Source organism: Pseudomonas sp. O39, assembly GCF_045447295.1.
In the GTDB taxonomy this organism is placed as follows: Bacteria; Pseudomonadota; Gammaproteobacteria; order Pseudomonadales; family Pseudomonadaceae; genus Aquipseudomonas; species Aquipseudomonas antarctica_A.
Window position 1 is genome coordinate 1 of sequence record NZ_JBJGXV010000010.1, and the last position, 57,671, is coordinate 57,671.

Here is a 57,671-nt window from a genome sequence, read left to right on the forward strand (position 1 = left end):
ATTTGAGAACTGTTGTTGACCATAGCACAGGTTTTGTATCGATCACCACAAAACGAATTTCACATCTCCGAACTTCACTGACCAGAGATGCGCACGGAAGAACTCTCGAATGGAGGAGCAAGAACTGGTCAATTTTTGATATCGACTCGCACCCTTGTACATCAAGTGAATAGGCGGAGCACGTGAACCAACCATTCAGCGCCAGGATCATCTACCGTCGCATGCAATCGGTTAACCTGCCTTTTGAGAGGCGAAGATCACTCTTTACCAAAATGATGAGTATGGGCGAGTAACGAATCGGGTATCCCGTCGCGAATGAATCCGCCCTCTTCTATCCAGGCTTGGGTTCACTGATAAATAAGCTGCAGCAGTTGGTCTGTCTGGTTGAAGTCGAACACTGAAGCGTCCAGTGGGCATTAAGCGCGGACGCAAAAGCGGCGCAGACGCCGAGCGTTTATTGGAAATTGTGCATCAGTTCAAACTCTAATCGCGCGTCATCTCGGGTGAGTCCAGTCGGCTTTAGATGAGGTCGGCAATCACATTGCCCACAACGAAGTCCATCTTTCCAATGCGCGGCCCGTGATCCTACTGGGCAAAGGGCGGCAATTCATCTCCTCGCAACGGCTATCTCACCGCATCAAGGCCGGCGCAGCAAACTTCGTCCAGGGACATCGAAGGACTCTATAAATCTCCGAAACCACCTGCATCGTCGCGTCTTCGATCGATCCTTCATTACGGCATAAAACCCAGCCGTGATCTGCAACCGCTTGCTCGAACGACCTGGTACAAGCGACATGTTCTTCCAGCTTATGGATTACGGTACTGCTCAGCCCGCGCCGGCGCGCCGCTGCCCTCGCCCATGAAATATCAGGGGTGGTGACAACCCCGACATGCAGGTCTGGGACACGCACGTTTCGATCAATGTTCAACTGTAGAATCTCTGCAAACGCGATTGTCCGGCGAAACGCGGCATCAGACGGGTACCAGCGATCGATCAAAATGATGCTGCCAGGTGGCTGTTTAGCCAGAACGTGCCGGGAAATCCAGTGACGGCTATCAGCAAAGCGCTCACAAACCCCCAGCTCCAAATCCCGGGAGGGATTTCTGACGAGCTTGTTAACGAGGGCCATGGTTTCACCCCTATAGGGATCGCTTTTTTTCTCGCAAAGCCGGATCACCTTTTTGTTGTCTGCCCTCAGTACTTTCGTAACGGCCTCCAACAGTGTGGTTTTGCCCGTGCCTTTGGGCCCATCGAGAGAAACAAACAGCGGACAATTCATTCTTCAAACAACGAGTGATATACGTTTTTTTGCCCGATTCGTTCGTTGAAACCGCTTGGCGCGACTACGCGAATCGAGTGGAGGGTTCTTATGAACAGACAGTGATGAACACTCTACCCCGCTTTCTGGCTAAAGGTTCCCAAAATCCAGGGTCTCGCACTCTCCAGATAGACAACCCTGGGGAGTACGAGGTGAAAACCACTGAAAACGTCTCCTCGCGGCTCAACGGCGCAGGAAACGGTCCAGCACCAGCAGGGCCACTGCGCCGATTGCAAGTGCGGCAACAGGCTTCTCTTTAACGAACGTAGATACGCTGTCCAGTGCGTCACCATAGGTCTGGGTCAACTGACCAGCAGCCTGGCGACCGGCACCTTCAGCTTCAATTTTCGAATCACCCAACAGTTTCCCGACCGCGCTCTGCGCCTTGCCGGCAAGTTTTTCTGCAACACCTTCGACTTGTTCACTCTTCATGATTCACCAAACCTTCGCGTGTAAGGGGTTAGCTCAGGGTCGAACTAACCTGGGGGCTATTTGCACAGCGTTAGGGTGATGGGCATTATGATTAGTTCATAATGGATGAGCCTCAGGAGCCGTTCGCAGAAACCGACTTATCAACCGTTTCGAACAGGAAACGCCAAGCAAAAGCTCGTTCCTGCTGGACTGCTGTCTACGGTCACCCGACCGCCATGTAACTGCATAATTGAGTGAACGATTGCTAACCCCAGGCCACCGGAGTCATCTGGCTGATTGCGTGATGGGTCGCACCTGTAGAAGCGTTCAAACAGTCGCGGTAGATGCTCCGCTGAAATCGGCGGGCCTTGGTTGTGCACAGAGACTTCAATCCAGTCCTCCCGCACCACACTGTTGATAATCACGTCCGCAGCGGGAGCTCCGTAGCGCAGTGCATTGGCCACCACGTTAGCCAATGCTCGACGGATCAAAGCCGGATCAGCCTGCAACTCAGCATGGGCATGATTGATCAGCGTTACATTGCGCTCTTGCGCAACTCCCTCGAAATACTCGCACAACTGTTCGACCAGATCATGCAGGTTGATGCGCTCGTCATGCACGGATGCTTGCGACTGCTCGGTACGCGCAAGAAACAGCATGCTGTCGATCATTCGCGCCAGCCGCTCATATTCCTCTTGATTGGATACCAGCAGGTTCTGGTAGTCCTCGATTGAACGACTGTGCCTCAGGCTGTGTTGGGTATGCCCCATCAGATTACTGAGCGGGGTACGCATCTCATGGGCGAGGTCTTCCGAGAATCGTGAGAGCTGGGCGAACCCTTCTTCAAGGCGTGCAAGCATTTGATTAAGTGCATGGCTGAGCGCTTGCAGTTCACTCAGTTCATTGAACTCATCCAGCCGCAGATGCAGATGCTGTACATCAATACCGGTTGCGCGCTGCGCCAGCCTGCGCACAGGTTGCAAGCCTCGTCGACTGACCCACCCGCCGAGCACAAAAGCCAACAGCGCGCCGACTGACATGGCCAGCCAGAGTTTGAGTCGATAAGCCCCCAGCATCTGCTCACGCTCACTTAACAACTTGCCCGCAATAAGGGTCAAGCCGCGCCCGCCCTGCATGACATCCTTCCAGGCAAGTCGCACTGCCTGCGAGGCATGGCCGTCACCGAGCCGGGCCTGGGCAGCCGCTGGTAACGTGGGCAAGCTCATGCTTACGGGGTTGATTTCGATCAGCACCTGGCCCGTGTCATCGACAATCCACAGCAGGTTGTCGCGATTGCCCAGCATATTTTCGTAGAGCGTGGGCCGATTTCTGAGTTGCTCGACGCTGACACTGTCATTGATCAACGCCTGCATGCGCTCCAGGCGCCCAAGCAGGGCCTGGTCATCGCGCCACGCGATTTCTCGCTGTAACGACTGATAAAGATAAAAACCAATCGAGCCCAGCAGCAGCGCACTGACCAACGCGAACATGACTGCCAGGCGCAAGCTCAGGGCACGCGGGAACAGTTTCAGGATTGCACCTCAAGCATGTAGCCGATGCCACGCACTGTGTGTATCAATTTGAGCGGGTAAGGATCGTCAACCTTGGCGCGCAGACGCCGGATGGCAACGTCGACCACATTGGTATCACTGTCAAAGTTCATCTGCCAGACCTGTGAGGCAATCAACGAGCGCGATAGCACCTCCCCTTCACGACTGACCAGCAGGTGCAACAGGGCAAACTCCTTGTTGGTTAAGGTCAGGCGCTCTCCCCTGCGCGTAACCTTACGCCGCAACAGATCCAGGCTCAGGTCTGCAACCAGGAACTGCTCGACCTCACGGGGCGGCCCCCTGCGCAGCAGAGTACGTACGCGTGCCAACAACTCGGCATAGGAAAAAGGTTTGACCAGGTAATCATCGGCGCCAGACTCAAGCCCCTTGACCCGATCCTCCACAGAGTCCCTGGCGGTAAGAAAAAGCACCGGGGTTTGCCACTTGCGCCGAATAATCTGAAGCAATTGCCATCCGTCTAGGCCCGGCAGCATGACGTCCAGGATGATCAAGTCGAACTCACTTTCCTGCGCCAGGTACTGACCCTCCAGGCCATCCAGGGCGACCTCAACCACGTAGCCCGATTCAGTCAGGGCTTTGTGCAGGTAATCCGCTGTTTTCGATTCATCTTCAACGACCAGGATACGCATCTCTTCCTCCAAACCGGGAGCATAGGCTAGCGCGCCCGACCGGTTTGGCACATTACATCTTGGTAATCATGAGGCAATCATTCTGACGGAGTGCACGGGTCATCATGCCTGGCTATGACCCAGCCAGACAAAACAAAGGAAAACGCATGCGTATAAGCCTATCGACTTCATTGCTGATGTCACTCGCAATGAGCTCTGCGCTCGCCGTTGCAGCCCCGGCTCAAGTTGTGCAGCGCAACGACGTGTCACTGGCAATGGCCAATGATTTGCTAAATGCCGCGCTGGCAGCGTGCCATGCCGATGGCCGCACAGGTGTTGCTGCAATTGTCGACCGCGGAGGCAATTTAGTTGCCCTGCAGCGCGACGATAACGTTGGCCCACACAACACATTAGCGGCCCAACGCAAGGCCTATACCGCCCTGTCGACCAAGACGCCAACACGACTATTGGCAGAGCGTGCTCGCAGTACACCCGATGCTGAAAACCTCAACACCCTGGGTGAACTATTGCTGCTGGGCGGTGGAGTGCCGCTGTTGTTTGAAGGGCAAGTCATTGGCGCTATCGGAGTGGCTGGTGCCGGTGGTGCCGCATTCGACGAAGGTTGCGCATTAGTCGCGATCAACAAAATTTTACCTGCTGTTAAAAACTAAGGACATCATCATGACTGTATTAAAAGCACTCTTCGCTGGCGTGGTATTGAGTGTCGTATCGTCACTGGCATCAGCGGCAGGAAACCCGCTCAGTGTGCATGTACTCAACTTACAAGATGGTTTGCCGTCCCCGGGTGTCAATGTCACGCTGGAAAAACAGGACGGCGAGCGCTGGAACATACTCAACAGCGCAGCGACAAACGAGCAAGGTCGTATTCCCGGGCTTTACCCCGAAGGTCAGGCCCTGGAAAAAGGCACCTACCGTGTCACCTTCAAAACCGGTGAGTGGTTCAAAGCTCACAAGATCTCAAGTTTCTTTCCGGAGGTACCGGTCATTTTTGAGGTGGACGGCACCCTTGCGCACTACCACATCCCATTGCTGCTCAGCCCCTACGGTTTCTCTACCTACAGAGGGAATTGAGCTTCTACCGGACAAAGAGACAAGGCCGCCCCTCATCCCATGGGCGGCATTTTTTTGCACGCCCCGCTTTGCTGGAAATGACCGGTTGGGCCCTCCCCCCGAACATGAACGCCTTCGCCTAGCTCGCCGCCACCATCCTATCGAAGGCACAGGCAGTCCCTTCACAAAACCGGGCATCACCGTCCTTAGCGCAGTAAAAAAACACTGCCCATTGTCAGGTTGTTTCTTTCGGCATATCTTGTATAAAACTTATACAAAGGCCTTGTCGATGTACAACAAAATGAATTGGCCGCTGACGCTGTACTTTGACGGTGAATGCCCTCTGTGTGCGCGCGAAATCAAGTACCTGCGCGGGCATGCGGTGAAGGATCGACTGGTTTTTGTGGACATCAGCAGCGGTGCATTCGATGCCGAGGCACTCGGGTTTACGTTCGAGCACATGCAGTCGTCGTTGCACGCCCGTTTCGCTGACGGACGCTGGGTAACCGGCCTGGACGCCACCCTGTGGAGCTGGCGAGCCGCCGGTTTGGGTTTTTGGGCAACGCCACTGACGTGGCGTGCATTGCGCCCGTTGCTTGAACTGGGTTATCGCCTTTTCTGCCGCTTACGGCCCCATTTGGCGTGGTTACCCCACCCAGACAGTGGTCGCCGCTGTGTCGATAACCGTTGCACGGTGCCGGCGTCCAAACCCGCATCAGACGAGGCGTCAACGTTGAAAACCAAGCAGACCTAGAAAGCTTCGCCTGGTCATGGCCCCGACGCAGAACCTGGCTCATGGCTGATTTGGCGAACCCTGTGTCATCTGCGTCAGACGTGCGCAGCAGATACTCTCCTACCGCCAAGGATTGCCGACACATACAGCGCAGCATGGCTGCGAGGAATCAAGATGAACCCATCATTAGCCGAACATTACCGTGAAATTCTCGTCGGAGTAGGCGAGAACCCTGAGCGTGAAGGTCTGCTGGACACCCCCAAGCGTGCCGCCAAAGCGATGCAGTACCTGTGCAATGGCTACACAATGAGCCTGGAGGAAGTGATCAATGGTGCACTGTTCGAATCGCAAAACGATGAAATGGTCATCGTGCGCGACATCGAACTGTATTCATTGTGTGAGCATCACATGCTGCCCTTCATCGGCAAGGCTCATGTAGCGTACATCCCCACTGGCAGAGTACTGGGCCTGTCGAAAGTGGCCCGAGTGGTGGATATGTTCGCCCGTCGCCTGCAGATCCAGGAAAACCTGACCAAACAAATTGCCGACGCCATTCAGCACATCACCGATGCCGCCGGCGTGGCGGTGGTCATTGAAGCGAAGCACATGTGCATGATGATGCGGGGCGTGGAAAAACAAAATTCGGTGATGACCTCATCCGTGATGCTGGGCGCCTTTCGCGAGTCCTCCGCGACGCGTCACGAGTTCCTGCAACTGATAGGGCGACTGGGTTAACACCAACAAATCGCATCAGACCGCAGGAGAGCCTGGATGAACAGTCCCTTGACGATGAACTCCCTTGGTGAGGGCTATCGTGCCCTCGTGATAGGCGCCAGTGGCGCGCTCGGCTCGGCTTTTTGTGAGTTGCTCAATCAGGATCCACGGTGTGGGTATGTTCGTGAGTTGGGGCGCAACAGTGTTCCATGCCTTGATCTGGAGGATCCCGACAGTATCGCCAGAGCGGCAGCCGAATTGACTGAAGAAGCACCGTACCAGTTGATCGTGCATGCTGCAGGCCTGCTTCATCGCGACGAAATAAAGCCTGAAAAAAGCTACTCCGCGATTGCAGCAGACGCGTTGCAGTCAGTCTTTCAAGTCAACACGTTCGGGCCTGCGCTGGTTTTGCGTCACTTCCTGCCGTTGCTGGACGCTCATGGCGCAATGGCGATGCTCTCTGCCAAGGTAGGCAGCATCGGCGATAACCGCCTGGGCGGCTGGTACGCCTATCGTGCATCCAAGGCAGCACTGAACATGCTGATTAAAACGGCTGCCATCGAACTGGCACGAACCCGCCCTCAGACCCGCTTGTTGAGCCTGCATCCCGGCACGGTAATTTCGGGCCTGTCACACCCGTTTCGTGGTGCCTCGGCAGCCAGGCCGGCGAGCATTGCTGCCCATGAGTTGTTATCTCTGATTGACCGCTTGGCGCCTGCCGACAGCGGCAATTTCTTCGCTTATAACGGCGAACGTCTTCCCTGGTAAGCAGGGAGTGGACCTTGAATCTATAGGGGCTGGCCGATCATCAATGGTCGACTCAGGTTGTTGCAGTGCGCCCATGATGAGATTTGCGGCTCAGGTGAAGGGCACATCGAATCGTCGGCAATGTCTCGGTAAGTCACAGGGATACTTTCAAATGATCTCGAAAACCTTCTTGCCCCCCAAATTGTCCTAAAATGATGTGAAATTTACTGGGGCTCGGAAAATGATCAACGCAGAACTGCTGAAACTGGTTGTTGAAGCATCAAACGATGGCATCGTCGTTGCGGAGCAGGAAGGCGATGAGAACATACTGATCTACGCCAACCCCGCCTTCCTGCGCCTTACAGGCTATAGCGCCGACGAAACGCTGTACCAGGACTGCCGCTTCCTGCAGGGGGATGACCGTGACCAGGCCGGCCTCGCCGCTATTCGCGAGGCCATTAAGAACCTTCAGCCCTGCCGGCAAATCATTCGGAACTATCGCAAGGACGGTAGCGCCTTCTGGAATGAGCTGTCGATTACTCCGGTTTTTAACGAGGCGGACCAGCTTACCTATTACATTGGCATCCAGAAGGACGTCAGCGTCGAATTTGAGGCTCGCGAACGCGTGCGTGAACTTGAAGCGCAAGTCGCCAGCTTGAAGGCTCAACTGGCTCAATAGCCATGAGCGGCCTGAATAGAGACTTAACTCGCCTCAGCAAGCCCTAGGGTTCAGGGAATGGCAGTGGTGCATCTCCATCGCGTCGCACGGCAAAAACATTGAGTGTCATCGCCACAAACGCGTAGTACCCGTAGACACCTATCAACTCAACCACAGCAGGCTCGCCAAGCGTACTGACGGCGTCGGTGTACAGAGCATCATCAACCCGACGATGCTCATAGAGCGCCCTCCCCAGACGATAAACAATACGTTCGTCATCCTGCTGAAACTCGGGCAAAACCTGCTGCTTGAGCGACTCGATGATGCTGTCTGACACACCCGCGCTGCGGGCAATGGGCTCGTGAATTTGCCACTCGGCCTGGGACTGCCACCAGGCGGCAGTGACAAGAATTGCCAGCTCGGTCAATCGAAGCTCCACGCGCGTACCGTATCGGCAAAACGCACCCAACTTTTGCGCATGGTTGGCAAGCTCGGGACTGTGAATCCAGGCTAAAAACGGGCCGTCAAGGTTACCTCGTGGGCCACTGATAATCTCCCTGAGGACAGCTCTCTGTGATTCATCCATCTGTTCTTCAGAAAGTGGGCTGAGGCGCGATTGTAGGGTCATAGCTAATTTTCCTTTAAGGCCCACCTCGGAGCCACGCTCCAAGAGGATAGTTGCAGCGATTCTTCCCATGACGGGACTCAATGTGCTGCTCGGATAAAACCGTCGGCCGTTGCGATCCTATGATCCGTTTCAGTCATCGATCCGATTTAGGCAGGTACCTGCACATCAATCACCGGAGCGTTTTGCGCCTGAACGCGCCTTAAAAGGCAACACAAAACTTATACGCGACATTTATCCATGTACAACAAAATCGGGTGAGCGCTGACGTTTTATTTGCCATACGCACCCGCTTCGTCCGTCCTGCTCATCACACCTGGCAATACTGCATACGGGCAAATCAGCAAGACGGCCAAAGGACCATCGTCACGCTCAACGTATTTGGGCGACTGGTTTGCAGGAAGTCTCGATAACGGTAAAGAAATCATTGGGAATGACGTTGCCTGCTGCGATGTCCGCCTCGCTCATATTCATAGCTATGAATGTGTGGGAGTGGGAGTGGTTGCATTGGACAGCGCTTTCCCAAGAGTGCCCATTTCGATTGGCGTCTTTGTAAAAAACACTGATATGTCCTCAGCGTCGAGTCGCTTGAACAGTCGCTCTGATTCGTCCTCTGTGATCGCCAAGCGAATTTCCGTAGGCTGATCGGCCAACTCGAAAAAGTGCGATGAATGAAGTTGCCCAGTATGCCCAAAGCCTTCGATTCCAGTGCAGAGCGTGGCACCGCGCAGCCCCATTTCCTTAGCTACATCGACGATCCATTCGCCTAGCATTTTTCCCTGATAGCGACGGTTTTGTTGAGTAAAGAAAACGACCATAAAACCTTTCATTTCTATCTCCTCAGCGAGTACCCATCATTTGATAGGACAGAAGCCCGGCAGCGGTCATGGCTAACGAACCTACAACGTGCAACGAAATTGAGCCGAGCGCCCAGAGCAGTCTGCCCTCCTGAATCAAGGCAACCGTTTCGGCTGAAAATGTAGAAAAGGTGGTAAGCCCACCACAAAACCCCGTGATGATCAGGAGACGCCATTCAGGGCTAAGGGTAGGAGATGCGGCTAAAAACGCGATGGCCAGGCCGATGATGTAACCCCCAACCATGTTCGCAACCACGGTACCGGGGGGAATCGTCGGAAACAACGCATTCAGCTTCAAGCCCAAGAGCCAACGCAACCAGGCTCCCAGTGAAGCGCCAACGGCAATAACGATTAATGACTTCAGCATGGGGAGCCCACCTCATCAAATCTGAGTGGACTAACGGGCAGACGGCTCGCGCGCCGGCGGAAAGAGAAGAAAAGCTCGAAGGGTAAAGTCATATCCTGTCCTGAATTGGGGGACAGGGAGACACACCTACGCACCCTGTCCAGGGTTCACGTAGGCATCATCAGCACGGAGGCGGTTTAAGGAGGAATGCCATCTCCTTTGTTCATCCTATAGCAGCGTCGACCACGGATTCAAGCTGCGCTCAAGAAGTAACGCCTACCGAGGTATCCATCCTGCCTGTTGTAAGCAAGCGCACGCCGTCAGTTACCAAAATTGAATCACTGCCGCAGTGGAGGGTCATTTGTTGGGAAGTTTGAATTCATACAACGTTAGGGGAATAAGGCCGAGTAAAAGGCGGCCTTGGAATGCGACGGACAACGCACATAACCAACCATGCTTTAGGCGTGAATGGCCCCAGAGCGAAAATAGCGTTAGCATTCCGCCCACTCGGCTTAAACAGCCTGTTTTTCAGATCAGGGTCGCATCGTGGAAAAGCTAATACGCCTCCAAAGTGGAATAGAAGGGCTCGACGCTCTGCTCAAGGGAGGGCTGGTCGCAGGCGCTTCATACATAATCCAAGGGCGCCCAGGGTCTGGCAAAACGATCCTCGCCAACCAGCTTGGGTTCCATCATGCGAACAATGGAGGTCGGGTTCTGGTCGCCACGCTACTGGCCGAGTCACATGACCGTCTTTTTCAATTTCTTTCCACCCTGAGCTTTTTCGACGCTTCCAAAGTCGGCGCCGAAATTCAATTTGTCAGCGCGTTTGACACTCTGGAAAACGAAGGTCTGGATGAAGTAGTAAAGCTGCTTCGGCGCGAAATAAGCCGTCAAAAAGCCACGGTGATGGTAGTCGACGGTCTGCTCAATGCGCGCTCAAAAGCCGACTCGCCGATCGACACAAAGAAGTTCATCTCCGAGTTGCAGGGGCATGCCGCTTTCGCGGGTTGCACGGTGCTGTTTCTCACCAGCTCCCGGCTCGACGACGGTAGCCCTGAGCACACCATGGTTGATGGCGTAATCGAGATGGGCGAAGAGCTATATGGAACGCGCTCAGCACGTCGTATTCAACTGCGTAAAACCCGTGGTAGCGGAGCAATGACCGGTCTGCATGAGTGTGAAATCACGGACAATGGATTAGTGGTTTACCCGCGTCTCGAAAGCCTTTATAGCCACCCGTCCGCCCCCGACAGCGCCGACATGACGCGTATTGCCAGTGGTATTGGATCACTGGACAGCATACTGGGCGGAGGCCTTTACAGTTCCAGTGTGTCTCTGGTCATGGGCCCCTCCGGGATAGGTAAAACCACGCTGGGTCTCAAATTCCTGGCCGAGTCGACGGTGGAAACTCCGGGGCTGCATTTTGGCTTCTACGAGAGCCCGCAACGGTTGCGACTCAAAGGCCAATCACTGGGTATCGATATCAAAGGTATGGAAGACAGCGGCGCGCTGACCATTGCCTGGCAGCCTACTACGGAAGGCCTGCTGGATGGACTGGGCGCACGCCTGCTGAGTATCGTTGAAGCAAAGGGCATCAAGCGCCTGTTCATCGATAGCCTTGGCGGTATGACAAGAGTCTCGACAAATCCGGCGCGGATCAATGACTTCTTCAGTGCATTGATGAACGAGCTGCGATCCCGGGGCGTTACAGTGTTTGCATCCTGGGAAATGCGCGATCTATTTGGCTCCGAGGTCAGCGCACCAAGCTCTGACCTGTCCAGCATCGTCGACAACCTGATGCTGATGCGATTTTCTGAGAATCACTCTGAACTAAGCAGGACGCTATCTATTCTTAAAGTACGAGATAGCGCTTATGACCCCTCGCGATTTGAGGTCGTCATCCAAGATCAAGACGTTTTCCTGAAAAAGGCTTCAAGGCATGAACCACCAGTCCCCACTGAGTGATCTCCCGGTTCAATTTCTTAAGCTTTTAAGTGGGTTGAATTAACATGACCACCGTCCTGGTCGTCGACGACGAGTATTTGATCGCTGACATTCTCAGCTTCGCGCTGGAGGATGAGGGGTTCATGGTGGTGACGGCCAGCAATGGTCGAAAAGGACTCGAGGTGCTGGACAGAGAACGGCCTGCCCTGATCATTACCGACTTCATGATGCCGGTCATGGACGGCCTGGAATTCGCCACCGCCGTCCGAGCCCTTCCTTGCGCGAATGATTTGCCGATCATCTTGATGAGCGGTGCTCAGGCACATATCGGTATGCAGAGATCAGATTTGTTCGATGCTGTATTGGCAAAGCCATTCAATATCGATTTGATCATTGCCGAAGTTAAAAAACTCTTGGCTTCAGGATAGCGCGCAACCGTTCAACGCCATGAGAGCCCGCCATGTCACTCAAAGGGCTCTCATTTGCGCTCAACACAACGATGCAGCGTGTAGTCCTTCGTGTGCAACTCCGCAACCGCCTGCGTGGCTAAAGTCAGCGCTCACCAATATGATGAGTATGGGCGAGTAACGAATCGGGTACCCCGTCGCGCATCAATCCGCCCTCTTCTATCCAGGCTTGGGTTGACTGATACGCACGTTGCAGCAGTTGATCTGTCTGGTTGAAATCGAACACTGACGCATCCAGTGGGCACAGCGGCGGCACTACATGGATAGCTGCACGCGCCTTGTACAATTCGATGTCGCGTACCAGTTGACGCATACTCATCAAGTTAAGCGTGTGCAAGGCTAACGCAACGAGCCCGCTCGGTGGGCACAGGCAAGCACAACCGAACCCGGTGGGCAGAACTACAACTCGCGTTGCCCCCAATGTCACCGCACTGGAAATCGGCGTGTTACTGGTGACACCGCCATCGACCAAGAACTTTTCTCCCACCCGGACATTGGGAAACACTAACGGAATCGCAGCACTGGCGAGCAAGGCCTGTTCAGCATTACCACTGGACAGAAGTTCTTCGGCGCCGCTGAGCAGATTGGTGGTGACAATATGCAGGGGTAGTTCAGTCTCTTCGATTAATTCGACCGGGAGAGATCTGCGCACTAAACGATGCAGCGCCGAAGCACTCAGCAGGTGACCGCGACGATTCAGAATACCCTTGAAGGTGTCGAGTGCCGAGAACGGAAACACATCCGACTTACGTAAGCTGCGCCAGAAATCCGCAAGCTCGCTCACGCCTTTAGCATTCGGTCTGGCCGCGAAGTAGGCACCATTGATGGCTCCGACCGAAGCGCCAACCACCAGGTCGAATGAAACCTCGGCCTCAACGAGCGCCTGTAACATTCCGACCTGAACCGCGCCAAGGCTCCCACCACCAGCAAGTACAAGAGCAGTTTTAACAGTTGCCATAAACGTACCCTCACCGATAACGCCCTCCGGACGTTACAAGCCTAGCTGGCTGGCGACATTGGCCACGAGAATGATTTTACTCGACGTAACCCCCTCGACGCCGCTTCGAGCTTTGAGTCCCCCTTCAACGTGTTCGGCTTTTTTATCAAGGCGTCAATTTGTCGGGATCAAGTCAAGTTTTTCGGATGGAGACTACCTGCCTGATAGGCATATGGGACGTACGGAACGCTTCGTCCACCTCAAAGGAGCATCGTGTTTTGAGTTAGCGTCTACACTCGATCAAATGGTTATGACGTTATTCCTGTTTGGAGTCTCCTCCAATGCAAGCCGCACCTGAAACAACCCGTGCTGCTCCTGTAGTCCCACAAAGCAGCCATCCCGCCTGGTTGAGATTGGCCCATTGGCTGAACGCTTTGGCGGTGTTGGTAATGGTCACCAGCGGCTGGCGTATCTACAACGCCTCTCCCCTTTATGATTTTAATTTCCCCACGTCGATCACCTTGGGTGGCTGGCTCGGGGGCGCGTTGCAATGGCATTTCGCAGCAATGTGGATGTTGGTCGTCGTCAGCCTTTTCTACCTACTTTTCAATCTTTTTAGCGGCCGTCTGTCGCGACGTTTTTTTCCTGTATCACCCAAAGGTTTTTTTAATGACCTGTGGTCTGCACTCCATGGGCGGTTGGGGCATAACGATATAAGTCATTACAACCACGTGCAGCGTGTGGCGTATCTGTTTGTGATGCTCGACATTATTGCTCTAGTGGTTTCCGGGTTGGTTCTGTGGAAATCAGTCCAGTTCCCGCTACTACGTGAACTGCTGGGTGGCTACGACAGCGCGCGGCATGTGCACTTCATTGCGATGTCTTTGTTGGTGGCATTCATCGCCGTGCATTTGGTGATGGTCGCACTCGTTCCAAAGACGTTATTGGCCATGATTGTTGGCCATAAGGAGCGCGTATGAGCAAGCGTGAGCAACGCCCAGCGCTGGATGAGTCGTCCATTTTGAAGGATGCACGGAAAATTATTTCGCTCCAGGTCGAAGATAGCTCGCGGCGCTCCTTCCTGCTGCGTAGCTTGACCTTGGGCGGCGTGGCGATGCTGTCCGGCTGCAACATTTCCGATAACGATCACGTTGAAACCGCTCTGTCCTCCATGTCGCGCTTCAATGACAGGGTGCAGGGCTGGCTGTTCAACCCGAACGCCATGGCCCCTACCTACGCAGAGTCGATGATTACCCGGCCATTTCCCTTCAATGCCTTCTACGGCATCGACGAAGCGCCTGCCGTCGATGAGGACACCTACCGATTGGAAGTAACCGGCATGGTCGCCGACAAGCGCAGCTGGAAGCTTGAGGAACTGCGTGCCATGGCACAGAGCGATCAGATCACCCGGCACATCTGTGTCGAGGGCTGGAGTGCCATCGGGCGCTGGGGCGGTGTGCGCTTCAGTGATTTCCTAAAACGCGTCGGGGCCGACACCGACGCAAAGTACGTCGGCTTCAAATGTGCCGACGATTACTACACCAGTATCGACATGGCCACGGCGCTACATGCTCAAACGCTGCTGACGCTGACCTACGACGGTGCCGTATTACCGCGTGAATATGGCTTCCCAATGAAGCTGCGCATGCCTACCAAGCTTGGCTACAAGAACCCAAAACACATTCAAGCGATTTTCGTCACTAATACCTACCCGGGTGGTTACTGGGAAGACCAGGGCTACAACTGGTTCGGTGGCAGCTGACGCCCGTGGCAACCCCATTGCGCAGCCCGGGCTGCGCTTTTTCGCAACCTGAGTCTCAAGGAGCTTCACGATGAAAAGGTTAACGACTGCAATCCTGGGTATGTGCCTGGCAGTGGGCGTCGCGGTTGTACACGCCGACGATACGATGAGCAATGACACGATGAAGAAAGACACGATGTCCCACGATACGATGAAAAAGGACACGATGAAAAAGGATGAAATGCACAAAGACACCATGGGTAAGGACACGATGAAAAAAGACACCATGGGCAAAGACACGATGAAGAAAGATTCCATGTCCAATGACGGCATGAAAAAAGACGACATGAAAAAGAATGACATGTCTCAGTAAAGCGGTGCATTACAGGAAAATTGTACTGCGTCTGGAAAACCCGCCTCGGCGGGTTTTCTCGATAGCGCTCCCAGGTGCGATGGCATCAACCTGCAATCTGAAAGGTTCTCCTCTCATTGATCAGGTGTTTGCAGTTCCAAACGTTCGGTGCCTGATGCCAAGCATTGTGCAAAGGAGCACCAGGCACAAGCGCGTACGAGCGCCTGTTCTCCAGCCCTTCAATGAGTTTGACGGCCTCTTGCGGTTTGATTTGTTCAGTGCTTAAGCATGTGCACGTCTATTACTGCCAATGCGCACACAGTTTGACCAGCTCATCGACCACATACCGCACTTTGGGTCGCAAGTGCGAAACCTTCGGCCATACCGCGTGCACATCAACCGCTTCAGGTTCATAAGCATGTAACACCTCAACCAGCCTGCCCGCTTCGATATCGCCCTGGAACAGGCTGCGCGGCATCTGGCATAAGCCGGTGCCTGCTACGGCCGCAAGAATCATGGCTTCGCCGTCGCCAATCTGATGGCTTGAGGGCGGTGCGTAGCGTACGGTCTGCCCCGCTTGCATCACGCGCCATGCGAGCGGCTGGCCACGGCGATGGCCGACAATGCAGCGATGCTGGCTCAGCTCTTCCAGGGTTTGCGGGATGCCCAAACGTGCCAGGTAATCAGGGGCTGCACAGATGGCCCAGCGCTGACGAGTCAGTCGTCGCGCCACGAGGTCACTGGTGTCCTGCAATTCGCCAAAACGTACGAGCAGATCAATACCTTCTTCGAACGGGTCCACCAAGTGGTCGGAAAAGGTCAGGCTCAGGTGCAGCTCAGGGTATTTGTTGGCGATCTCGAACAACAAAGGTGCGACGACCCGACGTCCGAACGCCACCGGCACATCAACGCGCAAACGCCCGGTTGGCTCTCCACCTCCCGAAGCCAGCCCACTTTCAGCTGTGCCGATTTCCTCCAGCGCCGTAGAGCAAGCCAAAAAATAGGCCTCGCCATCCGCAGTCAGGGAAATCCGTCGCGTCGTGCGATGAAACAGCTGCGTCCCCAAGCGTTCTTCAAGGCGCGCGATGGCTTTGCCCACGGCGGACTTTGACAGCCCCAAGCGCTCGGCTGCCTGGGTAAAGCTGGAGGAGCGGGCCGCGACGACAAAGGTGATGACGCCCTGAAAGGAATCGATAGGTACCATGCTCGGCTCGCCAATTGTAGAGTTTTAGTCTACCCAGATTATAGCTGGAGGCCATTTATCACCAGCATGTTCAACAGTACGATGGATTCCAGTCAGACAACGGTGCACCGCGCACCGCTCCCCGATCAATGTCCTGAAGGAATACATCATGCCCGTCGTACGTGTGAGCTGGTTCGAAGGTAAGGAACACGCGCAAAAAGCTGCTGTTGCAGCCGATATCACTCAAAGCATCGTCAAACACACCGGTACCGATGCAAATTACATCTACGTCATTTTCGAAGACGTCGCCGCCTCGGATTGGGCGGGCGCCGGCAAGCTGTTCGGGGAAGCGCCCGAAAACACCTGATGCTCCCTGCCCGCACCGCATGAATCGGCTAGGCCAGCGACATGGCGGTGCAGGCGTTTGTAATGCCTCTGCCGGAGACAACCACGATGCACCCCATTATTTCCTGCCTGTTTTCTCTCGCGGTAAAACCCGCGCAGTTCGCTGAATTCAAGGCCTTGATCGCCACAATCGTTGCCGCCACCCGTGCCGAACCGGGCACACGGGTTTACGAATACAGCGTCAACGAAGAGCTGAGCACCGTGCACATTCTTGAGCGGTATAACGCCGATGCCGTGGTGAGCCACGTAGACAGCACTTTCGCCCCTTTCGGCCAGCGTTTCCTGGCGCTGTGCACCATCACCAGCCTGGTGGTATACGGCACACCCGATGCAGAAATTCGCAAACGCCTGGACCCTTTCGGGGCCGTATACATGACCCCGTTCGATGGCTTCAGCCGATGAGTTCGCTCAAAGCCAGCACCGTTTCCTGCGCACCCCACATCCTGCACAAAGATCACTATGTCCGTTATCGCCGACGTTATTAAGTCCCGCATCTGCGCCTGCGCTTTCAGGTGTTGACCTGATGGGATGAATCGCCCCCATCCCCTACGGTACTGCTTAGTCGTCAAGCCCCGGGCCCTTCGTGTATTGCCTCGGGCCCTCGCACGACTCCTTTAAGCAGGCAGTAGAAGGCAAACGAACTATGCAGGGTGACCAGGATCAGTTGGGGGCTTATCCCATCAACGAACAATACCCGGCAGGTCACAACCCTCGCGAGGGTGATGCGTTTGCTGCGGCTCAGGCAGAGATCGACAAGCTCAACAATATCCATGCGCTTGAGGCGGTGGATTGGCAGCGCCTGTCGACACTCTGCGAAGGCATTCTCAAATCGGAAGGTAAAGACCTCAGTGTCGCCATTTGGCTGCTGTGTGCCTGGACTCGCCTGCGCGCGATGGCCGGGCTAAGCGCCGGGGTTCATCTGCTCAGAGAGATGTTGGACCTCTATTGGCACACCCTGACGCCACCCGTCTCGCGCTTGCGGGCTCGGCGCAATCAAGCGCAATGGCTGATCGAGTGGCTGGACAAGACGCTGGCAGAGCCTTTTGAACCGTTGGACACCCTGGCGGCTGAGCGTTTGGTCAGCGACTGGGAGGCCATTGAGGTGTTCTGGCGCACGCAGGATGACCAGGCCCCGAGCTTTGCCAGAGTTCGTCGGCGCCTGGAGCAACTGACCCGTAGCAAAACCCAAGAGCCGTCACAGGGCACGACGTCGCCAGCCGCGCAATCCACGCCCGCTGACGTCGCGACCGGCGCCCTGCCCATGGTCATCAGCCCGCCAGTGACCTTATTGGACGGCGATGAGGCCATCGTCAGCAACGTAGAAAAGGTGTTCGAGTCGCTGCGTCCGGTGCACGCCTACTGCCTGGATCAGCGCCCTGCTCTGCCCTTGACCTATCGGCTGAATCGCCAGGCACTGTGGATCACGCTCGAAGCGCCTCCCCCCAGCCAGGGTCGAAACACTCGCCTGCCGTCTCCGCCCCTTACTCTGCGAGAGAGTCTCCTGCGTTTGCAGGAAGTCGCCGAGCCGCTGGATATCGCGCGTTTCTGTGAAGGTCGGCTGAGCAGCTACCCCTTTTGGCTCGACCTTAATCGCATCAGCCACACCGCCCTTTTACAGGCGGGTGCGAGCGCTGCTGCCCAGGCCATAGCGCACGAGGTGCAAGGGTTGGTAAGCCGCCTGCCTGGCGTTATCGATCTGACCTTCGCCGACGGCATGCCTTTTGCCGATGGCGCCACCCGAGCGTGGCTGGAAAGCCTGGCGCCGACGACGCCCGTAGTCGCCCCCAAGGACGCTATCGAGACCTGCGTAGAAGACGCTCGGCGTATGGCCAATGAAGGTCGGCTGAATGATGGGTTAGCCGAACTGCAGCGCTGCATCGCCCATACCGCCAGCGCGCGCGACCGTTTCAGGCTGAGTGCCTCGCAATGCGTGCTGGTTTATCGGTTCGACCCCCACCCTGATCTGCGTATCGCGCTGGAAGGCCTGCTGGCCCGGGCCGACGAGCTCAATCTGGAGCAATGGGAGCCCGAGTTGGTCAAGCCGCTGCTTGAAATGATGCTTGAGCACAGCAATTCGTCTGAATGGTCACGGCGATTGTCACGCCTGGACCTCAACGGGTTCTGGCGCAAGCGCAGCGCCTGTACCGCAACCGACTGAACCCCCTGACACGACGCGACCGCCTCTGCGAGTCGCTCACTGAGGAGAAACACCATGGCAAGTGACGGTTCCGTCGCGCCTAAAGAGCGCGTCAATATTGTCTACAAACCTGCGACGGGCGATGCCCAGGAACAGGTCGAGCTGCCGCTCAAGCAATTGGTGATCGGTGACTTCACCCTGCGTGAAGACCAGAAACCTGTCGAAGAACTCAAGCCGATTCGCGTCGACAAGGACAACTTCACCGACGTGCTCAAAGGCCAGAACCTGAGCCTGCAACTATCCATCGCCAACCGCCTCTCGGATGACGCAACGCCAGACGAGCGTCTGGCGGTGAATCTGAAGTTCGAATCGATTCGTGACTTTGAACCGGACGCCCTGGTTGAGCAGGTACCGGAACTCGGCCAGTTGATCGCCCTGCGTGATGCACTCAAAGCGTTGAAAGGCCCACTGGGTAACGTGCCCGACTTTCGCAAGGAATTACAGGCATTGATCGAAGACGACGGTGCGCGTGCCCGCTTGCTCGGTGAGTTGGGCGTTGAGGAAAAGGAGTAAAGCCATGACCCAAGAAGCAACGCAAAACCCGGCCACGCAAGCGTCTGCGACGCAACAGGAGGGTTCGCTGCTGGATCAATTGATCCATACCGCGCGAATAAAGCCTGGCGACGAGGCCTACGCGGTGACGCGCCAAGGTCTGGAGGCCTTTGTCGCACAGTTGCTGGAACCCAGCCGCGCGGTCGAAAAAGTCAGCGCCAACCTGATCGACGACATGATTGCAGCGTTGGACGCCAAGCTCTGCCGTCAAGTCGACGCTATTTTGCATCATGAGCGTTTCCAGGCGCTCGAGGCGTCATGGCGCTCGTTGAAATTTTTGGTCGACCGTACCGATTTTCGTGAAAACAACCGCCTGGAAATTCTCAGTGTGTCCAAGCAAAAGCTGCTGGACGACTTTGAAGACGCCCCGGAGATCACGCGCTCGGGTCTGTACAAGGCCGTTTACAGCGCAGAATTCGGACAGTTCGGCGGCCAGCCGTTCGGCGCCATCATCGGCAATTACGAGTTCAACCCTGGCTCACAGGACATCAAGCTGCTGCAGTCCATCGCGTCCGTATCGACGATGTCGCACACACCCTTCATCGCGGCGGCAGGCCCGCAGTTCTTTGGTGTCGAGAGCTTTTCCCAGTTGCCCAACCTGAAAGACCTGCAAGCCGTATTCGAAGGCCCGCAGTTCATCAAGTGGAATGCGTTTCGCGAGAGTGAAGACTCACGTTTTGTGGGGCTGACGTTGCCGCACTTCCTGCTGCGCACGCCCTACGGGGAAGAAACGGTGCCGGTCAGAAAATTCCGTTACAACGAAAGCGTGACCTCCAGCAATCACGATTTCCTGTGGGGCAATGCCGCCTTCGCCTTTGCCAGCCGATTGTCCGACAGCTTCGCCCAGTACCGTTGGTGTGCCAACGTCATCGGCCCGCAAGGTGGCGGTACCGTCAGCGACCTGCCGATTTACAACTACGAAGCCATGGGTGAGGTGCAGACCAAAATCCCGACTGACGTGCTGATCTCCGAGCGGCGGGAATTCGAGCTGGCCGAGCAGGGTTTTATAGCCCTGACCATGCGCAAGAACACCGACAACGCCGCGTTCTTCTCCGCCAACTCTTGTCAGAAACCCAAGTACTTTGGCAATGACAAAGAAGGCAAGGAAGCGGAGTTGAACTACAAGCTCGGCACCCAGTTGCCCTACATCTTCGTGGTCAGTCGCCTGGCTCACTACATCAAGGTCATCCAGCGCGAAAACATCGGCACCTGGAAAGAGCGCGGCGACCTGGAGTCGGAGCTCAATGGCTGGATCCGTCAATACGTCGCCGACATGGACAACCCTGCCGTGGGCGTGCGCAGCCGCCGGCCATTGCGCCAGGCCGACATTTCCGTAAACGACGTCGAAGGTGACCCAGGCTGGTACCGCGTGAGCCTCAAGGTCCGGCCGCATTTCAAGTACATGGGGGCCTCGTTCACCTTGTCGCTGGTCGGCAAGCTGGACAAGAGCTGAAAGCTGCGCGCTGCTCACTCTGCGGTCATCCGCCCTGCCGATGGCCGCAACCATTGAATCATGAGTGATGGAGGGATCGGTGATGAAAGAAAAACGCCTGCTGGAACGCATTGGCGCCCTGCAACTGGGCAGCGAACGCTCCCACTTGACCCAGGCTCAAGTGCTGCTGGACTCACTGATGGAGCATCTGAGCCGGATCCTTAACACTCGCCAAGGCAGCGTGCCGATAGACCCGGATTTCGGGGTGCCCGACTTCACCAACCTGGCCGGCAGCTTCGCCACCGGAGAAACGGCGCAAATCATCGACCACATGACACGCATGGTTGCGCGTTACGAACCGCGTCTGAAATCACCCTGCATCACCCTGGCCGAACACGGTCGCGAGGTGTTGTCGTTGCGCTTCATGCTCGACGGATTGGTCGCGATCAATGACCGCGACATCCCCATCCACTTATCGACCCTCGTCTCCTGCGACGGGCGCGTCTCGCTGTCGATGCGCTAGGTGGACTGTGCAGAACTTCTACTACCAAAGTGAACTGAATAACCTGAGGCATCTGGCCGATGAGTTTGCCCAGCGTAACCCTGCGCTGGCGCCCTTGCTCGGCAGTGGCTCCGCCAGTGATCCGGATGTGGAGCGGCTGCTCGAAGGCGTGGCCTTCCTGACGGGCATGGTGCGCCAGCGGTTGGATGACGAGTTTCCCGAATTTGTCCAAGAGCTGGCGCAGTTGCTTTATCCGCAGTATTTGCAGCCGCTGCCGTGCATGACGCTGCTGCAGTTCGCGCCGCGAACAGCGCTTTCACAGACACAAGCTATCGATACCGGCTGCGAAGTGGCTTCCGTGCCCATTGATGGCCATCGAGTGAGCTTTCGCAGCACGATGCCGGTCGACCTTGAGCCGGTCACGCTAACCGGTGCGCGCTGGGAAGGCGGAACCTCAGACAGCCGTTGCCTCGTGCTAGATCTTGCGCTGACCGTCGCGCCCAATGACTTCAAGGCCGACAGCCTGACCTTTTACCTGGGTGATACCTTCAGCGAAGCCTGCGCCCTGCTCCGTCTGCTGGACCAGCATGTGCGCGAAATACGCATCCAGGGTGAAGGCCAACCGATAACGCTGCTGTCGGCCAACCACATCCAATCGTGCGGCTTTGATCGTGAGCACGCGTTGTTGCCCTACCCGGACGCCGCACACCCGGCCTACCGGGGCTTGCAGGAGTATTTCGCGTTGCCGGAAAAATTCCTGTTCGTGCGCTTGAGGGGTTTGCAGCGCTGGCGCCATCGAGGCGAACACACCCGCATGAGCGTAAAGCTGGTGTTGGACAAAGTGCCATCGTGGGCACCCTCGATAACTGAAAACAGCTTCATGCTCGGGGTGACACCCGCGGTCAACCTGTTCACCCAGGACGCTCACCCGCTCAGGGTCGATCACCGCCAACCCGAATATCGCATCCAGCCTGCGAACCAGTCCCAGCGCCAACGCCTGCGCATTCATTCGGTGCTGAGTGTCAGCGCCTATTCGGGCACCGGCAACGAAAAAACCTTAAAACCCTTCCACACCATTTACCAGCGTGATGCGTTCAACCTGCGCATTCGCCAGGGCAGCAACGACCCGCGTGATTACGAGCACTTCATCAGCCTGCCGTATGTCGACCGTCAATCGCCGGAAGACCTCACCCTGTCGATCTCGCTGCTGTGCACTGACGGCCCGCTGCCCGAGAGCTTGCACCCCGGGGACCTCAACCAGCCGATGGACAACACCCCGGCGCGCGTCACGCTGCGCAACATTCGTGGCATCACCCCCTGCCATCCGCCCAAATACCAGGACCGGTTGCTGTGGCGCATGCTTTCCCAGCTGAACGCCAACCACTTCAAACTGCTGGACGCCGATTACCTCAAGAGCCTGCTCAAACTCTACCTGCCGAGCGCCGATGAGGGTGGGCAAGACGCCAACAATCGACGGATCAACGGCATTGAAAAAGTCTTTGCCACGCAGGAGCGACGCTTCATCAACGGCCTGCCCATCGAAGGTACGGTGGTGCGCCTGGAGTGCCGCGGCGACCATTTCCTGGGTGCCGGAGGGCTTTACCTGTTTGGCGTGGTACTCGATGAGTTCTTTGCTGGCAGTGTCGCGCTCAACAGCTTCGTAGCGCTCAACCTGTACGACAGCGTTAATCAGGAAACACTGGCTTGGCCGGCGAAAATCGGCCGGCAGCGCCTGCTATGACTCAGGACGCCTTGCTGGCCAACGGTCGCGACTATGCTTTTTTCCAGGCGTTGCGCTTGCTGCGTCTTCGCTTCCCGGACGATAACGCCTTCAGCGATGGCGTACGCGTGCGCCCTGGCCTGGGGTTGGGGTTCCCCGAGAGCGATATTTTAGCCATTGACCAGGACGACAGCGGGCGTTATCACCTGCAAGCCAGCTTCTTTGGCTTGTATGGCGTGACCTCACCGCTGCCGACGTTCTACACCGAAGACCTGATCGACGAGCAGCTGCAAGGCCGCAGTGCCGGCCGTGATTTTCTCGATATCGTGCATGCCGCGCTGTACCCGCTGCTGTTTCGTGCCTGGGAAAAACACCGTCTGTGGATGGCTATCGGCGAGCGTCGTGACCTGAGCCGTCTCAACCTGGTGCGTTCGCTGATCGGCCTGGCCGACGCCGACCCGCAGTGGCGCCAGCATGCACCGCAATTAGTGCGCTACGCCGGCATCTTCAACCAGTTTCCGCGCTCGGCGCTCGGCCTGGAGCAACTGCTCAGCAGCACACTGGACGGCGATCCCGTCGAAGTCGTGCCCTGCGTGCTGACCCAAGTGCCGATTGATGACCAGTCTCGCTGCCGGTTGGGTCTGCAGGGCAACGTGCTGGGGCAGGACAGCCTGCTCGGGCAACAGGTCAGCGACCGCACCAGCACCCTGGACATCCGTATCGGCCCCCTGGACGCCTTGCGTTTTCACCTGCTGATGCCGGGCGCCGCACTCTACAAACGTATCGAACGATTAACCGCGTTGTACCTGCACACCCCGCTCAAATGCCGGCTGGTGCTGAGCCTTAAACCAGAACAACAGCGTGGCACGCGTTTGGGTGACAGCTGGCAGCGCCTGGGCACCAACACCTGGCTGGGGCGCACAGTCGACCAGGGCAAGGCGGTATTCACGCTGGCCGGGGCGCAAAGTCCCGGCGCTCAATCGAGGACCGGACAATGATTCAGGTAGAACTCAAGCCGTTATTTGCCAGGCTCAATACCTTCAGCAATCACGCCCTGGAAAATAGCGCCGGCATGACGCTGGCGCGCGCCCATTACGAGATTACGATCGAGCATTTCCTGCACCAATTACTGCAGGACCCGCAGGGTGATATTGCGTTGATTCTTGCGTATTTCGAGGTAGATCCCTTACGCCTTTCAGCCCGGCTTGACGATAGCCTGGCCCAGTTCAAGCGAGGTAATCCGGGACGCCCGGTCTTTTCACCGCTGTTGACCGAGTGGGTGCAGGACGCCTGGATCGCCGCGTCGCTGATTGTCGGCAGCCCCAGCATCCGCGCCGGGACGTTGCTGCTCGCCTTGGTCACGCGCCTGGGTTACTACACGGCGGGCACCCGTTACGGCGAACTGCTCAAGGGCGTTTCACGCGAGCGCCTGGGTAATCAGTTCGCCGATATCGTCGCTGGTTCCAGCGAAGGCCCATTGGCACACCTGCAAGGCGCAGTGCCGGGCGGCAGCGCGCCTGATACCAGCGCTGGGGTCAATCGCGAAAACACCATCGCGCGGTTCTGCGAAGACCTCACCGCCAAGGCCGCCAAGGGTGGTATTGACCCCGTGTTCGGACGTGACCAGGAAATTCGCCAGATGGTGGATATCCTCGCCCGACGCCGCAAGAACAACCCGATCGTGGTCGGCGAACCGGGCGTTGGAAAGTCCGCCGTGGTCGAGGGCCTGGCGCTGGCTATCCACCAGGGCGATGTCCCGGATTTTCTGCGCAACACACGGCTGCTGAGTCTCGATATGGGCCTGCTGGAGGCCGGTGCCAGTGTCAAAGGTGAGTTCGAGAGTCGCCTGCGCGCGGTGATCGACGAGATTAAAGCGTCCACCGTGCCGATCATTTTATTTATCGACGAAGCCCACATGCTGATTGGCGCCGGGGGGCCGACCGGTGGCACTGACGCCGCCAACCTGCTCAAGCCTGCACTGGCCCGGGGAGAGCTGCGCACCATCGCCGCAACCACTTGGGGCGAGTACAAGAAGCACTTCGAAAAAGACCCTGCCCTCGCCCGCCGCTTCCAGCTCGTCAAGCTTGAGGAGCCGAGCGTGGCAACCGCTGTGCTGATTCTGCGAGGCCTCAAGCCCCACTATGAAAAAGTCCACGGTGTCAGCGTTCGCGATGATGCAATTACCGCCGCCGCCGAACTGTCCGACCGCTATGTCACAGGGCGGTTGTTGCCCGACAAGGCTGTCGACCTGCTAGACACGGCCAGTGCGCGCGTGCGTATTGGCCTGGACACACGGCCCGCGAACCTGGAACAGCTCGAACGGCATCAAGGCGCCTTGTCCCGCGAGCGCGAGGCCCTGGAACGCGATCAACGCCATGGCCACCCGGTGGACCCTGGCCGCATACAGGCCATCGAGCAAACACTCATTCAACTGGGTGTGGAGTACCAGGCGCTGGAACACCGCTGGCAGTTGGAGCGTGCTGCTGCGTATCGCGTGCTTGAGGTGCGCGCCGAGGCGCAAACCCTTGACGACTGGCCAGCAAGGCTGGCTGAGGCCCGTGACAGCCTGGCGCACCTGCAAGGTGACGACCCATTGCTGTTCACCGAGGTCGGTCCGGACACCATCGCCAAAGTCGTGTCTGACTGGACCGGCATCCCGCTGGGCAAGGTCTTGCGCGATAGCGCCGGCGGCGTCACGTCGTTGGCCGCCACGATCAACACCCGGATTCATGGCCAGGACGCGGCCGTCCAATGCATCACCGACATACTCAAGGCGGCACAATCGGGTCTGCGCGATCCGCAACAACCCTTGGGCGTGTTCCTGCTGGTGGGCCCTTCCGGTGTCGGTAAAACCGAAACTGCACTCGCCGTGGCCGATCACTTGTTTGGCGGCGAGCATGCACTGACCACGCTCGCCATGAGTGAGTTTCAGGAAAAGCACACGGTGAGTCGCCTGGTCGGCTCGCCTCCCGGTTATGTGGGTTATGGAGAAGGTGGCTTGCTGACAGAAGCCGTGCGCCGTCGGCCCTATTCGGTGGTGCTGCTCGACGAGGTGGAAAAGGCCCATCTGGAGGTGGTCAACCTGTTTTATCAGGTGTTCGACAAAGGCATCCTTTCCGACGGTGAAGGCCGCCAAATCGACTTCAGCAACACCGTGATATTTCTCACCAGCAACTTGGCGAGCGATGAAATCAGCGCATTGTGTGCCGGCGAACGCCCGAGTGCCGACACGCTGGTGGAGCGGATTCAGCCCGTGCTGTCGTCGCACTTCAAACCGGCGTTGCTCGCCCGCATGACCGTGGTGCCTTACTTCACCCTGCAAGCAGAACACCTGGCGAGCATTGTCGAGCTGAAACTCCAGCGCCTGGCGTCGCGCCTGCTGGCATCGGCCAAGGTACGCCTGTGCTTCAGCGCGTCGGTCGCGCGCACCCTCGCCGAGCGCTGCACGAACGTCCAAAACGGCGCGCGCAACATTGACTTTATGTTGCGCAAAAGCCTGACGCCGCGCCTGTCGGACGTGCTGCTCACGGCGATGGCCGAGCAGCGCGTGCTCAGTGCCATCCGCGTCGATCTCGACGCCAGCGGTGGCTGGAGGATCGACGCCCTGGACAGCTGAACAATCAGGTCTTTACCCGAGCGCAAAAAAAACGGGCCCGCCCTACAGTGGCCCCGTGACTCGATTGCGCAGGTAACCAGGAGTTCAGACCATGACATTGACCGAGCAACCTCTGTGCACCTTCCTCAGTGACGCGCTTGCCTTGGAACCCCTGCTGGTCGCCCGTTGGCAGGGTGAAGACGTGTTGTCACGGCCCTATCGCTTCGAGGTGGTACTGGCATCGCTGAACCCGTTACTGAACGAAGATGCCATGCTCGGTGCAGTCGCGCACCTGACCCTGTTTGACACCCTGGGCGCCGCTCACCCGTACCACGGCATCGTCACGTCGGTGGAACTGTTGGACGCCGATGATCTTTACCACTATTGCCGTGTGGTGCTGGAGCCGCGCATCACTCGACTGCGCCAGCAGCGCTTCAGCGAAATCTGGCTGGACAAAAACCTGCCGGAGTTGGTCCGCGACATCCTCAAAAATGCCGACCTGACGCGTGAAGGCCCGGGCTCGGACAGCATCAGCACGGCTGCCTTCGATTTTGACGTACGCCTGCGGGGCGACGACATCCCCCATACGCAAGCCAACTTTACCTGCCAATACGAAGAATCCAGCTTCGACTTTCTGTCGCGCCTGTTGGAATACAGCGGCTGCTACTACTTCTTCGAGCAGCAGGATCAGCAGGAAGCCCTGATCATTTGCAGTGATCGCAGCGCCCAACCCAAGGCAGTGCTGCCGGTGCTGTACCGCCCCTTGGACACCGCGCTGAACAACGGTCTTCAGGCGGTAGCGCACACCTTTATCCGTCGCACCGTGGTGCAACCGGAGCAGGTGGTGCTACAGGACTTTTCTGCCAGCAATGCACAACTGGCGCTACACAGCACAGCGTCGGTGGCGGCCGGTAGCGTCGCCGAAGATGCCCAAGCTCCGAGCGCCTCGCCAGCGTTCAGCGGCGACTATGGCCTCTATGGTGAGCATTTTGGCAGTCACGCTCAGGGCATCTGGCTGGCGCAACGCCGTGCCCAGGCGCTGGGATGCCGTCATCGGCTGTTCCACGGCAGTGGCCATGTTACCGGCCTTCGATCAGGCGGTTCGATGGTCTTGGCCGGGCATGCGCGGCCCTGCATGAATGCGGCTTATCAAGTGCTTGAAGTGCACCACAGCGGGCAACAGCCACTGCCCGCTACGGGCGAGGATAACGTGGCCCGCGATACCCAAACGCGCTTTCTGGTGATCCCTGCCGAGGTGCAGTTCCGTCCGCCCCTGGAAACCCCAAAACCCAACGCGTTTGGCGTACTGAGTGCCGTGGTGGATGGCGACGACAGCGGCAAGCCCCTGCTCAACCAGCACGGCTGCTACAAAGTCCGTTTCCCGTTTACCCGCGATCAAAAACCCAGCACTCGGGGTTCGGCATGGCTGCGCAGGGTGTCGTTGTCTGCCGGTTCCAGCCATGGCATGCACTTTCCGCTGCTCAAAGGCAGTGAAGTGTTGGTGTCATTTCTCGGCGGCGACCCGGACCGGCCGATTATCGTTGGCTGCGTGCCAAACTCGGAAAACCCGAGCATGGTCATTGAGCGTAACGCCACCCAGAGCGGCTTCTCCACGGCCGGAGGGCACTTCCTGGCGATGGAAGACCACCCTGGGGCCGCCCATCTGAAACTGGGCGCGCCTGGCGGTAACAGCACCTTCACACTGGGCAATGGCGAAGTCGCCGGCGCGCAACTGCGCACCAACGCCCATATGCAATTGACATCGTCCTCGCTCACGCACGAGGTGCCCGGCGTGTACTCGTTGTCCATGGGCACCGGGGACCCGGCGACAGCCAGTGGCAGCGACTCGGGCCCGGATACCACCGTGCCGACTCCGCCACCCAAACCAACACCGGGGGAACTCAACACAGGTGTCAATTGGGGCGGCCCGAACTGGCTCAACCTTGGCGCCAAGGCTGAATTCAGCAATGCGCCTACCTTCTCGACATCACTCAAGACGGCGGCAGCCCAGTTGGAGGCAAGCCTGGGCGGAGCCAAGGGAAGCCTCACTGTGCAAGGAAAAGCGACCACCGTGAATATGTCGGGCGTCAGCATTTCACTGTCGTGTAACGGGTTCACTTACGTCTGGGAAAAGATCGGGAAGAAGGTCGCGGCAATTTCCGAAGACAAGAAGCTCATCGATAAAACGGTGGCCTCCGTCTCAAAACTTGAAGCAGAGCTGCACAAGGTGACTGCCGATCTATACACGGTGACCGGTACGACCTCGATCACGCTGAAATGCGCTGAGCATTCCATCGTATTAAACCAAGATGGCATTCGGATCCAGTCGCCTAAACCGATCATGATCGACGGCGACGTGGCCATTACCGGTAAAACCCGGTTCGTGGGAAATGTCGATGTGGCTGGCGATATCAACTGCAAAAACGCGACCGTATCCTCCCAGTTGAAAGCCACCTACACCAGCCTCGACGAACTGAGTGCGACCAATGCAACGTTGGGCGCCGTTTATATCCCTCCCACGCCGACGCAAGCGCTGATAGAAGCCGAAGAAACCGCGCGGCTCAAAGCCTTTGAGGTGCTCAACGAAATGGCTGAGGCGGTCGCCAGAGGGTTGGACGACGGGGCCAATGCGGCACTCCAGGTAGTCGACAACTTCGAGCCTTAAAGCGTTTCTTCCTGACGAGGGTTCAAGCATGCACCTTTCCTATTCCGACATGAGTCTGCTGACCCTGGCCCGTCAACAGGGGCCACGGCCTGCCACCCTGGCAATTACCGTGGGCCTGCTGTTCGGTGCCGACCATCAGGTGCTGGCCGCTGAACATGCACTGCCCTGGCTCAGCCAGCGCTTCGACAAACAGCCGTTCGACAGTGGTTTGAAAAAGGCCCGTGGCAGCTTCGCCGTGCATGGCGACGCGTACCCTCTGACGCCTGAGCAGCAACACACGGGCATGGCCGTACGCGTGCGCATCGCAAGCATCAGTAAGACCTTGCACCTGCACCCGCCAAGGTGCTGGGAGCGCGGGGTGCTCGGCCTCACTGCGCGCCCAACGGGCCCGCTCCTGCGTTTGCCGTTGGATTTGCAGCACGCGTTCGGCGGCGCCGGCTGGGCGGATAATCCCGAAGGCAGCGGCTATCTGGCGGACCCCGACAGCAGCGTGGGCATGCCGTTGCCGCAAATCGAAAACGAACACTTGCCCCTGCAGGTACCCGGCCAAACGCTGCCAATTGCCAGCCTGCGTCCGCTGCCGCCGCAATGCCGTGAACGCCGCGATTTGTGGGGCACTTGCGATGAACACTGGACAGCACGCCGGGCCCCCTGCCCGCCTCTGGATTGTGACGCTCGCTGGTTTGATGAAGTCGCTCAGGACCAATGCAACCCAGGTTATTGGGCCGGCAACGAAGCATGGTGCGTTGACGGCATGCACCCTCAGCATGCGCAAATCCGCGGTACGTTGCCCGCATTCCGTGCCCGGGTGTTTCTCAAGCGAGCAGCACCGGCACAAGCGATTGAAGAGCCACCCCTGGACCTGGATACGGTGTGGCTATTCCCCGACGTTGAGCGGGTGTTGCTGCTGTACCGGGCCGAGGTCAACGTGGCCGATCTTGACGGCGCCGATATTGCCCAGTTGGGCGCCGTGTATGAACACCCCGACGCGCCAAGCGAAACCGCCGCAGCCTGCTGCGAAAAACTCTGGCCCGCGGTCAAGCCGCCTCCTGCGGCCATGCCAATACCGCCTGCAACGGTCGACAAAGACGCCATCATTCACCGTATGCAGGCCTCGATAAATGCCCGTTACGCGGCCTTCGCCGCCGAACAAGCCAAGGTATTGGCCTGCGCTGGCGACGTGGGCAAACGCTTCGGCAAACCGTTGAACCCGGCGGAGTACCCGGCGACTGCGCCTAACCTCGCCGCACTGGCGCAACGCCCGCCGGCCGAGGTCCGGCCGTTTAACCCGGCCGCCCTCAAAGCGAGCATCCAAACCAGCATTGAACACGCGGAGGCGGCAACCGAGAAGTTCCTCGACGAGACAGCGGTACGCCTGAACATGAAGCCTGAGGCACTGCGCGAGGCGATCAGACAGGTTGAACAAAACGCGCCGCGCCCCGTCAAGACAGACCCAATGTCCAGTCTTGACCCACTGCCCCTGCCGGCGTCACGCAAAGCCTCATTGCGCGCGCAACTGAGCGCTGGTTTGCAAGAGATGCGTGAGACAGAGCAGCAGATCAACGCGAAGATGCAGGCACTGCGGGCGAAATTGCCGGCGGCCAGTTCGGTAAAAGAACAATCGCCGCGCCCTCCTGCCGGCGGCGACACCGCAACCCCTGAGGCCGGCCCCTGGACTCGTGCGTTGCTCGAAGCTGCCCACGCCCGGGGTGACCACCTGGAAGGCGCGCGTTTTGTCGGTCTGGACCTGTCTGTCAGTGATTTGGCCGGTGCGGTACTGCACCGCTGTTCGTTTGATCACTGTGTGCTGGCTGCCGCGCATTGGCCAGGTATCGACCTGACCGGGAGCACCCTGAAAAATTGCGACCTGCGGCAGATCGACTTGCGCGAAGCGCAGTTAGCCAAAACACACCTGCGCGACTGCCTGTTGGACCATGCGCGGCTGGCCGGCGCCGGCCTGCACGCGGCAGCGTGGTCAGGGGTCGAAGGCCAAGACATCGACCTGACCAATGCCCATGCCGCCGAACTGCAACTGGACCTGGGTTGCCAGTTGCCCGGCATTCGCCTGGATAACGCAGACCTTGCGAATGCCAGCCTGCAAGACGCGTCACTGATGGGGGCAAGCCTGCGTGGCAGCCACCTGCACAACGCCCTGCTCATTCGCTGCGACTTGCGCAGCAGCCAGGGTTATCGCCTGGACGCGCGCAATGCCGACTTCACCGGCAGTGACCTCAGCCAAATACAGTGGGTGGGCGCCAACTTGCAGCAAGCCCGCCTACGCAAAGTCCGACTGGATCAGGCCGACCTGCGCGACTGCAATCTGCATGCGGTCGTCAGCGAAGGCGCCCGAGGTGTCGGGGCCCGCCTGGAAGGCGCTTTATTGAGCTATTGCCGATTACCCGAGGAACTCGAACATGTCTGAATCAATGACCGCCGAACAGCTGCGCGCGCGCGTCGCCGAGGGTGGCGTGCTGCGCGACCTGTGCCTGGCCGATGGAGACTTCCGGGGCGTTGCGCTGCGCCATGCGCGCCTGGAGCAGGTCGACGCGCGCAACGCCTGCTTCAACGACGCCGACCTTGAGGCCTGTACCTGGGTCGACTGCCAACTGGCGGGGAGCCACTTTTCTCGCAGCCAGTTGCGTCAGGTCGACTTCAGAAACTGCCAATTCGATGGGGCAAACCTGGCCACGGCAACCCTCGACGGTGGCCGTTGGTTACGCTGCGAGGCCGTTGGGTTGAACCTCAACGAAGCCAGTGTCAGCAACCTGAGTTTCATTGACTGCGCATTCTCAGTGCCCAATTTGCGCGGCAGCATCATGCGCCAATGCCAACTGGACCATGTCAGCCTGTGTGATGCCGATGCGAGCTCGGCGCAATGGCAGCAGGTGCGCGTGACCGACAGCCTGCTGCGCAACCTCTACCTGATCGACGCACACCTTGAGCAATGTGCCTTTGATCGCAGCAGCCTGACCGATGTTGACCTGAGCCACGCCGAGACCCGTGCCCTGTCGCTGTTCCAATGCCAGGGCGCTCGAGTGCGGTTCATCGCCACGAACCTCATCCAGGCCATCTTTACCGACGCGCGGCTGAACGCTGCCGACTTCACCGACAGTGGCTTGGTCCAGGCCAACCTGAACGGCGCAGTGCTGCCCGGCGCGCAGTTCTTGCGGGCCCGCCTGCGCTATGCCCAATGCATCTATCTGCGCGCCTGCGGTGCCGACTTTACCGATGCGGACCTGTTTGGCGCCAACCTGCACGCCGCCGAACTGGACAACTGTCAGTGGAAAGGCGCGCGGCTCGACGACATTCGCCCTACCGACCCGCTGCGCCTGGCCGCCGATCGTTGGCAGCCGACGCTGTAAGGAGAACACCATGCCACTGCAAGCCCCGCAGCACAGTCAATGCCCGGCCACGTTGCACCATGGGCGGATCAATGCCGAGGATGGCGAGCGTTTTGGTGTCGTCAGTACCGACGGGCGCCGTTACTGGCTCAAGCCCGCGGCCGGTTGCCTGTTGCGCCCGGCACTCGGGGATGCGGTGCTGATCTGCGTGGAGGGTACGAGCGGCTACATCCTCACCGTACTGGAGCGCGACAGCAGCACGCCCGCCCGTTTGAGTGTGGACGGCGACCTGCACCTGCACTTGCCGGCAGGTGCGCTGCATATAGAGGCGCGGGACGGTATCAGCCTGGACGCCGGCGCGGCACTTGCCGTGCGCAGCGCTAACGTCCTGCTGCACAGCACCCACGCGTGCCTGACGACCCAAACGCTGCAGGTCAGCGGTGAACGCGCCGACAGCCATTGGCTGCAACGCCATGACACGGCGTTGCACGCTCACCAGACCGTGCAGGTCCATACCGCCGAGTTCGGCGACAGCCGCCGCCGCGTGGAAGGACACGAAGAGCTGTACGCGGGCTCGGTCAGCCAGCAGGTGAAAAACGATTGGCAATTGCGTGGCGAAACCCTTGACCTGTTCGCCGATATCACCGTCGCGCTGGATGGCCAGCGCATCAAACTCGGTTAGGAGTCCTCCCATGTTCATGCTGACGAATGATGGCGCAGTGGCCACCGCCACCGCCCCCGACATGTGCAACACACCAACCCCGACCGGGCCTTTGCCCATGCCCTATCCCAACACCGCCGACACCCGCATGGCCGACCCCGGCGGCCTGATGTCAAACGTGCTGGTGATGGGCATGCCAGCGATGACGCTGATGAGCAAAGTGACGATCAGCAATGGCGATCAACCCGGTGCCGCAGGCGGCCTGCTCAGTGGCCGGATCATGGGCGAAATGACCTTTCTCAACGCCAGCACCTGCGTCACGGTCGGCGGTAAACCTGCCGTGCGAGTGACCTGCCTGACCGGGCATAACGGCGCCCCTCAGAATACCGTGGGCATGGTCAGCGCGCCTGGCCAGACCAAAGTGCTGGTGTTGAGATGAACACAGTGGCGCTTAAAACCCTTGCGGTGCTGTTGCTCGGTGTGTTGCTTACAGCCTGTAGCACTGGTCCGACACCGCAGCAACAGGCGTTGAACGAGCTGAAGTGGAACTACGCCAATGACAGCATTGAACTCACGCTGACCGCCGACAAAGACCTCAACCAATACGACGGCCAGGCACACACCCTCCTGCTGGTCGTGACCCAGTTCGCTCAACCGAACGCCTTCAGTGCCTACACCGGCAGCAGCCAACAATTGAGCAAGCTGTTGCTGATGAGCAGCGCTCCACCGGACCTGATCGGCCTGACGCGCCTGTTTATCGAGCCGGGACAGACCCGCACCGTGCGTTTGCCACGCCTGGAGGGGGCAAAAATGGTCGGCATCAGCGCCGGCTATGCCCACTTGGACCCGCAGCGCAGCGTCAAGCTCTACCGGATTGGCGTGGACGTGGCCTCCACAGGCTTTTTCAGTAAAACCTGGACCGCCCGCCCGAAAACGCTGGCCATCAACCTGTTGCTGGGGCCTGACGCACTGTTGCGCAGCCAGCAAAGCCAGCTGGAAAAACCGGTGACCGAGCAACCCGTCGAAGGCGAAGTCAGCCTGACTGGCGCCGGCCAATGATCGGTGTTCCGTGTGTTTCCCCTCTCTGTCGAGGTGCCCTATGAACATCGACAAACCGCTCTACTGGCATCAAGGCCTGTTCCTGCAGCCGCAGCACTTTCAGCAGAATGACGCTCGCCTGGAAAGCCTCGTGACGAGGACCCTCGCCTGCCAACAACCCCATGCCTGGGGGCTGATATCGATGTGTTTGAATGATGCTGCACTGGCGTCGCGTCAATGTCGGATTGAACAACTGTCGGTGCGGTTTACCGACGGCAGCCTGGTCGAATACCCCGGCAACGCCTCACTGGAATGCCGCCCGCTGGCGCTTGCAGACTTTGTCAGCGACAGCCGCACGCTGTATGTCGGCCTCAAGCGCAGCCAGCCGGGCGAGCCGGATGCCCAGGTTTTCGAAGACCTGCAAGACGCCGAAAAAGCCAACGTGCGTTTTGCCGTAAGGGCCGACCCGCACACACTGAATGATCGACACGGCGACGCCCCCGAAGCGCTGGTGCGGCAAATGTCCTACGTTTTGCGCTTGTTCTGGGAAGATGAACTGGACTACCTCGGCGCCTATGACTTGCTGCCTATCGCGCGGTTGGAGCACGACGGTGACCGCATTCATTTGGCCGAACGTTACATCGCACCTTGCGTCATGATCGGTGCCTCGCCGGCGTTGATGCAAACGTTGCGAGACACCCGTGACGAATTGGTCGGCCGAGCCCGCCAGCTGGAGGTGTTCAAGCAATCCGGCGACGCGCGTTACGGCGACTTCGATGCCGCACACACCCACAATTTGCTGGCATTGGTGATCCTCAACCGTTATGGCCCATTGCTGACTCACTTGCTGGAGACGCCACAAGTTTCGCCGTGGCAGGTGTATGGGACGCTACGTCAATTGATCGGCGAACTCAGTGTGTTCAGCGAGCGCTGCGACATGCTGGGGCAAACCCGCGACGGTCGATCGCTGCTGACGTCCTATCAGCATGAAACCTCCGGCCAGGCCATTACCCTGGCTGCCGGGTTGATCGGCCAATTGCTTAACGAGATCAGCGTCGGTTCAGAACTCCTGGTGCGGTTGCTGCCCAGCGATGGGTTATTCCAAAGCAGCTTGCCGGACGCATTTCTCGGCCCGCGCCACCGCTATTACCTGGTGGTACGCAGCGATGGTGATCCGACGCGACTCGCGCAGCAGCTGGAACTGGATGGCAAGTTGGGTGCGCCGCAGGACATGCCGGACCTGATCAACCGCGCATTGCCGGGGGTCGAGCTGATTTACCTGCAAGTGCCGCCGCAAGGCATGCCCCGTCGTCCCGGAGCGCTTTATTACCGCCTGGAGCCACTGAGCGAAGCCTGGGAAAAAGTCTGCAGCACCCAGGCAGCCGCATTGTTTATGCCCAACGCCCCGGCAGACATGCTGGTCGAGCTGGTGGTGGTACGCGCATGAACGAAGGTCGCTTGGCCGACTGCTGGGTCGGCATCTTTGAACGCACTCGGGCCGTGTTCGCCGATCCTGCGGCGTCGGCCGCCACCGCCACAGCACTCCTTATCAACCAGCTGGAAGTGGCGGCCGGTCGCGCCCGTGAGCGCGGTTGCGTCGAGGCATGGGTTCGCGAATCGCTGTTTGCGGTGGTGGCCTGGGTGGATGAAACCGCAATGACCACCGCGTGGCCCGGCGCCGCTGACTGGCGCCGTTCGCCTTTGCAGCGTCACTACTTTTTTACCACTCGGGCTGGGGTGGAGTTCTTCCAGCGCTGGCAGGCGCTACCTGAGGAGGCGGGTCCCGTACGTGAGGTCTTTGGCCTGGCGTTGCTCGCCGGTTTCGCCGGCCACTACGCAACGCGCCCAGCCTGCGAGCTGGACGACTTTCGTCGGCAATGCCTGCAACGCATCGCCCGGGACGGCCAGATGCGCACGCTGGATACGTCCGGCACCTTGTTCAACCAGCCGTCACTCGGCATCTCGGCGCAGCGTCGCCGCACGCGCCGGCGATTGCCCGCGCTGGTAGTTACCCTGCTGATCGTGATTCCGCTGCTGGGGCTGGCGGCACTGTACATCGGTCTGGACAGGCCGCTGGCAGCGGCCGCTGCAATGCTGATGGAGGCCCATTGAAATGTTGATGAAAGCGCTTGTCGCCGTGCTCTGGATGGTCGCGCTGATTGTTCTCGGCTGTGCTTGCTGGGTGGTCACGGTGCTGTCTGGCTGGCCTTTATGGTGCATGCCACTGATGCTCATCGCGGTGATTCTCAGCACCTGGATGCTGGTGCGGACGGTGCGCTACTGGCAAGGCTGGCGGCTGCGCAAGCGCCTGCAGCGCGACCTGCCTGGGCGCGCCGATCCGCTCGAGCCCGATGTCGATCAGTGCTGGAACAGCGGTGTGCGTTTACTGCGCCAGTCACGTCTGGGCCAGTCGGGCCAGTTTGGCGCTGCACTCTATGCCCTGCCCTGGTTCATGCTGCTCGGGGATACCACACGCGACAAAAGCACACTGTTGGCGCGTAGCGGCCTGGATACGCCATTGCGTTCAGCACGGCATGAGGCGAGCACCTCACCCGGCGACGTACTTGACTGGTGGTTTTTTGAGAATGCCGTGGTACTCGACCCGTCCAGCCGCTTGCTCGACAGTGCCAGTGCCTGGAAACGCCTGTTGTTGCGACTGTTGCGTTCACGGCGGCGCGAACCGCTGAACGGCGTGATTCTGGAGGTTGCGATTGAATCTCTGCAAGACAAGAACAAGGCTCACCTGACCGCGCTTGGGCAGAATCTGCGCCGCCAACTGGACGATCTGGTGAAGGTATTCGGAGCACGCCTGCCGGTGTACCTGGTTCTTACCGGCGCTGAACGCATTGACGGCATGCCGGAATGGGCCGCCAGCCTCACTCAGAATCAACGCCAGCAGGCGCTCGGTCTGCTGGTCGATGGGGGCGATGCAGACGCGCGCGCATTCCTGGACAAGGTACTGGGTGAAATCGGCCGTCGTCTCTTCGAACTGCGGGTCGACCTTGGGCAACGGCTGCTGCCCAACGCCCAGGCACTGCATTTTCCCGAGCGTGTCGCCGCGCTGCGCCCGGCATTGGAACAACTATTGTTGCCCGCCTTCGCCAGCAACCCTTACTGCGCCCCGCCCCTGTTGTCCGGTCTGTTTTTAACCGCCGAGGGGGTTGAGGAAGATGGCAGCACGGTCGGCTGGTTCAGCCATGAACTGTTCGACCGTGTACTGCCTTCGCAACGCTTCGCGTACCGCGCCATCGACGGTTGGCGGCACTGGCGCCGCTTGACAGGGCATGCCGCCGTCGTGCTGTGGCTGGTCGGATGCGGCGCCTGCGCCGTCCTGCTGATGTACTCCAGCAATCATGTCAGTCACGAACTGGACCTGATCGCTCAAAAATGGCCGCCCACCAGCACTTTCGATAAGGGGTTGGAACGGGATCTGCACACGTTTGACCAGTATCACCAGTTCATTGAGAGCCTTGAGCATGATGTGACGCCGAGCTGGAAGCGCTGGCTGCCGTTCCACAACCGGGTCAATCAAGTGATTCAGTTCGACCGTGCCGGATACGTGGCCGGGTTCGATAAAAACGTGCAGCGCCCCTTGTTCATGACGCTGCTGCCTGATCAGTTGCAGGCGATTGCGACCAGCAACGACGACACCCTGATCGCCAGCTACACGGAGCTGTTGGTTCGGCGCATCAACTTGATCAATGCGCGCCTCGCCGGCGGCGCCCTGAATGCCTTGCCAGGCCCTGGCGAGGAACTGCTGCCGCTGCTACGGCGGTTTTTACCAGACCAGGTGCCCAGTGCGACGCAGGTGCAATCGTTGAGTGGCAGCTTCAAGGCTTACCTGAACTGGCAAACCGACGAACGAGCCTTGGTGGAGGATCGCGCTAACGCGCTGCGCCAGCTTAACGGCCTGGGCCTTGCCAATCGTTCATTGTCCTGGTTGGAAGCCTGGGCTGACCAACAGCCGCAATTGCCCACGCTTCGCTATTCTGACTACTCGCAGGTGCCGAAAGACGCCGACGCTGCGCTACCCCGTGCATTTACTTTTGAAGGCCGCAGCGCGATTCTGGGATTCATCGATGAGCTGATCGCCGCGACGGGTAATCAGGCATTATGGAAAAATCAACGTGAGCATTTTCTTGTGCAGTACCAGGATGACACGCAGGATGCCTGGTATCGCTTTATCGAAGGTTACCTTTCGATGGATCAAGCCCGGATGACCAGCCAAGCACAATGGCGCGACGCCCTCAGTACCGTCGGCACGGCACGTGCGCCTTACCGTCAACTGCTGCAACGCACTGCCGAGCGTTTCGCCTTGATTCCGGCCGCCAATCGCAGGCCATGGGCGCAACTGAGCGTGCACATGAACCGCCTGTTTGAGTTGGCGCAAGAAACCCACGCCGCGGATAACAGCAGCCTGCTCGGACACCTGCGCATCGCCAATGAACTGGGCGGTAACGCAATCAAGGATGTCGCCAGCAGCGGCTCTGTCGCCAAGGGCGTGGATGCCGTGAACAGTGATATGAGGCAGGCAAAGGTACTTAGCCAGTTCAATCAAAAATTGCAGGCGGTAGCCACTGACCTGCGCAAGAGCGATGCACAGGCGTTCCAGGTAGCCCTCGACAATTGGGGCTTTGGCAACGATCCGACAATCAAGTCCGCTGCCCTGTGGGAAGCTCAAGACCTGCGCGACGCTTTGCGTAACCAATTGACGCAAGGTGACGCGCGCGAATCGCTCGTCTGGAAACTGGCCTCCGGTGGCCTGGATTTCGAGATGGCCTATGCCGGCCAGATTGCCGCCAGCCAATTGCAGCAGCAATGGAACAGCCAGGTATTGGGCGCCGTGGAGGGCGTGCACGACCCGGTGTTGATGAATGACGCACTCTATGGCGAGCGCGGCCAACTCCCGCGGTTTCTCAATGGGCCAATCAAGACCTTCATCCAGCAGGATTCGCAGGGGTTTAAACCGGTTATTGCATTGGGCCAGAAAGTGCCGATGAACAGTGCCTTCCTTGCCTACATTGGCCGCATGCAACATGCCCAGTCGGACCTCGCAGCCGCCAAGCGCCAAACAGGTGCGCAACAGGCTGTGCTCCAGGCGCAACGGCAAAATCTGCAAACGGCTGAAAAAGAGTTGCAGGCACAGCTGGCAGCGTTGCAGCCCCAGCTCAGCCTGCCAACCAGTGCCTCCGTGGTCGGCATTCAGGCCACACCGGTGTCGATCAACCTGGGCGCCAGGCAATTACCGCAGCAAACCCGACTGACGTTGCAATGCAGCAGCCGTTCAACCGTCCTGGATAACTTCAATTTCCCCACCAGCGAATCCTTCACCTGGACGCCAGGCGCGTGCGGCGATGTCAGCCTGCAGGTACGTTTTGCACACTACACGCTGACTAAACGCTGGCCTGGCAAGCATGGGTTCATCGATTTCCTGCAGTCATTTGCCAGTGGCCAACGCACCCTTACCCCGGACGACTTTCCTGACCAGCGTGACTTGATGGCCAGCGATAACATTACCCAGCTGACACTCACCTATCGATATACCGGGGCGGATACGTTGTTACAAACCGACCAACAAACCCAGGCTGCCGACAGCCAGTCCAAGGCGATCAATGAACAACTGAAAACCATCAGTGACCAACTGACGGCCATGGATACCCAGGACGCCGCTAACGCAGTGGGTGAAGCCGCGCAAGGCAGCGTTGCTGAACGGCGTTTGGCCGCGCAGGCACCACCGGCACAGATTGCCTATGGCTGGTCGGGCACCCCGTCCCCCGTGTGGCCAGCGGATACCAAGGCCCCGCCTGAATGAGAAAACTATGGCGCCGGTCACTGGCTTTGCGCATTACCTGCGTGCTGGTCGTGGTTCTGGCCGGCAGTTGGTGTGTTGCAACCGGGCTGAGCGCGTGGCGCGTCTACCATCAACTGGAGCGCGAGTCGCTGCAGGAGCTCAGCCAACGCGTGGAGTTGATCACGCGCGTCGATAACGATGATTTGCAGGAAAGCGCCGATGGCGCCCGCCGGTTACTGCGACTGTGGCGCAGCCCGGCGACCGAAGAAATCGATATACCGACGCCGCGCAGCACGCTGTGCTGGCTACCCGACCCAGGCGCCGCACCGTCGACCAAGTTACCCCGTGCAGCAGTGGCGGCCGAAGCCTATGGCGCGGCGGGCCTGTCGATGATCGTGGATACGTTTTTCTACTTCCCGGGCATCGGCGCTGCCTTTTCCACCGGCCCCTACCCCGTCAAGGGGTTTACCGCCAGCCGTGCCGACTATCTGCGGGACTTGAGCAAGCGCCTGCCGGATACAAAGGCCGACATTGTCTGGGACGGGCCTGTCTATGACCCCCATACCGGGCAACAACTGATCACTGTGGCCGCCATCGGCCGCGACAAGCACGGCAAGGTGGAAGTCATCACCGGCTACGACCTGCAGCTCAATGACCGTTTTGCGCGCATGTCGCAGTTACTGCGCGGCTACAACGGTTTCATTATCGACCACACCGGGCTGCCCATCGCCACGCTGCCCGGAGGGGCACCCAAAGAGTACCGTTACCTGACGACGCCGTTACCCGGCCTGGACATGAAAGGCACCTTTCCCCAGCTACTGAAGCTCAACCATGGCACTGCGGTGGTCGCGCGCCTGGACGTGCTGGACTGGTACCTGGTGTCGCTTTACCCGCGAGCGCGCCTGCAGGCCAACACCTTGCAACTGATCATGAACGAAGCGCCGTTTGCGTTGATCGGTTTGGTGCTGTTGACCCTGGGCCTGCTCACCGTACTGCGCCAACAACTGGCGCGCCCGCTGGCCGGCTTTGCCCAGGCCATCGAAGAAACCCGACACTCCGATGACCTGACTCGCCGCCTGCCGGTGGTACACGACGATGAGCTGGGACGCTTTGCCCGAGCCTATAACGACCTGCTCGACACCGTTCACACCGAGCGCCTGGGGCTTGAAAGCCAGGTGCAGGCGCGCACCTGCGAGCTGCGCGAAGCGTGGCAGAGCGCCGACCGGGCCAACCTGCTCAGGGGCGAGTTCCTGGCGAACATGAGCCACGAAATCCGTACCCCGCTCAACGCGATCATCGGCATGAGCCATTTGCTCGCTGACACGTCATTGGACACACCACAGCTGCGCTTCGTGGGGTCTATCCGAGATAACGGCGATGTGCTGCTGGCGTTGATCAACGACATTCTTGACCTTTCCAAAATAGAGTCAGGGAACCTTATCGTGGAACACACGGCGTTCGACGTGGTTGCGTTGGTTACCGAGGCGATCAACGTGCTGGTGCCGAGTGCGCAAGAGAAGCAGCTGCGCCTGACCGTGCAAGTGGCCAGCGACGTACCGGCGGGCGTCAAGGGTGACCCCTTGCGCTTGCGGCAGATATTGCTCAATTTGCTCGGCAATGCCATCAAGTTCACCCCGAGTGGTTCTGTGCGGTTACTGGTGTGGAAGGGGCCGGGGATCACCGTGGGTTTTAGCGTCGAAGACACCGGCATTGGCATTGCCGAGGACAAACAGGCACAGATTTTCGATGCTTTTCGCCAAGCCGATGCCTCCACCACTCGCGAATACGGCGGTACCGGGTTGGGCCTTTCAATCAGCCACCGCCTGGCGCAACTCATGGGCGGCGAGCTCGGGGTCAAAAGCACCCCCGGCAATGGGTCGACGTTTACCCTGGTGCTGCCCTTCCCGCCCCTGGCTCCGGATGAAGTGATCGTACCGCCGGTACGCGAGGACATGGACACACTGCTTGGCCAAGCGTATCAACTCAATGTTCTGGTGGTAGACGATGTCGCCACCAACCGTGAAATCGCCTGCCTGTACCTTGAACGATTCGGCCATCGTTTCCAGTGCGCGAGCAATGGGGAACAAGCCTTGCAGCTGATGAGCAAAGTGATCTTCGACGTGGTCTTGATGGACAGTCAAATGCCGGTGATGGGTGGGCTGGAAACCATCGGCAAGCTGCGCTCGGGGGCGAATGGGGTGCTCGATGAAGATATCTGGGTCATTGCACTGACAGCGAACGCCATGGAAGGTGATCGCGAAGGTTTCCTGCGCCAGGGTGCCAATGCCTACCTGGCGAAACCGGTGCTGCCCGGGCAGCTGTTCAGGGCACTGGAAACCGCCATTGCCTGGCAACTCAAGCGCGGCATGGAACCTGCGCCGATGCCCGCCGGTGCCATTGGCCCTCTACGGGTGCAGGCCACTGAGCCGCCAGCCGTCTCGCCGCTCACCGAACCGCGCCTGCGCGAGCTGTTTCGGGTTGACACGCAACGCTTGCTGGGTGCGCTGCGCGAGGCGTGCGACGTGGCGGATTACGCGGAGTTGGCGCAACTGGCACACACCCTTATAGGCACCTGCGGACAATTCGGTGAGCGGGAGCTGGAGCACCTCGGCCGCCAGCTTGAAGACAGTGCAGAACAACAAAAACACGCTGACTGCGAAGCCGCATTACGCAGTCTTGAGACCGCATGCGTGCGGCTTTTTTGATACACCCCTCATACAGGATGACCTATGGCTGACTATCGGATTGTGCTGGTAGATGACCACCCGCTGATGCGTGAGGGTTTGCGTGCCCTGCTCCTTGACGCGCCTGGAGTCAGGGTTGTCGGGGACGCCGAGAATGGGCGCCAGGCGCTGGACGTGTGCCGCGCCCTGGAGCCGGACTTGCTGCTGCTGGACCTGAACATGCCGGTGATGGATGGCCTTTCTGCCTTGCCGTTGATACGCCAGCGCTGGCCAGCTATTCGTGTCCTGACCCTCACGGCTCGTCTTAGTGAACAAAACGCCGCCTTGGCGCTGGATGCCGGCGCGGATGGTTACGTCCTCAAAAGCAGCACCAGTGAGGTGCTCAGGGCGGCCATTGCCACGTTGCTCGCGGGCCGGCCGTTTCTGGATGCCGACTTGAACCCCGACCAGGTCGCAGCGCTGCGGGCAAACGCGAGCGCACAGCCAGGCATCACGCTGACCGATCGCGAGCGCCAGATCCTTAAGCTGGTGGCTGAAGGCGCGCGTAACCGCGATGTCGCCGAGCTGTTATGCATCAGCTTGAAAACGGTCGAAACCCACCGCTTGAACCTGATGAAAAAGCTGGATGCGCACAACGCCGCGGACCTTACCCAATGGGCGTTCAAGCTGGGCGTGTGCGCTCAAGAATGATTCAGGTCTTCACCGGAGGGTCGCGGTTGCCGGCCCTCAGTAATCTGACTCCATCGCGAAGCGGCTTGAAGGCCATCGCGTACGTTCACCTTACTTAATGAACTGGAGTGCTCGTTATGCCCATGCCCTGCTATCTCACGCTGGAAGGCCAGAACCAAGGCAAAATCGAAGGTTCGACCAAAGTCCAGGGCCACGAAGGAAAGATCCTTCTGCAGGCCGTAGACCACACCATCGAAATCCCGAAAAACCCGCAAACCGGGCTTCCTACAGGCAAGCGCGTGCATGGCGCAATGACCCTGACCAAGGAAATCGACAAGGCCTCGCCCAAGCTCTACCAGGCCTTGACGTCCGGCGAGCAAATGAAAACCGTCTCCCTGGAGTTCTATCGCATCTCGCCCAAAGGCACCGAGGAGAAGTACTACACCGCGAAGCTTGAAAATGCGGTGCTGGTGTCGATGAAGTCATGGACGCCGAACTGCCTGGACCCGAACAACAAGCAAATGGGGCACATGGAAGACCTGGCGTTTACCTACGAAAAAATCACCTGGACCTACGAGCCAGACGGTATTGAAGCCGAAGATTCGTGGTTGGCGCCAAAGGTATAAGACGGCAACGAAGGCTGCAGGGTCCTATCGCCCTGTAGCCTTCGTCTACCTGTGTTTGGAACAACCATTGGCAGTGGGAACAATGCTTACAGATCGCCTTTTTGCAGTACCTCGCTGAATGGGGTTAAAGCTTGGGTGCGCACGCAGGATGTGAATGGTCGCGCCCGACAAGAGCCGGTAACCTGAGCGCCTCTTCCCCATCCTCAATAGCGAGGCGGCACTTGGATTATTTCACTGCGCTAACCGCCTTCGTCGAAGCCGCTGAAGGCAATAACTTCTCCCGTGCCGCCGAGCGGCTCGGCATCAAGGCGTCAACGGTTTCACGCTACGTGAAGGATCTTGAGCAGGACCTGGGCATCGCCCTGTTCAACCGGTCCACGCGCATGCTGCACCTGACGGAAGGCGGCCAGACATTTCTGATGCACGCCCGCAGGGTGCTGGATGAACTTGAACAAGCCAAAGCGGCAACCTCGGCACTGAACCAGGAACCCAGAGGGTTACTTAAACTCAACTTGCCGCCCGCATTTGCCCGCCACCATATCCTTCCGGTCTTGAACCTGTTTCTGGCCCGCTATCCGCAGATCAAGCTTGAGCTTGTACTGGATGACGACCAGGTCAACCTGATCCATTCAGGCGTGGACCTTGCCATCCGCATTGGCGCCCTTCCCGACTCCACGCTCAAAGCCCGCAAGATTTGCGACGGCAAGTATTGGCTGGTGGCAAGCCCGGCTTTTTGCATGGAACACCCGGCTCCGGCAACGCCCGCAGACCTCGCGGGCCTGCCTGCCATCGTGAGTACGAATGCCGCTGGGCACTTTGCGTTTGCCCGCGCCGACGACCTTTTGCCACTGGTGCATAACGACGGTGTGCGGATCAACGATCTGGACGCTCAGTTAATCGCCGCGCGCCAGGGGCTGGGCTATGCGTTGCTGCCTGACTGGCTGGTGGCCAAGAGTATTGCAGCGGGTGAATTGCAGGTCTGGCTGGAGCAATGGGAAATCCGTGGCGCAGAGCAGGCGTATGCCGTGTGGTTTGTCTATCCGCCGAAGCGAATCGTGTCGTCCAAGGTAAGGTGTTTTATCGACTTCATCGTCGAGCAGTTGGGTGATACACCTTACTGGAAACGCTAAAACCGCCCGGCAACAAGGCCAGGGCGGTGCCTTTATGGCCTGTCAGCTGAACCGAATATCCAACGCGCGCAAATAGGTTTGCAGCCCGGCGTCCTGGACAGGAATCAGGAAGGCTTCCTGGTCGGACTCGTTGAAGTGCGCGTGCCAGTAACCCGGTGGCGTCACAAACGCCAGGCCAGGCGCCCAATCAACGCGCACCGGATTGCGGATCTGGCCGTCGGCATCCAGCTCAGTGCCGACCAGTGAATAGCACCCCTCGGGGCAGTCGATGATGAAGTCGAGTGCAATCGACTGGTGCCGGTGCGGCTTTTGAATCGAGCCCGCCGGCAGAATGCCGTACATTGCCCAGAGCACATGGGTCACGGTCCGGGTCTGGGGAAAGTTGCGATTACCCAGCAAAATACTGATACGGCTGCGATCCTGGGCATGTGGATCGTCTGCCGCTTCACGCAGTTTCTGGTTGGCCAGTGCTGCGGGGTACAGCGTTGGCACGAAACGGTCGGTGCTGCGCGTCACCCCCAGGTAGCGCAGCAGCGGCTCATCGTGCACGTAGTACAGTCGCGCATCCTGTGATGCGCTGAAACGCGCTTCCCGCATGCCAGGCAACGCGATAAAACAGCCGGTTGACCATTCGATAGCGTGCTCGCCCTGTACGACACGCCCCTCCCCGGCAATCACATAGAACACTTGTGAAGTCGCGTTGGGGTGCAGCGTCAGTGCGTCGCCGGCGTTCAGGCGAATGAAATTGGCACACAGCCCCGGGCCGGTGGCCGGGCCTTCGCAGCCCAGTGCATCACTGAGGTCGAGCGCTACCACCCGTGAGGGGCCGCTGTCATAGAGCGATGCCGGAAAGTTGTGGTACGGAATTCGGGTAATCAGATTGGCGCTGATGGGGTTGGCCGCTTTGCTGTATTCAAAGTATTCGGCGTCCGCTTGATGGCTCGGCAGCGCGGGGTTGTGGTCGGGCTTGAATTCGCTGTTCATGATGTTCACCTCACTCTTCGGCTGGGTTGCGCAGCGCCTCGCAGGGCGTTGCGACGGTGAACAAACTATAGTGATCGCGCGCCGGGCGATTAAGCCCTCACGCCGCACAGCAGTTATGCGCAATGGGGCAGCCACCCGGTACCGGCAAGATAGGCGCAACCCTCACCCAACATCCCCCGCTGAAGATTGCATCTATTGGCGGTTACGCCATTCTTGAATTAACGTTCAACCCACGCGCCCCGCGTGACTTGAACCCCGTCACGCCAAGCGGGCCGGCCTGATGCACCTGCACTCATTGCTGAACAAACAAGCAGTTAACCAACTGATTAATCAGAGTGAATATGAAAGAGCAGCCTCGGCAGCCTGCATCGGGACCGCACCCTGTGGCGCCAGCCTGTGCGCTTTTTCGACCCTCACATCTTCTGGCCTCGTTGAGCCTGCTGTGCCTTGCCCTCGCCGGCTGCACCGTCGGGCCTGATTTCACACGGCCCGATGTGGCCGCGAATGCCGACTACTCGCGGGAAAAACTCACCACCACCGCCCAGGCCGACATCGCCGTCGGCGGCGCGGCGCAGCGGTTGATCGCCGGGATGGATATTCCCGGGCAATGGTGGACGCTGTTCCGTTCGCCGGCATTGAACGCCCTGGTCGAAGAAGCCTTACGTGCCAACCCCGATGTGAGCGCTGCACAAGCAGCGTTGCGCCAGGCCAACGAGCTGGTCTACGCCGATCAGGCGTCGCTGTTTCCCTCGGTGAGCGGCAACGTTCAGAAAGCCCGCGAGAAAGTCTCCGGGGCCACGTCAGGCCTCCCCGAGTCGCCGATTCTCACGGTGAGCTCCGCGTCGCTGAGCGTTTCCTACGCCCCGGACGTCTTCGGCGGCACCCGCCGGCAAATTGAATCGACCACAGCGCAAGCCGAGTACCAACGCTTCCAATTGGAGGCGACGTACCTTACGTTGACCTCCAATGTGGTCAATACCGCCATCAGCCTGGCGTCTGTGCGGGATCAAGTCGCCGCCACCGAAGAAATCATCCGACTCCAGAGCGGCCAACTGGACCTGCTGCAGGCGCAGCGCCGACTCGGCGCCATCGGTGATGCCGACGTGCTCACGCAGCAGACCGCACTGGCGCAAACCCGCGCCACCTTGCCGCCCCTGCAAAAACAATTGGCGCAAACGCGTAACCAGTTGATGGCTTACCTGGGCCGATTTCCAAATCAGGATCGAGGCGAGCGCTTCAACCTCGCGTCTCTGCAACTCCCGCAAGCACTGCCGCTGAGCTTGCCCTCGGCCATTGTCGGCCAGCGGCCGGATGTGCGTTCTGCACAAGCTCAACTGCATCAGGCCAGCGCCAACATTGGCATGGCCGTCGCCAACCAGTTGCCGCAGTTCAGCATTACCGGCTCTTTGGGGTCTACGGTGACCAGCGGCACCAAGCTGTTTTCAGCAGGCTCCGGCGTCTGGAGCCTTGCCGGCTCGATCACCCAACCGATATTTGATGCCGGCGCCCTCGAACATCGCAAACGTGCCGCCGTGGCGGCCTATGACGAATCGGCGGCGCGCTATCGCGGCACGGTGATTACGGCGTTCCAGGATGTGGCCAATGCGCTCCGAGCGCTGGAGGCTGACGCCGACGCGCTCAACCAGCAAGTCACGGCTGAACATTCCGCACAGGCAAACCTGGATTTGGTGCAGGCCCAGTTCCGCCTCGGGGCGGTGGCTTACATCAACCTGCTGACCGCCCAACAAACTTACCAGAACACGGCGCTGGCGCGTGTCAAGGCGCAGGCCGCCCGGTACAGCGACACCACTGCGCTGTTCCAGGCATTGGGTGGCGGCTGGTGGAACCGCGCGGATGTGGACCCCGCCACCAAGGGTCGCCCGGATCGCTTCGGCCTGCCGTCGTGGCAAGAAATCATGCCGGCCAAGACCAAGGCGGCGCCTGCCGATGCGGCGCGGCTCAACTGAATTGAATCATTGAAACAGCGAGAACCCCCATGGCTGAAGTCAACCCTGCCTCTGCCCCACCACCCCCGCCAGGCAACCCACGCAAGCGGCGACTGTGGCGGCCGATGCTGATCATGATCGGGGTGGTCGTGGTGATAGTCGCGATCATTGCCGGGGTGAAATACGTGCAGATTTCAGCGCTGATTGCCCGGTCAAAAGTGCCCTTGCCCGCCGCTGTTGTAACGGCCATGCAGGTGCCCTTCAGCGATTGGCAACCGAGTGTCTCCGCCGTGGGCTCGATGAAGGCGGTGCGCGGGGTGGATGTAACCACCGAAGTCGGCGGTATCGTGCGCACCATCGGCTTCAAACCCGGGCAAGGCGTCGAGGCCCAGGCACTGCTCGTGCAGTTGAATGCAGACGCCGACATCGCGCAACTTCACTCGCTTGAAGCCACGGCCGACCTGGCCGTGATCGTGCTCAAGCGTGACAAGGCGCAACTGGCGGTAAACGCGGTGTCCCAGGCCCAGGTTGATACCGACACTGCCGACTTGAAGGCCAAACTCGCCGCCGCAGAACAGCAACGGGCGCTGGTGGCGAAAAAAACCATTCGCGCACCGTTTGCCGGGCGCATCGGGATTACCAGCGTCAACCCCGGACAGTACCTCAACCCCGGCGACAAAATCGCCACGTTGCAGACCTTTGACCCGATCTACATTGACTTCTCGGTGCCGCAAACCCAGCTGGAGTCTATCGCCATCGGCCAAGCGGTTTCGGTGACGGCCGATGGCCTGTCCAAACAGACCTTCACGGGCAGGATCAGCACCATCGACACCCAGTTCGATTCAACCACACGCAACGTCACGGTCGAAGCCACCGTCGAAAACCCCAAACAAAACCTGGTGCCCGGCATGTTTGCCCGCGCAGTGGTCAACTCGGGTACGACCCAGCGCTACCTCACCGTGCCACAAACGTCGGTCACCTATAACCCTTACGGCACCACGGTGTTCATCGCCACGTCGAGCAAAAATGACAAGGGCGATGAGGTGCTCACCGCGCAACAAACCTTCATCAAGACTGGGCCGACCCGTGGTGATCAGGTTGCCATCCTGTCCGGCGTGAAAGAAGGCGATCTGTTGATCACCAGTGGCCAGATGAAACTCAAAAACGGCTCGGCGGTGAAGGTCGATAACAGCACCGCACCGCTGAACGACCCGGCTCCGACTCCCCAAGAACATTAAAGGTGTCCCATGAAACTTACCGATACCTTTATTCAGCGACCGGTCTGGGCCGTGGTCGTGTCGCTATTCATCTTGATCCTGGGGCTGCGCTCGATCTTCGAATTGCCCGTGAACCAATGGCCACGGACCGAAAATACCGTGGTCACCATCACCACGGCCTACTACGGTGCGGACGCGTCCACGGTCGCAGGCTTTATTACCCAGCCGCTGGAGTCGGCCATTGCCCAGGCTCAGGGCATTGACTACCTGGCTTCATCAAGCATCACCGGTGTCTCGACCATCACCGCCACGCTGCGGCTGAACTATGACGCGAGCAAGGCCCTCACCGAGATCAATACCCAGGTCAACTCGGTCAAGAACCAACTGCCGGCCCAGGCTCAGGAGCCGGTGCTCACGATCGCCGTCGGCCAGACCACAGACGCCATGTACCTGGGTTTCTACAGCGACACGCTGCCCACCAATAACATCACCGACTACCTGGTGCGGGTGGTCAAACCCAAGCTGGATTCGATCCAGGGCGTGCAAACCGCCGAGATCCTCGGCGGGCGCCAGTTTGCCCTGCGTGCCTGGCTGGACCCGGACAAACTCGCGGCACATAACGTGACCGCGCAGGACGTCGCCACCGCCCTGGCCAACAACAACTACCTGTCTGCCGTCGGATCGACGCGAGGGCAAACCGTGACGGTGGACCTCACGGCCGGGACGGATTTGCACACGGTGGATGAGTTCAAACGGCTGGTGATCAAGCAGAAAGGCGACGCGCTGGTGTACCTGGAAGATGTGGCGACCGTGACCCTTGGCGCCGAAAGCTATGACAGCAGCGTGGCGTTTTCCGGCAAGCGTTCAGTGTTCATCGGGATCAAGGTCGCGCCTACCGCGAACATCCTGACCGTCGCCGACAGCGTGCGCGAGGCCTTCCCCGAACTGCAGTCGCAACTGCCTACCGGCGTGCGCGGCGACATCGTGTATGACTCCACCGCGTTCATCAACACCTCGATTTACGAGGTGGTCAAGACCCTGGTTGAGGCCATGATTATTGTGTCGGTGGTCATCTACCTGTTCCTCGGCTCGTTCCGCGCAGTGGTTGTGCCGCTGGTGGCGATACCACTGTCGCTGGTCGGCACATTCTTTGTCATGTACCTGCTGGGGTATTCCATCAACCTGCTGACCCTGCTCGCGTTGGTATTGGCGATTGGCCTGGTGGTCGACGACGCGATTATTGTGGTGGAAAACGTCGACCGCCATATCAAGGAGGAAGGCAAAGGCGTACTCGAGGCGGCGCTGTTGGCGGCGCGGGAACTGGGTGGCCCGATTATCGCGATGACGGTGGTGTTGATTGCCGCGTATGTGCCTATCGGGCTGCGCAGTGGGCTCACCGGGGCACTGTTCAAGGAGTTCTGTTTCTCCTTGGCGGGCGCGGTGACCGTGTCGGCCGTGGTCGCGTTGACCCTCTCACCGATGATGACCTCCAAGCTGTTCAAAACCGGGCAGGAAGAAGGTCGTTTCGCACGCCGGCTCGACCACTACTTTGACTGGCTACGCGGGCGTTACCACCGCGTCCTGTCAGGCGGCCTGGACATCTGGCCGGTGCTGGTGACGTTTGGTTTTGTGCTGTTCCTGCTGGTCGCCGCCAGCGGCATGACCGCCAAAAGCGAGCTGTCCCCCACCGAAGACCAAGGGCTGGTCTTCATGCAGATCAAAGGCCCGCCGACGGCCTCGCCACAACAGATGGAACGGATCGCCGACCAGGCTTTCCAGATCGCCAACAAAGAGCCGGAATACGCGCAAATGTTCCAGCTGACCGGCCTGCCTGCCCTTAACCAGGGCCTGGGCGGCGTGTTGCTCAAGACCTGGGGGGATCGCACGCGCTCCCAAGCCCAGCTGATCCTGGATCTGCAGCAAAAATGGAGTCAGGTGCCCGGCGCCACGATCGCGGCCTTTCCGCTGCCGTCACTGCCGGGCGCCCAAGGGCTGCCGGTGCAATTTGTGATCACCACCACCGACTCGGTGGAAAACCTCAATGAAGTCGCGCAGGCAGTCATGGCCGAGGCGCAAAAACAACAGCTGTTCTGGTTTTCCGACATGGATTTGAAGTTGGACAAGCCGCAAGCCAAGCTGGTGGTGGACCGCGAAAAAATTGCCGCGCTGGGCATGACCCAAGCCGACGTGGGTGCCGCCTTGTCTGCCGCACTGGGTGGCAACTACGTGAACTACTTCTCCACCGCCGGCCGCTCTTACAAGGTGATTCCGCAGGTGTTGCAGGTGGATCGCCTCAACCCCGAGCAAATTCTCGACTACTACATTCGCACACCCGCAGGCGCCATGATCCAGGCACGTACGGTGGCGCATATCGAGACCTCGACGCAGCCGGAATCGATCAACCACTTCCAGCAACTCAACTCCGCCACGCTTTCGGGCGTCAGTGGTGTGGCCCAGGGCGAGCTGCTGGCCAAGCTGAACACGATTCTGACCCAGATTGCGCCCTCGGGTTACACCTCCGACTTCTCGGGTGAATCGCGCCAATTCATACAGGAGTCAGGCGGGTTCGTCGGCCTGCTGTTGTTCTCGATTCTGATCGTCTACCTGGCCCTGGCCTTCCAGTTCGAGAGTTTCCGTGACCCGGTGGTGATTCTGTTCTCGGTGCCGCCGGCCCTGTTTGGCGCGCTGGCGTTTATCACCATGGGCTATGCCTCTATTAACGTGTACACCCAGGTCGGCCTGGTGACTCTCTTGGGGTTGATCACCAAGCACGGGATTCTGATCGTGCAGTTCGCCAACGAGTTGCAGCGCGCAGGCCGCAGCAAGCGTGAGGCGATTGAAGAAGCGGCCGCGGTGCGGTTGCGCCCGATCCTGATGACCACGGCCGCGATGGTGCTGGGCGTGGTGCCACTAGTTTGGGCCTCCGGCGCCGGGGCGGCCGGGCGGCATGATATGGGCCTGGTGATCTTCGCCGGGCTGTCGATCGGCACGCTGTTGACGTTGTTCATGGTGCCGGCGATGTACCTGTTTATTGGCGCGACGCACCGTCACGAGGCAGGCACGGCCCAGCAGGCGTATGGGTGATGAGGCGCAGAAAGCACCTTATCGTCTTGTCCAGCCCCCAAGCGTGAAGCAACAATCCATGTGTTGGGCGCCTACCCCATGCTCAAACGTCATAATCCCCGGTTCGTGTGCATGGTAATCTGGCATCACCATGAATAGACATTGATCGTCACTCGACGATGACAGAGCCAGGAAAGAACATGCCGAAGATTTCTCACTCAGCGTTGCGCCGCAACTTCCGTGAATTGCTTGCAAAGAAAATGTGCGTTGAAACCGCCTCCGTTTTCGACCCCATGTCCGCCCGTATCGCGGCAGACCTGGGGTTTGAGGTCGGTATCCTGGGTGGCTCAGTCGCGTCTTTGCAGGTACTGGCCGCACCGGATTTTGCATTGATCACGCTGAGTGAGTTCGTCGAGCAGGCCACCCGGATTGGCCGTGTCGCCCAACTGCCTTTCATCGCTGACGCCGACCACGGTTACGGCAATGCCCTGAACGTGATGCGCACTGTCGAGGAGCTTGAGCGTGCCGGGGTGGCCGCACTGACGATTGAAGACACGCTGTTGCCCGCCCAGTTTGGCCGTAAATCCACCGACCTGATTTCTGTTGAGGAAGGCATCGGCAAGGTCAAGGCAGCGCTGGAGGCGCGTGTCGATCCGCAGCTGTCGATCATCGCCCGCACCAACGCAGGGGTGTTGCCGACCGAAGATGTCATCGCCCGTACCAAGGCCTATGAACACGCCGGTGCTGACGGCATTTGCATGGTTGGCGTCAAAGACTTCGAGCACCTTGAGCAGATCGCAGAAAACCTCACCGTGCCACTGATGCTGGTGACCTACGGCAATCCGAAGCTCAATGACAGCGAGCGCCTGGCCAGCCTGGGCGTGCGCATTGTGGTGGCCGGCCACGGCGCCTACTTTGCGTCGATCAAGGCGACTTACGACAGCCTGCGCGCCCAGCGCAAGATGACCAGCAGCACCTCGAACCTCAGCGCGACTGAACTGACGCATACCTACACGTTGCCGGAGAGCTACGTGGCATGGGCTGCAGAGTTCATGGACGTTAAGGAGTAAGGGTCGCAACGGTGCTGATTGAAACAATCAGCACCGGGCTCACGGGGTGAGCGCGGCCTCAATCAGGTTTCCAGCGCTCTCCCCGGTTATTGCCAGTGCCTTTGTAGCCGCCGTCCCCATCAGGTTCCCAGCCGCCACCCGCGTTGTCACCCGTGCCGATAAATCCGCCTCGGCCATCGGACTCAAGCCCCCGGCCCTCGTTTTTGCCCGTCCCGATATAGCCGCCACGGCCATCAGACTTATACCCACGCTTGCGGTATTCGCCGGTGCCCTCATAGCCGCCTTGTCCATCGGACCGCCAGCTGGCGCCCGAGGCTGTGCCGTTGCCGCGAAAATAGCCTTTGCCGTCAGACCGGTAATCCTCGCCTGAGTTATAGCCGGTGCCCTTGTAGCCGCCCGAGCCATCCGGGGCAAACCCGCGACCATTGTTGTAGCCGATGCCTTTGAGGCCACCGTCATCGGCCGGCACATACCCTTTGCCGCTATTTTTGCCGGTGCCCATGAGAGAGCCATCTTCAAGCAGCTTATAGTCACCGCCCAGGTTCCCCCCGGTGCCTCTAAGGCCACCGTGGCCATCCGGCTCATAGCCGTTACCGGTGTTGATGCCGGTGCCAATAAAACCTTCGGCCGCCAGCGTTGAGGCACTGAGCCCCAATAAAACTGTGGCAAGCAGGATGTATGACGGTTTTTTCATGAGGCCTCTGGTCCTTGTAGAGAGGAGAGCGTGCGCCATGATAGGGCATGTATTTTGCGCGGCAAGCTGCAAAAACAACAACACCGCCATTTCGACGGTGTTGGTTGCAAAGGCCCGCCTCAGTCAGTAATTGGCGTTGGGATTCCCCACGTCAACGTAGCCATTTTTCGGCGCAATGATGACGTCCAACGGCGGCGGCGTGACGCCGAAACCATTGAGCTGATCCGTGAGCCCTTTGTACCAATCCTCTTGCTGTTTCTTGCGCGCATTGTCGGCCTTGATGTCGGCAATGATCGCGTAGATCAAACCACCCACCGCCGCGATGCCGCCCACGGCACCCGCCAACGCACCGGCCGCCCCGCCAATCGCCCCTGCGGCCTCGGCAACACCGGCTGCAACCGTGGTAATGCGCGGCACCACGTAAGTGGCAACTTCCACCGCACCGGCGACGGCGGACAAACCGTTGAGGCCTGCGAAGGTGCCCTGGAAGCCTGCGGCGACCTTGTCGCCACTCTGGGCCGAGTTTTTGGCGGATAGCGCCCCGGTGACCAGGCCCAACACGTTACCGGCCACGCCGCCGAGGCTCTTGCCGATATTCTCTACATCTTTGACAAACTTGGGTGCATCAAACTTGTAGGTGCCTTGCTGGGTGCGGTCGAACTGATCCTGGACAAATTTGGCGCCGCCTTCCATGAACAGGCCCGCCGCCTGGAACGACTGGCCCACTGTTTGCGCAGTGCTGCCGCCCTTGCCGCTGGCGATCCGCGTGCCGATGGCGCCGGCCAACAATACGCCGGACACGCCGTGCATGACCCCGGCCTTGTAAGCCGCGCTGACCCCGGCCGGCAGCTTGCCGCCCCAAGTGCTCTGGACTTTCTTGATGGCGTCGTCGAACTTGGCGCCGCCGCGCATGGCGTCCTCCACCGCACGGATACCGCTGATGATATCGGCGGTCTTGGGCGGTGCTTCGCCGGGCGCGGTGAACGCGGCAATGTTGTCGTTGATGACCTGCTCGAGACGTGGATCATTGGCGCCGGTAACCCCGAGGCCACGGTAGAAATCATCGATGGACTGGCCTTTGAGCACGTCTTCACGGCCCATCTTGGCGGCCGCATCGTTAAAGCTGGCGCTGCCGGCCTGCACGGTTTTGTCATCCAGTACCGCGTCGAAGATCGCTTTGTTCACACCGGACTGAATCACCGCTTTGTCCGCCGGCACGCCGCTGGCGATCAGGTTGTTCATTTGCTTGCCGGAGGTGATGTCCGCGTATTCGGCCTTGACCTTGTCCTTGATGGCTTGCGGGGCGTTTTCCAGGGCTTTTTTGTAGTCCGGTTGCTTGCCCAACGCCTGGGCGTAGAAGTCCGGGTATTTGATAAAGCTCGACAGTGCATCCGAGGTGCTGACGCCCTTGGCGGCAAACGCGCTTTGCAGCGCGTCGGTGCTCGATGACGCTTCCAGGCGGCGTTCCATCTCGGCTTTCAAGGCCGGGTCGGCAGCGACCCTTTTCTGCAATTGCTCGGTGCCCTGGGTGTTGAGGAACTGCTGCACGTCCGGGTCTTTGCTGAGTTTGTCGATGCGGCCTTGCACATCGTGAATAAAATCTTCGCGCTGCTGGCCGGGTGATTTGCCGTCGCCGGACCACTCATTGGCCCCGTCCGGCCCCTGGTGCGCGAACGCATCCGCACCGGCCTTATAGTTGGCCAGGCCGGTCGACAACTGGATGATCGCCGCCGTTTTATCGGCACCGCTGGCGCTGCTGGTGCCGCTGACAAAATAGTCGGCGCCGACCTTGGAGGCGTCGCCACCGGCCGCCTTGACCGCCTCTTCAGTGGCCTTGGCATTCAAGTCCTTTATCTGGTCGTCGGCGCTGTTGCCGTCCAGGCCCTTGAGGTTGTCGTAGCCGTATTTGCCAAAATCCTGCAGGCGCCCTGCTTCCGTGCCGTGACGCGCTTCGCCATCTTTGGTGAAGCCGTCGATGCTGCCATTGCCGACGTTGGCGCCTTCAATGTGTTTGCCGGTTTCGTCGTAGTTCTCGACGTAATTGAGCACCTGGGCCGCACGCCAGGCGGCATCCGGGTCGTGCTCGAAGTCGCCGACACGCTCGCGCAGCTTGTCTTTCACGCCGCTCTGGTTGCCGAGGTTTTTCAGCAAGGGGTTGTCTTCAATGATCTGCTGCGCGCTGCGGGTATCGCCCATCGGCCTGCCTTCTCCCGGCAAGGGCAGATGGTTGGACGGAGCATCGCCTTTGGGCGGCGTTTTGGGTGGCGTGACCGGCAGATCGCCCTTGAGGGTGTCCCAGCCGTACTTGCCGAAGTCCTGCAAGCGCCCCGCTTCAGTGCCGTGACGGGCATCACCGCCTTTGGTGAACCCGTCGATCTTGCCATTACCGGCCTCGTTGAACTCTGAGCGTTTAACGGTCGGTTTGCCGTTTTCATCGAGTTTCTCAATGTGCTCCAGCACCCGACTCGCGCGGTAGGCGGCGTCCGGATCGTGCTCGAAATCCCCCACGCGCTCACGCAGCTTGTCTTTCACACCGCTCTGGTTGCCGAGGTTTTTCAGCAGAGGGTTCTCGTCGATGATCTGCTGCGCGGTGCGAAAGTCACCCTGAGGGCGCTTTGTATCGGGGCCGAGGCGGTTGTCGCTCGGTGGGGTGTCTACTGCCCTGGATACCGCTTTATTCCAATTGGGGTTATCGCGCGCTGAGGGTGTGCTGTCGACCGGGTTGACCTGCATGACCTGTCTCCTGGAGCTGGCGTGGGAGAGAGGATTATTGGGGGGTATGTGCAACAGTCTTGTTACAAACAAATAATTGAGACAAGCAGAATCAAATCGCCATCAGTGATGGAGACTTCCGACTATAAATATTTATCTAAGTTTATTTAACCACGTCTAAAAAATCCGCCGCAGAGCCTGCGGCGGCAAACCAAAGGTTTTTGTCGAAGCAGAGCGGCTAAGACCCTATCAACGCTACACCTGCGGCTGATTAAAAGAAGTGAAGTTTAATTAATCGAGTTTAATCGCCGGCAACGCTGCAGGTGGCGAAAAATATGATAAAAATCAGCCTCGACAAACACGTCGAGCACAATAAAAACAGCCTGTCGCTCACTTGAAAACATCTGCCCATAACACCTAAGTTCCGTCCAAAAAATGCGGTGTTTCTGTGCACGCGTTAATTATTCCGGGGAAGTAACAACATGATAAAACAGTGGAGCCTGTTAACGCTGGCGGTGTGCGCCAGTGTCAGCCAAATGGCCCTCGCCGAGTCTGTCACCGACCAGGCAGATTCCAAAGGCTTTATCGAGGGCAGCAGCATTACCGGCCTGTTGCGCAACTATTACTTCGATCGCGATCGCCAAAGCGGCAAGGCCGACAACCGCGACTGGACCCAGGGCGCGATGCTCAATT

General features: G+C 59.1%; 50 protein-coding genes and 1 riboswitch (1 of these 51 running past the window's edge). Of the genes, 38 read left to right on the plus strand and 12 right to left on the minus strand.

Annotation, left to right across the window (positions count from 1 at the left end; all coding sequences use genetic code 11):
- Positions 1-629: 629 nt before the first annotated feature.
- From ACI77D_RS15130 to ACI77D_RS15145, 4 genes are all read right to left on the minus strand, one after another.
- The gene (locus tag ACI77D_RS15130; RefSeq protein WP_407016921.1) at positions 630-1,280 is read right to left on the minus strand and encodes a dTMP kinase; all 651 of its coding nucleotides are present in this window, start codon (positions 1,278-1,280) and stop codon (positions 630-632) included.
- Between the two features lie 222 nt (positions 1,281-1,502).
- Positions 1,503-1,751, minus strand: a complete 249-nt coding sequence (locus tag ACI77D_RS15135) for a CsbD family protein (protein WP_064452415.1) — start codon at positions 1,749-1,751, stop codon at positions 1,503-1,505.
- 140 nt (positions 1,752-1,891) lie between these two features.
- Positions 1,892-3,262 (minus strand): heavy metal sensor histidine kinase, encoded by a 1,371-nt coding sequence (locus ACI77D_RS15140; protein WP_407017000.1) that lies wholly within the window; start codon positions 3,260-3,262, stop codon positions 1,892-1,894.
- Positions 3,259-3,930 (minus strand): heavy metal response regulator transcription factor, encoded by a 672-nt coding sequence (locus ACI77D_RS15145; protein WP_221294717.1) that lies wholly within the window; start codon positions 3,928-3,930, stop codon positions 3,259-3,261. Before ACI77D_RS15145 ends, ACI77D_RS15140 begins: the two co-directional genes overlap by 4 nt.
- A 146-nt stretch (positions 3,931-4,076) precedes the next feature.
- On the opposite strand from ACI77D_RS15145, the gene ACI77D_RS15150 reads away from it, so the two are divergent.
- The 6 genes from ACI77D_RS15150 to ACI77D_RS15175 all read left to right on the plus strand — a co-directional run bounded on the left by ACI77D_RS15150 (position 4,077) and on the right by ACI77D_RS15175 (position 7,853).
- Positions 4,077-4,580, plus strand: coding sequence for a heme-binding protein (locus tag ACI77D_RS15150; RefSeq protein WP_064452412.1), 504 nt, complete (start codon positions 4,077-4,079; stop codon positions 4,578-4,580).
- 10 nt (positions 4,581-4,590) lie between these two features.
- Positions 4,591-5,001 carry a hydroxyisourate hydrolase gene (gene uraH, locus ACI77D_RS15155; protein WP_064452411.1) on the plus strand — a complete coding sequence of 137 codons (411 nt, stop codon included), beginning with the start codon at positions 4,591-4,593 and terminating at the stop codon, positions 4,999-5,001.
- A 268-nt stretch (positions 5,002-5,269) separates the two neighbouring features.
- Positions 5,270-5,734, plus strand: a complete 465-nt coding sequence (locus tag ACI77D_RS15160; protein WP_064452410.1) for a thiol-disulfide oxidoreductase DCC family protein — start codon at positions 5,270-5,272, stop codon at positions 5,732-5,734.
- A gap of 153 nt (positions 5,735-5,887) precedes the next feature.
- A complete protein-coding gene (gene folE / locus ACI77D_RS15165; RefSeq protein ID WP_064452409.1) occupies positions 5,888-6,448 on the plus strand; it encodes a GTP cyclohydrolase I FolE in 561 nt (186 codons plus the stop codon).
- A gap of 36 nt (positions 6,449-6,484) precedes the next feature.
- A complete protein-coding gene (locus ACI77D_RS15170) occupies positions 6,485-7,195 on the plus strand; it encodes an SDR family NAD(P)-dependent oxidoreductase (protein WP_221294716.1) in 711 nt (236 codons plus the stop codon).
- Positions 7,196-7,415: 220 nt separating this feature from the next.
- Positions 7,416-7,853, plus strand: a complete 438-nt coding sequence (locus ACI77D_RS15175) for a PAS domain-containing protein (RefSeq protein ID WP_064452407.1) — start codon at positions 7,416-7,418, stop codon at positions 7,851-7,853.
- Positions 7,854-7,896: 43 nt separating this feature from the next.
- Here ACI77D_RS15175 and ACI77D_RS15180 read toward each other — a convergent pair whose 3' ends face one another.
- The 3 genes from ACI77D_RS15180 to crcB form a co-directional block, all read right to left on the minus strand.
- The gene (locus tag ACI77D_RS15180) at positions 7,897-8,460 is read right to left on the minus strand and encodes a carboxymuconolactone decarboxylase family protein (RefSeq protein ID WP_221294715.1); all 564 of its coding nucleotides are present in this window, start codon (positions 8,458-8,460) and stop codon (positions 7,897-7,899) included.
- A gap of 473 nt (positions 8,461-8,933) precedes the next feature.
- Entirely contained in the window at positions 8,934-9,287 is a 354-nt protein-coding gene (locus ACI77D_RS15185) for a DUF190 domain-containing protein (protein ID WP_407016922.1), read from the minus strand.
- 10 nt (positions 9,288-9,297) lie between these two features.
- Positions 9,298-9,681, minus strand: a complete 384-nt coding sequence (gene crcB, locus ACI77D_RS15190) for a fluoride efflux transporter CrcB (protein WP_407016923.1) — start codon at positions 9,679-9,681, stop codon at positions 9,298-9,300.
- Positions 9,682-9,825: 144 nt separating this feature from the next.
- Positions 9,826-9,887: riboswitch (Fluoride riboswitch) on the minus strand.
- Between the two features lie 316 nt (positions 9,888-10,203).
- Between crcB and ACI77D_RS15195 the strand changes: the two genes are divergently transcribed.
- Together ACI77D_RS15195 and ACI77D_RS15200 are read left to right on the plus strand one after the other, a co-directional pair.
- Complete coding sequence (locus ACI77D_RS15195; RefSeq protein WP_407017001.1) at positions 10,204-11,625, plus strand: ATPase domain-containing protein; 1,422 nt, start codon at positions 10,204-10,206, stop codon at positions 11,623-11,625.
- 44 nt (positions 11,626-11,669) lie between these two features.
- Positions 11,670-12,032 (plus strand): response regulator, encoded by a 363-nt coding sequence (locus ACI77D_RS15200; protein WP_407016924.1) that lies wholly within the window; start codon positions 11,670-11,672, stop codon positions 12,030-12,032.
- Between the two features lie 124 nt (positions 12,033-12,156).
- Here the strand turns inward: ACI77D_RS15200 and ACI77D_RS15205 are convergent, their stop codons facing one another.
- Positions 12,157-13,029, minus strand: a complete 873-nt coding sequence (locus tag ACI77D_RS15205) for a patatin-like phospholipase family protein (protein ID WP_407016925.1) — start codon at positions 13,027-13,029, stop codon at positions 12,157-12,159.
- 320 nt (positions 13,030-13,349) lie between these two features.
- Here ACI77D_RS15205 and ACI77D_RS15210 point away from each other — a divergent pair, with 320 nt between their 5' ends.
- From ACI77D_RS15210 to ACI77D_RS15220, 3 genes are all read left to right on the plus strand, one after another.
- Positions 13,350-13,988: a cytochrome b/b6 domain-containing protein gene (locus tag ACI77D_RS15210; RefSeq protein WP_407016926.1), complete on the plus strand. Its 639-nt coding sequence runs from the start codon at positions 13,350-13,352 to the stop codon at positions 13,986-13,988.
- Positions 13,985-14,770 carry a molybdopterin-dependent oxidoreductase gene (locus ACI77D_RS15215; RefSeq protein ID WP_221294711.1) on the plus strand — a complete coding sequence of 262 codons (786 nt, stop codon included), beginning with the start codon at positions 13,985-13,987 and terminating at the stop codon, positions 14,768-14,770. The genes ACI77D_RS15210 and ACI77D_RS15215 overlap by 4 nt, the downstream gene beginning before the upstream one ends.
- Positions 14,771-14,840: 70 nt before the next feature.
- A complete protein-coding gene (locus ACI77D_RS15220; protein WP_064452401.1) occupies positions 14,841-15,122 on the plus strand; it encodes a pentapeptide MXKDX repeat protein in 282 nt (93 codons plus the stop codon).
- A 280-nt stretch (positions 15,123-15,402) separates the two neighbouring features.
- Here the strand turns inward: ACI77D_RS15220 and ACI77D_RS15225 are convergent, their stop codons facing one another.
- Entirely contained in the window at positions 15,403-16,305 is a 903-nt protein-coding gene (locus ACI77D_RS15225; protein WP_407016928.1) for a LysR family transcriptional regulator, read from the minus strand.
- Between the two features lie 148 nt (positions 16,306-16,453).
- Here ACI77D_RS15225 and ACI77D_RS15230 point away from each other — a divergent pair, with 148 nt between their 5' ends.
- From ACI77D_RS15230 to ACI77D_RS15335, 22 genes are all read left to right on the plus strand, one after another.
- Complete coding sequence (locus ACI77D_RS15230; RefSeq protein WP_064454936.1) at positions 16,454-16,651, plus strand: 4-oxalocrotonate tautomerase family protein; 198 nt, start codon at positions 16,454-16,456, stop codon at positions 16,649-16,651.
- Positions 16,652-16,737: 86 nt separating this feature from the next.
- Positions 16,738-17,091, plus strand: a complete 354-nt coding sequence (locus ACI77D_RS15235) for a putative quinol monooxygenase (protein ID WP_064454935.1) — start codon at positions 16,738-16,740, stop codon at positions 17,089-17,091.
- 241 nt (positions 17,092-17,332) lie between these two features.
- A complete protein-coding gene (gene tssA, locus ACI77D_RS15240) occupies positions 17,333-18,847 on the plus strand; it encodes a type VI secretion system protein TssA (RefSeq protein ID WP_407016929.1) in 1,515 nt (504 codons plus the stop codon).
- Positions 18,848-18,901: 54 nt separating this feature from the next.
- Positions 18,902-19,399 (plus strand): type VI secretion system contractile sheath small subunit, encoded by a 498-nt coding sequence (gene tssB, locus ACI77D_RS15245; RefSeq protein ID WP_407016930.1) that lies wholly within the window; start codon positions 18,902-18,904, stop codon positions 19,397-19,399.
- 4 nt (positions 19,400-19,403) lie between these two features.
- On the plus strand, positions 19,404-20,891 hold the full coding sequence (tssC, locus tag ACI77D_RS15250) for a type VI secretion system contractile sheath large subunit (protein WP_407016931.1): 1,488 nt from the start codon (positions 19,404-19,406) through the stop codon (positions 20,889-20,891).
- An 82-nt stretch (positions 20,892-20,973) separates the two neighbouring features.
- Complete coding sequence (gene tssE, locus ACI77D_RS15255; protein WP_221294707.1) at positions 20,974-21,393, plus strand: type VI secretion system baseplate subunit TssE; 420 nt, start codon at positions 20,974-20,976, stop codon at positions 21,391-21,393.
- 7 nt (positions 21,394-21,400) lie between these two features.
- Positions 21,401-23,113, plus strand: a complete 1,713-nt coding sequence (gene tssF, locus ACI77D_RS15260) for a type VI secretion system baseplate subunit TssF (protein ID WP_407016932.1) — start codon at positions 21,401-21,403, stop codon at positions 23,111-23,113.
- Positions 23,110-24,090 carry a type VI secretion system baseplate subunit TssG gene (tssG, locus tag ACI77D_RS15265; RefSeq protein ID WP_237140905.1) on the plus strand — a complete coding sequence of 327 codons (981 nt, stop codon included), beginning with the start codon at positions 23,110-23,112 and terminating at the stop codon, positions 24,088-24,090. Before tssF ends, tssG begins: the two co-directional genes overlap by 4 nt.
- A complete protein-coding gene (gene tssH / locus ACI77D_RS15270; protein ID WP_407016933.1) occupies positions 24,087-26,708 on the plus strand; it encodes a type VI secretion system ATPase TssH in 2,622 nt (873 codons plus the stop codon). Before tssG ends, tssH begins: the two co-directional genes overlap by 4 nt.
- 91 nt (positions 26,709-26,799) lie before the next feature.
- The gene (locus tag ACI77D_RS15275; protein ID WP_407016934.1) at positions 26,800-29,352 is read left to right on the plus strand and encodes a type VI secretion system Vgr family protein; all 2,553 of its coding nucleotides are present in this window, start codon (positions 26,800-26,802) and stop codon (positions 29,350-29,352) included.
- Between the two features lie 28 nt (positions 29,353-29,380).
- Positions 29,381-31,774, plus strand: coding sequence for a DUF2169 domain-containing protein (locus ACI77D_RS15280; protein WP_407016935.1), 2,394 nt, complete (start codon positions 29,381-29,383; stop codon positions 31,772-31,774).
- Entirely contained in the window at positions 31,767-32,714 is a 948-nt protein-coding gene (locus ACI77D_RS15285) for a pentapeptide repeat-containing protein (protein ID WP_064452390.1), read from the plus strand. Before ACI77D_RS15280 ends, ACI77D_RS15285 begins: the two co-directional genes overlap by 8 nt.
- Before the next feature lie 10 nt (positions 32,715-32,724).
- Positions 32,725-33,375: a DUF3540 domain-containing protein gene (locus ACI77D_RS15290; RefSeq protein WP_221294700.1), complete on the plus strand. Its 651-nt coding sequence runs from the start codon at positions 32,725-32,727 to the stop codon at positions 33,373-33,375.
- Positions 33,376-33,385: 10 nt separating this feature from the next.
- Positions 33,386-33,793, plus strand: a complete 408-nt coding sequence (locus ACI77D_RS15295) for a DUF4150 domain-containing protein (protein WP_221294699.1) — start codon at positions 33,386-33,388, stop codon at positions 33,791-33,793.
- Entirely contained in the window at positions 33,790-34,413 is a 624-nt protein-coding gene (tssJ, locus tag ACI77D_RS15300; RefSeq protein WP_407016936.1) for a type VI secretion system lipoprotein TssJ, read from the plus strand. Before ACI77D_RS15295 ends, tssJ begins: the two co-directional genes overlap by 4 nt.
- 40 nt (positions 34,414-34,453) lie before the next feature.
- Complete coding sequence (tssK, locus tag ACI77D_RS15305) at positions 34,454-35,839, plus strand: type VI secretion system baseplate subunit TssK (RefSeq protein WP_407016937.1); 1,386 nt, start codon at positions 34,454-34,456, stop codon at positions 35,837-35,839.
- A complete protein-coding gene (locus ACI77D_RS15310) occupies positions 35,836-36,504 on the plus strand; it encodes a DotU/TssL family secretion system protein (RefSeq protein WP_407016938.1) in 669 nt (222 codons plus the stop codon). The genes tssK and ACI77D_RS15310 overlap by 4 nt, the downstream gene beginning before the upstream one ends.
- A 7-nt stretch (positions 36,505-36,511) precedes the next feature.
- Complete coding sequence (locus ACI77D_RS15315; RefSeq protein WP_407016939.1) at positions 36,512-40,204, plus strand: type VI secretion protein IcmF/TssM N-terminal domain-containing protein; 3,693 nt, start codon at positions 36,512-36,514, stop codon at positions 40,202-40,204.
- The gene (locus ACI77D_RS15320; protein ID WP_407016940.1) at positions 40,201-42,888 is read left to right on the plus strand and encodes an ATP-binding protein; all 2,688 of its coding nucleotides are present in this window, start codon (positions 40,201-40,203) and stop codon (positions 42,886-42,888) included. The genes ACI77D_RS15315 and ACI77D_RS15320 overlap by 4 nt, the downstream gene beginning before the upstream one ends.
- Positions 42,889-42,912: 24 nt before the next feature.
- Positions 42,913-43,557, plus strand: a complete 645-nt coding sequence (locus ACI77D_RS15325) for a two component system response regulator (RefSeq protein WP_064452382.1) — start codon at positions 42,913-42,915, stop codon at positions 43,555-43,557.
- Positions 43,558-43,673: 116 nt separating this feature from the next.
- Positions 43,674-44,162, plus strand: a complete 489-nt coding sequence (locus tag ACI77D_RS15330) for an Hcp family type VI secretion system effector (RefSeq protein WP_053256108.1) — start codon at positions 43,674-43,676, stop codon at positions 44,160-44,162.
- A gap of 221 nt (positions 44,163-44,383) precedes the next feature.
- Positions 44,384-45,292, plus strand: coding sequence for a LysR substrate-binding domain-containing protein (locus tag ACI77D_RS15335; protein WP_407016941.1), 909 nt, complete (start codon positions 44,384-44,386; stop codon positions 45,290-45,292).
- Positions 45,293-45,334: 42 nt separating this feature from the next.
- Here the strand turns inward: ACI77D_RS15335 and ACI77D_RS15340 are convergent, their stop codons facing one another.
- Positions 45,335-46,276, minus strand: coding sequence for a cupin (locus ACI77D_RS15340; RefSeq protein WP_407016942.1), 942 nt, complete (start codon positions 46,274-46,276; stop codon positions 45,335-45,337).
- Between the two features lie 431 nt (positions 46,277-46,707).
- Between ACI77D_RS15340 and ACI77D_RS15345 the strand changes: the two genes are divergently transcribed.
- The 4 genes from ACI77D_RS15345 to ACI77D_RS15360 all read left to right on the plus strand — a co-directional run bounded on the left by ACI77D_RS15345 (position 46,708) and on the right by ACI77D_RS15360 (position 53,572).
- The gene (locus ACI77D_RS15345; protein ID WP_407016943.1) at positions 46,708-48,243 is read left to right on the plus strand and encodes an efflux transporter outer membrane subunit; all 1,536 of its coding nucleotides are present in this window, start codon (positions 46,708-46,710) and stop codon (positions 48,241-48,243) included.
- Positions 48,244-48,347: 104 nt separating this feature from the next.
- Positions 48,348-49,460 carry an efflux RND transporter periplasmic adaptor subunit gene (locus tag ACI77D_RS15350; RefSeq protein ID WP_407016944.1) on the plus strand — a complete coding sequence of 371 codons (1,113 nt, stop codon included), beginning with the start codon at positions 48,348-48,350 and terminating at the stop codon, positions 49,458-49,460.
- 9 nt (positions 49,461-49,469) lie between these two features.
- Positions 49,470-52,523 carry an efflux RND transporter permease subunit gene (locus ACI77D_RS15355; RefSeq protein ID WP_407016945.1) on the plus strand — a complete coding sequence of 1,018 codons (3,054 nt, stop codon included), beginning with the start codon at positions 49,470-49,472 and terminating at the stop codon, positions 52,521-52,523.
- Positions 52,524-52,702: 179 nt separating this feature from the next.
- Entirely contained in the window at positions 52,703-53,572 is an 870-nt protein-coding gene (locus tag ACI77D_RS15360; RefSeq protein WP_064452377.1) for an oxaloacetate decarboxylase, read from the plus strand.
- Positions 53,573-53,630: 58 nt separating this feature from the next.
- Here ACI77D_RS15360 and ACI77D_RS15365 read toward each other — a convergent pair whose 3' ends face one another.
- A complete protein-coding gene (locus tag ACI77D_RS15365) occupies positions 53,631-54,266 on the minus strand; it encodes a hypothetical protein (protein ID WP_128590000.1) in 636 nt (211 codons plus the stop codon).
- Between the two features lie 123 nt (positions 54,267-54,389).
- Positions 54,390-56,999, minus strand: a complete 2,610-nt coding sequence (locus ACI77D_RS15370) for a hypothetical protein (protein ID WP_407016946.1) — start codon at positions 56,997-56,999, stop codon at positions 54,390-54,392.
- Between the two features lie 461 nt (positions 57,000-57,460).
- Here ACI77D_RS15370 and ACI77D_RS15375 point away from each other — a divergent pair, with 461 nt between their 5' ends.
- Positions 57,461-57,671: the start of an OprD family porin gene (locus ACI77D_RS15375; protein WP_407016947.1), read on the plus strand. The gene runs 1,112 nt beyond the window's last position; 211 of the gene's 1,323 nt are visible here — the first part of the coding sequence; it begins with the start codon at positions 57,461-57,463; its stop codon lies off the right edge, out of view.

Bases quoted from the DNA above. Each gene is read 5' to 3' on its own strand.
- ACI77D_RS15185 (WP_407016922.1), bottom strand. From the start codon at position 9,287: ATGAAAGGTTTTATGGTCGTTTTCTTTACTCAACAAAACCGTCGCTAT.
- tssJ (WP_407016936.1), top strand. From the start codon at position 33,790: ATGAACACAGTGGCGCTTAAAACCCTTGCGGTGCTGTTGCTCGGTGTG.
- ACI77D_RS15135 (WP_064452415.1), bottom strand. From the start codon at position 1,751: ATGAAGAGTGAACAAGTCGAAGGTGTTGCAGAAAAACTTGCCGGCAAG.
- uraH (WP_064452411.1), top strand. From the start codon at position 4,591: ATGACTGTATTAAAAGCACTCTTCGCTGGCGTGGTATTGAGTGTCGTA.
- ACI77D_RS15230 (WP_064454936.1), top strand. From the start codon at position 16,454: ATGCCCGTCGTACGTGTGAGCTGGTTCGAAGGTAAGGAACACGCGCAA.
- crcB (WP_407016923.1), bottom strand. From the start codon at position 9,681: ATGCTGAAGTCATTAATCGTTATTGCCGTTGGCGCTTCACTGGGAGCC.
- ACI77D_RS15320 (WP_407016940.1), top strand. From the start codon at position 40,201: ATGAGAAAACTATGGCGCCGGTCACTGGCTTTGCGCATTACCTGCGTG.
- ACI77D_RS15330 (WP_053256108.1), top strand. From the start codon at position 43,674: ATGCCCATGCCCTGCTATCTCACGCTGGAAGGCCAGAACCAAGGCAAA.
- ACI77D_RS15160 (WP_064452410.1), top strand. From the start codon at position 5,270: ATGTACAACAAAATGAATTGGCCGCTGACGCTGTACTTTGACGGTGAA.
- tssH (WP_407016933.1), top strand. From the start codon at position 24,087: ATGATTCAGGTAGAACTCAAGCCGTTATTTGCCAGGCTCAATACCTTC.
- ACI77D_RS15360 (WP_064452377.1), top strand. From the start codon at position 52,703: ATGCCGAAGATTTCTCACTCAGCGTTGCGCCGCAACTTCCGTGAATTG.
- ACI77D_RS15175 (WP_064452407.1), top strand. From the start codon at position 7,416: ATGATCAACGCAGAACTGCTGAAACTGGTTGTTGAAGCATCAAACGAT.
- tssB (WP_407016930.1), top strand. From the start codon at position 18,902: ATGGCAAGTGACGGTTCCGTCGCGCCTAAAGAGCGCGTCAATATTGTC.
- ACI77D_RS15150 (WP_064452412.1), top strand. From the start codon at position 4,077: ATGCGTATAAGCCTATCGACTTCATTGCTGATGTCACTCGCAATGAGC.
- ACI77D_RS15315 (WP_407016939.1), top strand. From the start codon at position 36,512: ATGAAAGCGCTTGTCGCCGTGCTCTGGATGGTCGCGCTGATTGTTCTC.
- tssE (WP_221294707.1), top strand. From the start codon at position 20,974: ATGAAAGAAAAACGCCTGCTGGAACGCATTGGCGCCCTGCAACTGGGC.
- ACI77D_RS15370 (WP_407016946.1), bottom strand. From the start codon at position 56,999: ATGCAGGTCAACCCGGTCGACAGCACACCCTCAGCGCGCGATAACCCC.
- ACI77D_RS15220 (WP_064452401.1), top strand. From the start codon at position 14,841: ATGAAAAGGTTAACGACTGCAATCCTGGGTATGTGCCTGGCAGTGGGC.
- ACI77D_RS15130 (WP_407016921.1), bottom strand. From the start codon at position 1,280: ATGAATTGTCCGCTGTTTGTTTCTCTCGATGGGCCCAAAGGCACGGGC.
- tssA (WP_407016929.1), top strand. From the start codon at position 17,333: ATGCAGGGTGACCAGGATCAGTTGGGGGCTTATCCCATCAACGAACAA.
- ACI77D_RS15210 (WP_407016926.1), top strand. From the start codon at position 13,350: ATGCAAGCCGCACCTGAAACAACCCGTGCTGCTCCTGTAGTCCCACAA.
- ACI77D_RS15340 (WP_407016942.1), bottom strand. From the start codon at position 46,276: ATGAACAGCGAATTCAAGCCCGACCACAACCCCGCGCTGCCGAGCCAT.
- folE (WP_064452409.1), top strand. From the start codon at position 5,888: ATGAACCCATCATTAGCCGAACATTACCGTGAAATTCTCGTCGGAGTA.
- ACI77D_RS15365 (WP_128590000.1), bottom strand. From the start codon at position 54,266: ATGAAAAAACCGTCATACATCCTGCTTGCCACAGTTTTATTGGGGCTC.
- ACI77D_RS15225 (WP_407016928.1), bottom strand. From the start codon at position 16,305: ATGGTACCTATCGATTCCTTTCAGGGCGTCATCACCTTTGTCGTCGCG.
- tssK (WP_407016937.1), top strand. From the start codon at position 34,454: ATGAACATCGACAAACCGCTCTACTGGCATCAAGGCCTGTTCCTGCAG.
- ACI77D_RS15295 (WP_221294699.1), top strand. From the start codon at position 33,386: ATGTTCATGCTGACGAATGATGGCGCAGTGGCCACCGCCACCGCCCCC.
- ACI77D_RS15145 (WP_221294717.1), bottom strand. From the start codon at position 3,930: ATGCGTATCCTGGTCGTTGAAGATGAATCGAAAACAGCGGATTACCTG.
- ACI77D_RS15200 (WP_407016924.1), top strand. From the start codon at position 11,670: ATGACCACCGTCCTGGTCGTCGACGACGAGTATTTGATCGCTGACATT.
- ACI77D_RS15280 (WP_407016935.1), top strand. From the start codon at position 29,381: ATGCACCTTTCCTATTCCGACATGAGTCTGCTGACCCTGGCCCGTCAA.
- ACI77D_RS15180 (WP_221294715.1), bottom strand. From the start codon at position 8,460: ATGACCCTACAATCGCGCCTCAGCCCACTTTCTGAAGAACAGATGGAT.
- ACI77D_RS15235 (WP_064454935.1), top strand. From the start codon at position 16,738: ATGCACCCCATTATTTCCTGCCTGTTTTCTCTCGCGGTAAAACCCGCG.
- ACI77D_RS15350 (WP_407016944.1), top strand. From the start codon at position 48,348: ATGCTGATCATGATCGGGGTGGTCGTGGTGATAGTCGCGATCATTGCC.
- tssC (WP_407016931.1), top strand. From the start codon at position 19,404: ATGACCCAAGAAGCAACGCAAAACCCGGCCACGCAAGCGTCTGCGACG.
- ACI77D_RS15355 (WP_407016945.1), top strand. From the start codon at position 49,470: ATGAAACTTACCGATACCTTTATTCAGCGACCGGTCTGGGCCGTGGTC.
- ACI77D_RS15290 (WP_221294700.1), top strand. From the start codon at position 32,725: ATGCCACTGCAAGCCCCGCAGCACAGTCAATGCCCGGCCACGTTGCAC.
- ACI77D_RS15205 (WP_407016925.1), bottom strand. From the start codon at position 13,029: ATGGCAACTGTTAAAACTGCTCTTGTACTTGCTGGTGGTGGGAGCCTT.
- ACI77D_RS15170 (WP_221294716.1), top strand. From the start codon at position 6,485: ATGAACAGTCCCTTGACGATGAACTCCCTTGGTGAGGGCTATCGTGCC.
- ACI77D_RS15275 (WP_407016934.1), top strand. From the start codon at position 26,800: ATGACATTGACCGAGCAACCTCTGTGCACCTTCCTCAGTGACGCGCTT.
- ACI77D_RS15325 (WP_064452382.1), top strand. From the start codon at position 42,913: ATGGCTGACTATCGGATTGTGCTGGTAGATGACCACCCGCTGATGCGT.
- tssG (WP_237140905.1), top strand. From the start codon at position 23,110: ATGACTCAGGACGCCTTGCTGGCCAACGGTCGCGACTATGCTTTTTTC.
- ACI77D_RS15310 (WP_407016938.1), top strand. From the start codon at position 35,836: ATGAACGAAGGTCGCTTGGCCGACTGCTGGGTCGGCATCTTTGAACGC.
- ACI77D_RS15215 (WP_221294711.1), top strand. From the start codon at position 13,985: ATGAGCAAGCGTGAGCAACGCCCAGCGCTGGATGAGTCGTCCATTTTG.
- ACI77D_RS15285 (WP_064452390.1), top strand. From the start codon at position 31,767: ATGTCTGAATCAATGACCGCCGAACAGCTGCGCGCGCGCGTCGCCGAG.